Source organism: Actinoplanes xinjiangensis, from assembly GCF_003148685.1.
Taxonomy (GTDB): domain Bacteria; phylum Actinomycetota; class Actinomycetes; order Mycobacteriales; family Micromonosporaceae; genus Actinoplanes; species Actinoplanes xinjiangensis.
On record NZ_QGGR01000006.1, the window covers coordinates 112,619 to 168,185 of the forward strand.

Annotated in this window: 58 protein-coding genes and 1 pseudogene (2 of these 59 cut by a window edge); 29 read left to right on the forward strand and 30 right to left on the reverse strand. The window is 71.0% G+C overall.

Features of this window, described 5'->3' with window-relative positions; genetic code table 11:
* Together BC793_RS15130 and BC793_RS15135 are read right to left on the reverse strand one after the other, a co-directional pair.
* Nucleotides 1–1,728, reverse strand: partial view of a hypothetical protein gene (locus BC793_RS15130; RefSeq protein ID WP_109593159.1) — the 5' portion only. The gene continues 24 nt to the left of window position 1, outside the view; the window shows 1,728 of its 1,752 coding nt (coding positions 1–1,728); the start codon lies at nt 1,726–1,728; the stop codon falls past the left edge of the window.
* A gap of 81 nt (nt 1,729–1,809) precedes the next feature.
* Entirely contained in the window at nt 1,810–2,163 is a 354-nt protein-coding gene (locus BC793_RS15135) for an STAS domain-containing protein (protein WP_158319261.1), read from the reverse strand.
* Between the two features lie 85 nt (nt 2,164–2,248).
* On the opposite strand from BC793_RS15135, the gene BC793_RS15140 reads away from it, so the two are divergent.
* Nucleotides 2,249–2,524, forward strand: a complete 276-nt coding sequence (locus tag BC793_RS15140; protein WP_109593161.1) for a hypothetical protein — start codon at nt 2,249–2,251, stop codon at nt 2,522–2,524.
* Nucleotides 2,521–2,844 (forward strand): hypothetical protein, encoded by a 324-nt coding sequence (locus tag BC793_RS15145; protein WP_109593162.1) that lies wholly within the window; start codon nt 2,521–2,523, stop codon nt 2,842–2,844. Before BC793_RS15140 ends, BC793_RS15145 begins: the two co-directional genes overlap by 4 nt.
* A 554-nt stretch (nt 2,845–3,398) precedes the next feature.
* Here BC793_RS15145 and BC793_RS15150 read toward each other — a convergent pair.
* Complete coding sequence (locus tag BC793_RS15150; RefSeq protein WP_203896216.1) at nt 3,399–4,031, reverse strand: maleylpyruvate isomerase N-terminal domain-containing protein; 633 nt, start codon at nt 4,029–4,031, stop codon at nt 3,399–3,401.
* 207 nt (nt 4,032–4,238) lie between these two features.
* Between BC793_RS15150 and BC793_RS15155 the strand changes: the two genes are divergently transcribed.
* Together BC793_RS15155 and BC793_RS15160 are read left to right on the forward strand one after the other, a co-directional pair.
* Complete coding sequence (locus BC793_RS15155; protein ID WP_109593164.1) at nt 4,239–5,030, forward strand: SAM-dependent methyltransferase; 792 nt, start codon at nt 4,239–4,241, stop codon at nt 5,028–5,030.
* A 33-nt stretch (nt 5,031–5,063) separates the two neighbouring features.
* The gene (locus tag BC793_RS15160; protein ID WP_239170044.1) at nt 5,064–5,963 is read left to right on the forward strand and encodes a polysaccharide deacetylase family protein; all 900 of its coding nucleotides are present in this window, start codon (nt 5,064–5,066) and stop codon (nt 5,961–5,963) included.
* Between the two features lie 9 nt (nt 5,964–5,972).
* Here BC793_RS15160 and bfr read toward each other — a convergent pair whose 3' ends face one another.
* Nucleotides 5,973–6,455, reverse strand: coding sequence for a bacterioferritin (gene bfr / locus BC793_RS15165; protein WP_109593165.1), 483 nt, complete (start codon nt 6,453–6,455; stop codon nt 5,973–5,975).
* A 55-nt stretch (nt 6,456–6,510) separates the two neighbouring features.
* Nucleotides 6,511–6,699, reverse strand: a complete 189-nt coding sequence (locus BC793_RS15170; RefSeq protein WP_109593166.1) for a (2Fe-2S)-binding protein — start codon at nt 6,697–6,699, stop codon at nt 6,511–6,513.
* 250 nt (nt 6,700–6,949) lie between these two features.
* On the opposite strand from BC793_RS15170, the gene BC793_RS49585 reads away from it, so the two are divergent.
* Nucleotides 6,950–7,108, forward strand: a complete 159-nt coding sequence (locus BC793_RS49585; protein ID WP_158319262.1) for a hypothetical protein — start codon at nt 6,950–6,952, stop codon at nt 7,106–7,108.
* A gap of 11 nt (nt 7,109–7,119) precedes the next feature.
* Here the strand turns inward: BC793_RS49585 and BC793_RS15175 are convergent, their stop codons facing one another.
* On the reverse strand, nt 7,120–7,308 hold the full coding sequence (locus tag BC793_RS15175; RefSeq protein WP_146246288.1) for a hypothetical protein: 189 nt from the start codon (nt 7,306–7,308) through the stop codon (nt 7,120–7,122).
* 259 nt (nt 7,309–7,567) lie between these two features.
* Here BC793_RS15175 and BC793_RS15180 point away from each other — a divergent pair, with 259 nt between their 5' ends.
* Together BC793_RS15180 and BC793_RS15185 are read left to right on the forward strand one after the other, a co-directional pair.
* Nucleotides 7,568–7,885, forward strand: a complete 318-nt coding sequence (locus tag BC793_RS15180; RefSeq protein WP_109593168.1) for a DUF3311 domain-containing protein — start codon at nt 7,568–7,570, stop codon at nt 7,883–7,885.
* Nucleotides 7,882–9,594 (forward strand): sodium:solute symporter family protein, encoded by a 1,713-nt coding sequence (locus tag BC793_RS15185; RefSeq protein WP_373871221.1) that lies wholly within the window; start codon nt 7,882–7,884, stop codon nt 9,592–9,594. Before BC793_RS15180 ends, BC793_RS15185 begins: the two co-directional genes overlap by 4 nt.
* On the opposite strand, the gene BC793_RS15190 is transcribed toward BC793_RS15185, so the two are convergent.
* The 8 genes from BC793_RS15190 to BC793_RS15225 form a co-directional block, all read right to left on the reverse strand.
* On the reverse strand, nt 9,542–10,096 hold the full coding sequence (locus BC793_RS15190; RefSeq protein ID WP_109593170.1) for a hypothetical protein: 555 nt from the start codon (nt 10,094–10,096) through the stop codon (nt 9,542–9,544). The genes BC793_RS15185 and BC793_RS15190 overlap by 53 nt on opposite strands.
* Before the next feature lie 64 nt (nt 10,097–10,160).
* Nucleotides 10,161–10,754 carry a DUF3558 domain-containing protein gene (locus tag BC793_RS15195; RefSeq protein WP_109593171.1) on the reverse strand — a complete coding sequence of 198 codons (594 nt, stop codon included), beginning with the start codon at nt 10,752–10,754 and terminating at the stop codon, nt 10,161–10,163.
* Nucleotides 10,755–10,833: 79 nt separating this feature from the next.
* Nucleotides 10,834–13,575 carry an ATP-binding protein gene (locus tag BC793_RS15200; RefSeq protein WP_146246289.1) on the reverse strand — a complete coding sequence of 914 codons (2,742 nt, stop codon included), beginning with the start codon at nt 13,573–13,575 and terminating at the stop codon, nt 10,834–10,836.
* A 123-nt stretch (nt 13,576–13,698) separates the two neighbouring features.
* Complete coding sequence (locus tag BC793_RS15205; RefSeq protein ID WP_109593173.1) at nt 13,699–13,992, reverse strand: hypothetical protein; 294 nt, start codon at nt 13,990–13,992, stop codon at nt 13,699–13,701.
* 11 nt (nt 13,993–14,003) lie between these two features.
* Nucleotides 14,004–15,686, reverse strand: coding sequence for a PPC domain-containing protein (locus BC793_RS15210; protein WP_146246290.1), 1,683 nt, complete (start codon nt 15,684–15,686; stop codon nt 14,004–14,006).
* Between the two features lie 480 nt (nt 15,687–16,166).
* The gene (locus BC793_RS15215; RefSeq protein ID WP_109593480.1) at nt 16,167–17,189 is read right to left on the reverse strand and encodes an enoyl-CoA hydratase/isomerase family protein; all 1,023 of its coding nucleotides are present in this window, start codon (nt 17,187–17,189) and stop codon (nt 16,167–16,169) included.
* A gap of 206 nt (nt 17,190–17,395) precedes the next feature.
* Nucleotides 17,396–17,905, reverse strand: a complete 510-nt coding sequence (locus tag BC793_RS15220; protein ID WP_109593175.1) for a SigE family RNA polymerase sigma factor — start codon at nt 17,903–17,905, stop codon at nt 17,396–17,398.
* On the reverse strand, nt 17,902–18,996 hold the full coding sequence (locus tag BC793_RS15225) for a hypothetical protein (RefSeq protein ID WP_109593176.1): 1,095 nt from the start codon (nt 18,994–18,996) through the stop codon (nt 17,902–17,904). Before BC793_RS15225 ends, BC793_RS15220 begins: the two co-directional genes overlap by 4 nt.
* Nucleotides 18,997–19,162: 166 nt before the next feature.
* Between BC793_RS15225 and BC793_RS15230 the strand changes: the two genes are divergently transcribed.
* From BC793_RS15230 to BC793_RS15255, 6 genes are all read left to right on the forward strand, one after another.
* A complete protein-coding gene (locus BC793_RS15230; RefSeq protein WP_158319263.1) occupies nt 19,163–20,713 on the forward strand; it encodes a GGDEF domain-containing protein in 1,551 nt (516 codons plus the stop codon).
* 123 nt (nt 20,714–20,836) lie between these two features.
* On the forward strand, nt 20,837–22,042 hold the full coding sequence (hppD, locus tag BC793_RS15235) for a 4-hydroxyphenylpyruvate dioxygenase (RefSeq protein WP_109593178.1): 1,206 nt from the start codon (nt 20,837–20,839) through the stop codon (nt 22,040–22,042).
* Between the two features lie 16 nt (nt 22,043–22,058).
* A complete protein-coding gene (locus BC793_RS15240) occupies nt 22,059–23,255 on the forward strand; it encodes a homogentisate 1,2-dioxygenase (protein WP_109593179.1) in 1,197 nt (398 codons plus the stop codon).
* Nucleotides 23,252–24,007, forward strand: a complete 756-nt coding sequence (locus BC793_RS15245) for a hypothetical protein (protein ID WP_109593180.1) — start codon at nt 23,252–23,254, stop codon at nt 24,005–24,007. Before BC793_RS15240 ends, BC793_RS15245 begins: the two co-directional genes overlap by 4 nt.
* Complete coding sequence (fahA, locus tag BC793_RS15250; RefSeq protein WP_109593181.1) at nt 24,004–25,200, forward strand: fumarylacetoacetase; 1,197 nt, start codon at nt 24,004–24,006, stop codon at nt 25,198–25,200. Before BC793_RS15245 ends, fahA begins: the two co-directional genes overlap by 4 nt.
* Before the next feature lie 136 nt (nt 25,201–25,336).
* Nucleotides 25,337–25,924: a DUF3455 domain-containing protein gene (locus BC793_RS15255; protein ID WP_109593182.1), complete on the forward strand. Its 588-nt coding sequence runs from the start codon at nt 25,337–25,339 to the stop codon at nt 25,922–25,924.
* Nucleotides 25,925–25,970: 46 nt separating this feature from the next.
* Here BC793_RS15255 and BC793_RS15260 read toward each other — a convergent pair whose 3' ends face one another.
* Nucleotides 25,971–26,501, reverse strand: a complete 531-nt coding sequence (locus tag BC793_RS15260; protein WP_109593183.1) for a snapalysin family zinc-dependent metalloprotease — start codon at nt 26,499–26,501, stop codon at nt 25,971–25,973.
* Nucleotides 26,502–26,619: 118 nt separating this feature from the next.
* Here BC793_RS15260 and BC793_RS15265 point away from each other — a divergent pair, with 118 nt between their 5' ends.
* Nucleotides 26,620–27,333, forward strand: coding sequence for a hypothetical protein (locus tag BC793_RS15265; protein ID WP_109593184.1), 714 nt, complete (start codon nt 26,620–26,622; stop codon nt 27,331–27,333).
* A 117-nt stretch (nt 27,334–27,450) separates the two neighbouring features.
* Here the strand turns inward: BC793_RS15265 and BC793_RS15270 are convergent, their stop codons facing one another.
* The gene (locus BC793_RS15270; protein ID WP_203896215.1) at nt 27,451–27,675 is read right to left on the reverse strand and encodes a cold shock domain-containing protein; all 225 of its coding nucleotides are present in this window, start codon (nt 27,673–27,675) and stop codon (nt 27,451–27,453) included.
* An 11-nt stretch (nt 27,676–27,686) separates the two neighbouring features.
* Complete coding sequence (locus BC793_RS15275) at nt 27,687–28,169, reverse strand: DUF4265 domain-containing protein (RefSeq protein WP_109593185.1); 483 nt, start codon at nt 28,167–28,169, stop codon at nt 27,687–27,689.
* A 135-nt stretch (nt 28,170–28,304) separates the two neighbouring features.
* Between BC793_RS15275 and BC793_RS15280 the strand changes: the two genes are divergently transcribed.
* Nucleotides 28,305–30,212, forward strand: a complete 1,908-nt coding sequence (locus tag BC793_RS15280) for a sensor histidine kinase (protein WP_146246291.1) — start codon at nt 28,305–28,307, stop codon at nt 30,210–30,212.
* A complete protein-coding gene (locus tag BC793_RS15285; RefSeq protein ID WP_109593187.1) occupies nt 30,176–30,823 on the forward strand; it encodes a response regulator in 648 nt (215 codons plus the stop codon). The genes BC793_RS15280 and BC793_RS15285 overlap by 37 nt, the downstream gene beginning before the upstream one ends.
* 35 nt (nt 30,824–30,858) lie before the next feature.
* Here the strand turns inward: BC793_RS15285 and BC793_RS15290 are convergent.
* A pseudogene (locus BC793_RS15290) lies at nt 30,859–31,494 on the reverse strand (SDR family oxidoreductase); the annotation flags it as partial.
* 186 nt (nt 31,495–31,680) lie between these two features.
* A complete protein-coding gene (locus tag BC793_RS15295) occupies nt 31,681–32,046 on the reverse strand; it encodes a nuclear transport factor 2 family protein (protein WP_109593188.1) in 366 nt (121 codons plus the stop codon).
* Between the two features lie 78 nt (nt 32,047–32,124).
* Between BC793_RS15295 and BC793_RS15300 the strand changes: the two genes are divergently transcribed.
* Nucleotides 32,125–32,919, forward strand: a complete 795-nt coding sequence (locus BC793_RS15300) for a MerR family transcriptional regulator (RefSeq protein WP_109593189.1) — start codon at nt 32,125–32,127, stop codon at nt 32,917–32,919.
* A 386-nt stretch (nt 32,920–33,305) separates the two neighbouring features.
* Here BC793_RS15300 and BC793_RS15305 read toward each other — a convergent pair whose 3' ends face one another.
* A complete protein-coding gene (locus BC793_RS15305; protein WP_109593190.1) occupies nt 33,306–34,382 on the reverse strand; it encodes an NAD(P)/FAD-dependent oxidoreductase in 1,077 nt (358 codons plus the stop codon).
* Between the two features lie 125 nt (nt 34,383–34,507).
* Here BC793_RS15305 and BC793_RS15310 point away from each other — a divergent pair, with 125 nt between their 5' ends.
* The 4 genes from BC793_RS15310 (at nt 34,508) to BC793_RS15325 (ending at nt 39,017) form a co-directional block, all read left to right on the forward strand.
* Nucleotides 34,508–35,329 (forward strand): helix-turn-helix transcriptional regulator, encoded by an 822-nt coding sequence (locus BC793_RS15310; protein WP_109593191.1) that lies wholly within the window; start codon nt 34,508–34,510, stop codon nt 35,327–35,329.
* A gap of 435 nt (nt 35,330–35,764) precedes the next feature.
* Entirely contained in the window at nt 35,765–36,151 is a 387-nt protein-coding gene (locus tag BC793_RS15315) for a hypothetical protein (RefSeq protein WP_146246292.1), read from the forward strand.
* 109 nt (nt 36,152–36,260) lie between these two features.
* Complete coding sequence (locus BC793_RS15320) at nt 36,261–37,499, forward strand: IS256 family transposase (protein WP_109593193.1); 1,239 nt, start codon at nt 36,261–36,263, stop codon at nt 37,497–37,499.
* 486 nt (nt 37,500–37,985) lie between these two features.
* Nucleotides 37,986–39,017, forward strand: coding sequence for a hypothetical protein (locus BC793_RS15325; RefSeq protein ID WP_146246293.1), 1,032 nt, complete (start codon nt 37,986–37,988; stop codon nt 39,015–39,017).
* A gap of 307 nt (nt 39,018–39,324) precedes the next feature.
* Here the strand turns inward: BC793_RS15325 and BC793_RS15330 are convergent, their stop codons facing one another.
* Entirely contained in the window at nt 39,325–40,944 is a 1,620-nt protein-coding gene (locus BC793_RS15330) for a virginiamycin B lyase family protein (protein ID WP_203896214.1), read from the reverse strand.
* Nucleotides 40,932–42,701: a flavin-containing monooxygenase gene (locus BC793_RS15335; RefSeq protein ID WP_239170043.1), complete on the reverse strand. Its 1,770-nt coding sequence runs from the start codon at nt 42,699–42,701 to the stop codon at nt 40,932–40,934. Before BC793_RS15335 ends, BC793_RS15330 begins: the two co-directional genes overlap by 13 nt.
* Nucleotides 42,702–42,793: 92 nt before the next feature.
* Here BC793_RS15335 and BC793_RS15340 point away from each other — a divergent pair, with 92 nt between their 5' ends.
* Together BC793_RS15340 and BC793_RS15345 are read left to right on the forward strand one after the other, a co-directional pair.
* Nucleotides 42,794–43,321 (forward strand): RNA polymerase sigma factor, encoded by a 528-nt coding sequence (locus tag BC793_RS15340; RefSeq protein WP_158319264.1) that lies wholly within the window; start codon nt 42,794–42,796, stop codon nt 43,319–43,321.
* Entirely contained in the window at nt 43,306–44,070 is a 765-nt protein-coding gene (locus BC793_RS15345) for a hypothetical protein (protein ID WP_109593196.1), read from the forward strand. The genes BC793_RS15340 and BC793_RS15345 overlap by 16 nt, the downstream gene beginning before the upstream one ends.
* A gap of 2 nt (nt 44,071–44,072) precedes the next feature.
* Here the strand turns inward: BC793_RS15345 and BC793_RS15350 are convergent, their stop codons facing one another.
* A complete protein-coding gene (locus tag BC793_RS15350; RefSeq protein ID WP_239170042.1) occupies nt 44,073–44,621 on the reverse strand; it encodes a TetR/AcrR family transcriptional regulator in 549 nt (182 codons plus the stop codon).
* Between the two features lie 123 nt (nt 44,622–44,744).
* Here BC793_RS15350 and BC793_RS15355 point away from each other — a divergent pair, with 123 nt between their 5' ends.
* Both BC793_RS15355 and BC793_RS15360 read left to right on the forward strand, forming a co-directional pair.
* Nucleotides 44,745–45,764 (forward strand): aldo/keto reductase, encoded by a 1,020-nt coding sequence (locus BC793_RS15355; RefSeq protein ID WP_109593198.1) that lies wholly within the window; start codon nt 44,745–44,747, stop codon nt 45,762–45,764.
* Nucleotides 45,765–45,783: 19 nt separating this feature from the next.
* Complete coding sequence (locus BC793_RS15360) at nt 45,784–46,629, forward strand: LLM class flavin-dependent oxidoreductase (protein WP_239170041.1); 846 nt, start codon at nt 45,784–45,786, stop codon at nt 46,627–46,629.
* 5 nt (nt 46,630–46,634) lie between these two features.
* Here BC793_RS15360 and BC793_RS15365 read toward each other — a convergent pair whose 3' ends face one another.
* The 6 genes from BC793_RS15365 to BC793_RS15390 form a co-directional block, all read right to left on the reverse strand.
* Nucleotides 46,635–46,898, reverse strand: a complete 264-nt coding sequence (locus BC793_RS15365) for a hypothetical protein (protein WP_109593200.1) — start codon at nt 46,896–46,898, stop codon at nt 46,635–46,637.
* A 110-nt stretch (nt 46,899–47,008) separates the two neighbouring features.
* Nucleotides 47,009–47,455, reverse strand: coding sequence for an OsmC family protein (locus tag BC793_RS15370; RefSeq protein ID WP_109593201.1), 447 nt, complete (start codon nt 47,453–47,455; stop codon nt 47,009–47,011).
* Between the two features lie 15 nt (nt 47,456–47,470).
* A complete protein-coding gene (locus tag BC793_RS15375; RefSeq protein WP_109593484.1) occupies nt 47,471–48,970 on the reverse strand; it encodes a multicopper oxidase family protein in 1,500 nt (499 codons plus the stop codon).
* Nucleotides 48,967–49,362, reverse strand: a complete 396-nt coding sequence (locus BC793_RS15380; RefSeq protein ID WP_109593202.1) for a hypothetical protein — start codon at nt 49,360–49,362, stop codon at nt 48,967–48,969. Before BC793_RS15380 ends, BC793_RS15375 begins: the two co-directional genes overlap by 4 nt.
* Nucleotides 49,363–49,521: 159 nt before the next feature.
* Nucleotides 49,522–49,770, reverse strand: coding sequence for a hypothetical protein (locus BC793_RS15385; RefSeq protein ID WP_146246294.1), 249 nt, complete (start codon nt 49,768–49,770; stop codon nt 49,522–49,524).
* 104 nt (nt 49,771–49,874) lie between these two features.
* On the reverse strand, nt 49,875–50,438 hold the full coding sequence (locus BC793_RS15390) for a dihydrofolate reductase family protein (protein WP_109593204.1): 564 nt from the start codon (nt 50,436–50,438) through the stop codon (nt 49,875–49,877).
* A gap of 47 nt (nt 50,439–50,485) precedes the next feature.
* Here BC793_RS15390 and BC793_RS15395 point away from each other — a divergent pair, with 47 nt between their 5' ends.
* Nucleotides 50,486–51,067, forward strand: coding sequence for a TetR/AcrR family transcriptional regulator (locus tag BC793_RS15395; RefSeq protein WP_109593205.1), 582 nt, complete (start codon nt 50,486–50,488; stop codon nt 51,065–51,067).
* 116 nt (nt 51,068–51,183) lie between these two features.
* Here BC793_RS15395 and BC793_RS15400 read toward each other — a convergent pair whose 3' ends face one another.
* Nucleotides 51,184–52,026, reverse strand: a complete 843-nt coding sequence (locus BC793_RS15400; RefSeq protein WP_203896213.1) for an NAD(P)H-binding protein — start codon at nt 52,024–52,026, stop codon at nt 51,184–51,186.
* A gap of 46 nt (nt 52,027–52,072) precedes the next feature.
* Between BC793_RS15400 and BC793_RS15405 the strand changes: the two genes are divergently transcribed.
* The 3 genes from BC793_RS15405 to BC793_RS15415 all read left to right on the forward strand — a co-directional run.
* Nucleotides 52,073–53,029: an AraC family transcriptional regulator gene (locus BC793_RS15405; protein WP_109593207.1), complete on the forward strand. Its 957-nt coding sequence runs from the start codon at nt 52,073–52,075 to the stop codon at nt 53,027–53,029.
* A gap of 143 nt (nt 53,030–53,172) precedes the next feature.
* On the forward strand, nt 53,173–54,387 hold the full coding sequence (locus BC793_RS15410; protein ID WP_109593208.1) for a pectate lyase: 1,215 nt from the start codon (nt 53,173–53,175) through the stop codon (nt 54,385–54,387).
* Between the two features lie 65 nt (nt 54,388–54,452).
* A protein-coding gene (locus BC793_RS15415; RefSeq protein WP_109593209.1) for an RCC1 domain-containing protein crosses the window boundary here: on the forward strand, nt 54,453–55,567 show its 5' portion. It continues 235 nt past the right edge of the window; 1,115 of the gene's 1,350 nt are visible here — the first part of the coding sequence; its start codon is at nt 54,453–54,455; its stop codon lies off the right edge, out of view.

The following is a 55,567-nucleotide window of genomic DNA, read 5'->3' on the forward strand; positions in this document are numbered from 1 at the left end:
GTTGACCAGCAGCACCAGCAGGGCGGCCGCGGTGAATATGGAGGTGACCACGTAGCGGCCCTCCAGCCACACCACCGCCAGCGCGATGATCAGCACGAAGGCCAGCAGGATCCGCAGCACCACCGCCAGGAACTTGCCCCGGACCAGGCCCTCCACCACGAGCATCCCCAGCAGCAGGATCAGCGCGGTCTGCTGACCGGACACCGGCGGCGGCGCCGCCACGGCCCCGATGGCCAGCAGGATCAGCGGAGTGCTCAGCACCGCCCACCACGACCGGGCACGGCCCAGGAATCCGGCGACCTGCTCGATCGGCAGGCGCCGGTGCAGCAGATGCGCGTGCGGATGCTGGGCGACCGGCTCGGCGGCCGCCCAGCGCAACTCGTCGGCCAGGCGGGTGCGTTCCATCCGCAGCCCGAGCAGCCTCTGCTCCCGGGCGGCCAGCGCCCGGACCTCCGGCGCTGCGGCGGGCAGACCCGCCGCGGCCACCGTCAGTTCCATCCGCAGGGCGTCTATCTCATCGTCCAGCTCGGCGAGACGATCAAGATCACGCTGGGTACGGATCGCCACGAGCCGCCGCTCCTCGGCCTGATCCGGTACGACCTTCGCCAGCCCCGCCCACCCGACCGGATCCGCCCACGCCGGCCGGACCGTCCCGTCGCGCCCGTAGCGGGGCCCGGCCGGCCCGCGTTCGCCGCCGAGCCGGTCGCGGGTGTCCCGCCCCCACAGCCCGCGGAAGTCGCGCACCCAGCCGGTCTCGTCGTTGATCGGCACCGGGTGCCATTGCTCGGACTGGCCGGGTCCGACCGCACGTCCGTCGCCGCGCGCGTAGTCCACGTACGGGATGCCGACGTTGCTCTGGTCCTCCGGCGACCAGGGCGCGAGCAGCCGCGCCGACCAGCGCAGCGCCCCGACCAGGCCGCGCAGCCGGGGCGGCCGCACCGTGATCAGGTAGTCGCCGGGCAGATAGGCCCCGGAGTGCGAGCCCGCCCCGACGAACACCACCGGATGCCGGCCGCCGACGGTCGTCAGGTCCGGGTCGTCCCAGCGGCGCCGCAGATCGTCGCCGACCTCGTCGTGCGCCGAGAACACCACCCACGACGGCGACGGCAGCCCGTCCGGCCCGTCCGGTGCGGCCGCGTCGACGAAGACGGTCACCTGCTCCCAGTCGGCCTCGTGCTCGTTGACCCCGCCGAACGCCGACCGCCAGTTGTTGAAGTTGTAGAAGAACCAGTACTGGCAGACGATCCACGACCCGTCGCGCACCACCCGCCCGTAGTAGGTGGGCTCTCTCGTCTCCAGGTGGTCGCGCTGCAACAGGAAGGAACGCGCCGCCGAACCCCCCGGGACACTGCCCCGGAACAACAGCGAGAACCGGTTGAGCGTGTCGACCATCCGCCCGGTGAGACCGACCGCCCCGAGACGGCTGGACCGCGACAGGTGCGGTGGCCGGTCCCGCAGCGGGATGTGCGCGAGATGCTTGTCGCCGGTGCCGATGCCGGACAGCGCGTAACCCAGGCCCTGCTCGGCACCGCCGGCCGCGGCGAGCCCGTCGAGGCTCAGGTCACCGGGCGCGGCGATCTGCACCGGCCCCTGCCCGGGCTCGTGACGCCACAGGCTGGCCCGGCCGACGTACCGCTCGACCGAGACGGGGAAGAAGTACTCACCCTCGGTGAACCTGGCCACCGGCTCGTACGCGCGCAGCAGCCGCAGGTCGTCCCCGTTCCCCAAGACCCCGTGGCCCTTTCCTCGTGCTCTCGCGTGCTCCCGCGTGCTTCCCGCGTGCTCCCGCGTGCCGAGGTTAGCGCCCGTTCACACCTGTTCCGGATCACCGCCGTTTTCCGGCGGGTCCAGGAGGTGGTCGAGACCGACCACCCGCAGCACCCGGTCGACGATGCCCCGCGCCCCGGCGAGCCGAAACGTGACCCCGGCCCGCTCGGCGGTGAGGAAACCCTCGATCAGGGCGTTGATCGCCTCGGAGTCGATGAACGTCACCCGCCGGAGGTCGACGGTGATCCGCGACCCGGGGTCACCGCCGATCAGGTCGAGCAGAGCCTTGCGCAGGTCCTCGCGGGTGCCGATGTCGAACGCGCCCGCGAGCAGGACACCCGACGTCGCGCTCCCGCCGGCCGGTTCCAGCGCGATGGTGAAGTAGTCGTCCGCCACGGATGGTTGTCTACCAGCAAATAAACACGGTCTTGTCACAACGCGGCCGATGGACGCCGTCTGACAATCGTTTTACGCTGGCCGTGTGGGGTACGAATGGCTGACCGAGGCCTTGGCGCGTCTGCGTGACATCGAGACGCAGGAAGTCACCCAGGTGCTCTCGGCCCAGCGGCGCCTGCCGCTGGCCGCGGAGAGCGCCGGAGTGCATTTCCTGACCATCAACGGGCGCACCGGCACCGGCCGACCGCTCGTCGTCGCCGTGCGGCTGCTCGGCGGGCACCGGCAGCAGATCATCGGTGCCCGCGAGATGACCCCGGAGGAACTGGTGCGGTTCAAGGCATGGGAGGCGGACGCGTCATGAGCCATCAGTACAGCGACGACCAGATCTCGGCGGCCGCGGCGGCGTTCGCCGCCGGAGACGTCACCTACCACGAGGGTACGAGGGTGACGCTGCCCCCGGCCCCGGAGACCGAACCGATGGTGCCGCTCGGCATCCGGGTCCCGCCGGCGCTGGCCCAGCGGGTCCGGGCCGCCGCCGACCAGGCCGGCATCCCTTACTCCCAGCTGATCCGCGAGTGGATCGAACTGGGGCTGACCGACATGGCCGGCGATCTCACGGTGTCGGTCGCGGTCCTGCGCCGCGCCATAGCCCACGCCGCCCAGACCGGCCACGCCGCCTGACCCACCCCGGCTGGCCCCCACCGCTGTCTCAGCGCTGCCGAGGCAGCGGTGAGAGCCAGCCGGCCTGCTCTGGCTGGTTGCCACCGTTGTCTCAGCGCTGCCGAGGCAGCGGTGAGAGCCAGCCGGCCTGCTCTGGCTGGTTGCCACCGTTGTCTCAGCGCTGCCGAGGCAGCGGTGAGAGCCAGCCGGCCTGCTCTGGCTGGTTGCCACCGTTGTCTCAGCGCTGCCGAGGCAGCGGTGAGAGCCAGCCGGCCTGCTCTGGCTGGTTGCCACCGTTGTCTCAGCGCTGCCGAGGCAGCGGTGAGAGCCAGCCGGCCTGCTCTGGCTGGTTGCCACCGCTGTTTCAGCGTTGCTGAGGCAGCGGTGAGGGCCAGCTGGTCCGGTCTGGCTGGTTCCTGCCGTTGTCTCAGAGCCGGTGAGGCAGCGGTGGGAGCCAGCCGGTCCGGTCTGGCTGGCTGCTGCCGCTGTCTCAAGGCCGGTGAGACAGCGGTGGGAGCCAGCCGGTAAGACAGCGGTGGGAGCCGGGCGGTTAGAGGGCGGTGGGAGCCGGGCGGTTAGAGGGCGGTGATGGTGGCGGGGGCGCGTTCGGCGCGGGCCAGTGCCCGGAGCAGGGCGGTGTCGCCGTGGCGGGCCGCGGACCAGCGGCACAGCAGGGCGAGGACGGTGTCGCTCGCCGACCGGGGCAGGGCCGGGGTCGGGATGCCGAGGCTGACGGCCAGGTCGTCGCAGTGCACGGCGATCTCGAGCATGCGGGTGGCCAGGAAGTCGTCGAGGGTGAGCGCCCACGGACCGAACGGCAGCGCGACGGCCCGGTCGGGCGGCTGAGCGGGAAGACGCCCACGCAGATCGGCGAGAGCGGCCGCGGTCTGCTCGTGCAGGGCCGTGTGACCGACGGCCGCGGTCTGCTCGCCGGCCTCCCGGATCCCGGTGTTGAGGTCGCTGCGGATGTCACCGTCGGTCCACGTCGACCGACCGTAGTGGTCGAGCAGTGAGATCGGCGGCGTGGCCGGTGGAGGCGAGTCCAGCACGGCTGCGACGACGGTGACCTGACTCGCCAGGTGACCGGCCAGGCCGCGGATCCGGAACTCGCGCAGGGCGCTGGACTGGTCCCATGCCCGGCCCACCGCCGGTACGCCCAGCAGCGTGGTGGCGACCGCAGCCGTCTCCAGGAAGTCCTGCCTGATCATCGGCACCCCCTTTCCCGTCAGTCTGGCATGCGCCGCCCCGGCGGTCAGCTGCCGAAACCGTGGCGGATGGCGTAGCGGGCGGCCTCGGTGCGGGTGCGGACCTTGCGACGTTACGGAGGCACCCGGGTGGAGCGGCACCGCAAAGGGTGGCGACGTCCCTGGCATGATGAGCGCCGTCGATGTGCACTGTGGACCGGGAGGACGCTCATGGCCGAGCCGACGGCGACGAATCTGGACACCGGTACTCCGCATTCGGCGCGGTTGTGGAACTACTGGCTGGGCGGCAAGGACAACTTCCGGGCCGACCGTGAGGCGGGAGACGCCATCGCCGGGATGCTGCCGTCGATCGTCGCGCTCGCCCGGGAGGACCGGAGATTCCTGCGGCGCTCGGTGGAGCATCTGGTACGCGACGCCGGGATCCGGCAGGTCCTGGACATCGGCACCGGCCTGCCGACCGCCGACAACACCCACCAGGTCGCGCAGGCCGTGGCACCGGAGACGCGGGTCGTCTACGTCGACAACGATCCGCTGGTCCTGGTGCATGCCCGGGCGCTGCTCTCGGGTGCCGTCGAGGGTGCCACCACCTATGTCGAGGCCGACCTCAACGATCCCGAGTCGATTCTGCGGGCGGCGCGGGAGACTCTCGACTTCTCCCGGCCGATCGCGTTGACGCTGCTGGGGATCGTGCATTTCATCCGCGACGACGAGACGGCCCGCGCCGTGGTCCGCCGGCTCGTGGCGGAGCTGACACCGGGCAGCTACCTGGCGATCGCGCACGGATGCCACGACATCAACACCGCCGAGGCGCACCGCATCGTCGAGTTCTGGAACGAACGCGGCACCCCGAAGATCAAGTATCGGAGTTCGGCAGAGATCGCCGGGTTCTTCGACGGGTTGCGCCTGCTGGAGCCGGGCGTCGTCCCCTGCAACCGGTGGCGCCCGGACGGCGAACCGGGCGAGGACGTGAACCAGTACTGCGGGGTCGGCATCAAGGAATAGACGCGGTGGCACGGCTTTGCCATCCTCGCGGGCATGGTTGTCGATCGGCGGGCGCTCGCCCTCATGGTGGTGCTGGTGCTGGCCGGATGCGGCGAGCCCGCGCCGAGGACCGGGCCGGCGCCGGTGACGTCGCCGATCGTCGAGGCCGCCCCGGTGGTGAGCGGCGGGGCCGGGCCGGTGGTGAGTAGCGGGCCGGTGGTGAGCAGTGGGCCGGTGGTGAGCAGTGGGCCGGCCGTCCTACCCGGTGCGGCCGGGACCGGGGTGCACCCGCGGGTGGTGCGGCACGGGCCGCGGGACGGCAAACGGGTGGCGCTGACGTTCGACGCGGACATGACCGATGCGATGGCGGCGCGGCTGCGGCGGGGCGAGGTGAAGTCGTACGCGAATCTGCGCCTGCTCGGGATTCTGGAGAAGCGGCGGATTCCGGCGACGTTCTTCGTCACGGGCCAGTGGGCCGAGGAGTATCCCGAGGTCACGCGGCGGATCGTGGGGAACCCGCGGTTCGAGGTGGCCAACCACAGCTACGAGCATGCGGCGTTCACCGGGGACTGCTACGACCTGCCGCGGGTGGGACCGGCCGACATGACCGAGGATGTGGCGAAGACGTTCCGGGCGCTGGAGCCGTTCGGCGGGCGGCAGACCCGGTACTTCCGGTTCCCGGGTCTGTGTCACGACCGGGCGGCGTTGCAGGCGCTGGCACCGCTCGGGGTCACCGTGGTCGACGGGGACGTGGTGAGCGGCGATCCGTTCGCCCGCGGGCCGGATCCGGTGGTGAACGCGGTGTTGTCGCAGGTGAAGCCGGGCTCGGTGGTGATCATGCACGTGACCGAGGCGAACGCGCGGTACACCGACGACGCGCTGCCGGCCATCCTCGCCGGGCTCCGGCGCCGTGGCCTGGAACCCGTCACACTGTCGGAACTGCTGGCCGGCTAGCGCGTCACCTCACCCGGCTTCCGGGTGCTCCGTGACGTTCTGGAGGTAGAGCGCCTCACCGAGCTTCTCGATCAGGGCGAGCTGGGTCTCCAGGTAGTCGACGTGGTGCTCCTCGTCGGCGAGGATGTCCTCGAAGATCCGGGCGGACGTGACGTCACCGATGGAGCGCATGTGCTCCAGGCCGCGGCGCAGGCGGTCGACCGCTTCGACCTCGATCTTCATGTCGCATTCGAACTGTTCCTTCACCGTCTCGCCGATCCGCAGCACGGACAGCTTCTGGTAGTTGGGCAGTCCTTCGAGGAAGAGGATGCGGTCGGTGAGGACCTCGGCGTGCCGCATCTCGTCGATGGATTCGTGCCTGGTGTGCTTCGCCAGCACGGTGTAACCCCAGTTCTCCTGCATCTTGGCGTGCAGGAAGTACTGGTTGATCGCGGTCAGTTCCGCGGTGAGCTGGTCGTTGAGAAACTCGATGACACGGGCGTCGCCTTGCATGCCAATTACCCCCAGTTATGGCCAAACTGGGGTTGAGCGTAACGGACCGGTGACGCTATGCGACTTTGGATAGGCGCGTGTCGGTGGTCTCCTCTTCGATCAGGTCGCAGATCCGGTCGAGGCAGCTGCCGCAGCCCGTCCCCGCACCGCAGGCGTCGCCCACGGCTTCCTCGGTGCGCACGCCGGTGCGGACGAGGGCGCGGACCTCACGTTCGCGGACGTGGTGGCATATACAGACGTACATCGAACGCGGATCCTTTTGTTTTGCTTAGCCTTACCTTCGTTAGGCTGCCCTAAAAGCCCTGGTCACGCAAGCCCCACCGGCGGAGAGGTCAAGATCACCCGTCGTGCGGGGCGGATCGCTGAATTCCACTGTGCGGGCACTGTGCTTCGACTAGGAATGACGTAAGGGAGTGGCGGGATTCGTTGACGGTTTCCGTCCGGCTTTCCTGCGGTCTTCTCAACGAAATTCCGGCTCTTTCTCGGAGAGTTCCATGTCGCTTGCCGTCCGCTCGGGCATCCAATTGCTCGGCCTCCGTCTGCCGATGCCCCGATGGCTGGCCGAAGAAGCCCCTGAGCTGCGGGAAGACTTCGAGTACGAGTACGACGACCTGGACGAGGACGACCCGGAGGAGCATTTCCCGCGCCCGTGAATCGCGGTGGGTCAGCGATCCCCGAACAATTCCAGGGAAACCGGGGCGCTCGTCGACGGATCGGCTCCGGTGCCGGCTTCCGCGTCCCGGATGCGGGACAGTGTGAGCCCGGCGGCGACGGCCAGGATCACCATGACCAGCAGTGCCGCGAGGAACCAGGTGCGGCCCTTCGCTGATGGTGGTTCGTACTGTTCCGACACCTTTTCCTCCCCCGTGGGCACCCTCCGCGGCACTGTAGGGCCACCATGATCATGAGGTGCTGGGCGGCGGCCAGGCGTGGCACGAAGCCGGTACGGGTTCGGGTCGGCCAAAAGGACGATTCCGGCAATCGGGCAGCGAAGTTTTCCATTGATCAGCCGAACGGATGAGAAGGCATCATCCGAAAGTTGGATGATCGTGATGTGTGTCACCTGCAAACATTGCGGCCGGTGGACGCATGATCACCCTCCGGAGGCTGCCATGGCGGACAGGCGATACGGAACTGGTTCTCCCGACTGGCACTACCCCGTGCAGAGCCCACCCCAGGCCCGGCCGGTGCAGCCCCGGCACGCCGCGCCACCCCGTCAGTTCCGCACGCTGCGGGGCTTCTTCCGCCGGCCGGACGCGCACCGGCGCAACTGGCTGCTGCTGATCCCGATCCTCGTACCGCTGTCGCCGTTCCTCTACAACCGGGTCGAGCCGACGCTGATCGGGCTGCCGTTCTTCTACTGGAGCCAGCTCGCCTTCGCGTTCCTGGCCAGCCTGGTCATCGCGTACGTGCACACCAGGGCGCGATGATGGGTGATCAGAAGGTTCAACTGATCGTCTTCACGCTGATCTTCGGGGTCGTCGCCATCATGGGCTTCGCGGCGTCCCGCTGGCGGCGCCCCAACGACATCCACAGCCTCGAGGAATGGGGGCTGGGCGGCCGGGCGTTCGGCAACTGGGTGACGTTCTTCCTGCTCAGTGGGGACGTCTACACGGCGTACACCTTCGTCGCCGTGCCCACCCTGGTGTACGGCGTCGGTGCCGCCGGATTCTTCCCGGTGCCGTTCCTGGTGATCGTCTACCCGATGCTGTTCGTGGTCCTCGCCCGTTTCTGGTCGGTCTGCCATGTGCACGGGTTCGTCACGCCGGCCGAATTCGTCCGCGCCCGGTTCGGCTCCAAGGGACTGGGCACCGGGATCGCCGTGCTCGGCATCGTCGCGACCATGCCGTACATCGCCCTGCAATTGATCGGCATCGAGGCGGTCTTCGAGGTGATGGGCCTGCCCAAGGGCTGGCCGTTGACCATCGCCTTCCTGGTGCTGGCGCTCTACACGTTCAACTCGGGGCTGCGCGGCCCGGCGCTCGTCTCGATCGTCAAGGACACGCTGGTCCTGTGGTCGGTGCTGTCCGTCATCATGATCGTGTCGATGATGCCGGGCGGCTGGGACCCGGTGTTCCGGCTGGCCGACGCGAAGTACGCCGCCACGGCCCGCCTCGACGACGGTCTGCTGCTCGCCCCGGAGAGCCAGCTCAACTACGTCACCCTGGCCCTCGGCTCGGCGCTCGCGCTCTTCCTCTACCCGCACACCCTCACCGGCGTGCTGGCCTCCCGCAACCGCGGGACGCTGCGACGGAATCTCGCCGTGCTGCCGCTCTACACCCTCACCCTCGGTGTGCTCATGCTGGTCGGGTTCGCGGCGATCTACAGCAGCACCTCGGCTGTGGGCGGGAACGCCAACACCGTCGTACCGCAATGGTTCAACGAGAACGCGCCCGCCTGGACGGCCGGCATGGTCTTCGCCGCCATCGGCGTCGGCGCCATGGTGCCGGCGGCGATCATGTCGATCGCCGCGGCGAATCTCTTCACCCGCGACATCTACCGGGTCTATCTGCGGCCGAACGCCAGCGCCAAGGAGGAGACGTACGTCAGCAAGACCGTCTCGCTGACCGTCAAGTTCGGCGCGCTGCTCGTGATCCTGCTGCTCAACACCCAGTTCGCCATCGACCTCCAGCTCATCGGCGGCGTGGTGATCATGCAGACGCTGCCGGCGGTGGCCCTCGGGCTCTACACGAACTGGTTCCACCGGTCGGCGCTGGCGTGCGGCATCGGGGCCGGGCTGCTCGTCGGGATCGTCATGCTGTGGCAGGTGCCGAAACTCGGCGGCGCCGACGGGCAGACCGTGGTGCGCGAGCACTTCGGCGGGTCGGCGTGGCCGCTGGAGACCATCGGCATCGACAGTGACGCCAGCATCTACGTCGGGATCGTGGCGCTCGCGGTCAACCTGATCGTCACGTTCGCGCTGACCCCGGTGTTCCGCAACTCCGGCGTGCCGGAGGGACGCGACGAGACCCATGACCACGACTACGTCGCCGACGAGGGCGACCCGACGATCCGCCGGATGACCGAGATCATCGACGGCGAGAAGGCGCCCGCACCGGTGTCCGCGCCGACGCTCGGCGCCCGGTTCACGCCCCTCGGGCAGCGGCGGCCGACGACGGGCCCACGTCCTCGATCGTGAGCTCGTAGTCGTAGCCGCAGGCCAGCGGGAAGTCCCAGCTCTGGAACCAGAGCAGCCGGTTGGCCTCCAGGTCGAGCACCTCGATGCCGAGGACGGCCGGGCCGCCGGCGTCGGGACTGCCGGCCTCCGGAGTGCTGATCCACGAGCGGTGACTGTCGGCGCCGTCGAACGTGCTCGACGAGAAGATCAGCGGGCCACGTACGAACGCGGCGTAGTCGGCGTAGTCGGCCTTCTCGCCGGACACCAGCAGGGCCGTCATGCCGTGCACGCCGGTGTAGGTGGCCTTGATGTCGGCGTGGCCCTCCGCGCAGAGGGTGTCCGCGTCGGCACTGCGCCGCTGGGTGGCGGTCCAGGTCACCTCGCCGGGCCCGGCAGCGCGGGGGAGGACCGCCTGCGCCGGTGCCGGGAGGAGCAGCGCGAGCAGCAGGCTCGCCGACACGGTGACTGAGGTGCGCATGGTCGCCTCCCGCGGGTGGTCGGTGGTGGTGTTCCAGACCACCATGCGGCCGCGATCCGGGGGCGGGATCAGCCGAAACCTGGCTGTTCGGCTGATCCCGGCCCGGTGTTCAGATCCGCGGGATCAGGGCCTTCGCGACCGACTTGGCGTCGGCCAGGTTCTGGGCGTCGGAGGCGCCGCGCGAGTAGACGTCGATCTGGACGGTGCCGTGCAGGACGTACAGGTGACCGGAATGGGTGTAGGCGTCGTGGCCCACCCCGTCGACCCACTCGGCCTCGTTGATCGTGATGTCGAAGTCCTCGGCGGTGGTGCGGCTCAGGAAGACGGCGAGCTGGCCGCCGGACTGCTGCCACTGGCAGTAGCGCGTCGCGTCACCGGCGGCGCCGCCGTCCTCGTCGATCTGGGTGATCTCGCGGTCGGTCAGATCGACGACCTCGGCCTCGGACAGCAGCGTGCACGGGTCCGGGAGGTCGCCGGCGTCCTTGACCGACGCCTTACCGGGGGCCTTCTCCTCCGCCGGGGCGGCCTTGCCGGTCGCCTTGACGTCACCCGTCGGGCCGGCTTCGCCCGTCGGCGTGGCTTTGCTCGTCGGCGTGGTGGAACCGATGTCGGAGACGCCGGCGGCGGCGCTGCCGAGCGCGCCGCATCCGCCGGTGAACGCGACGGCTACGACGGCGGTCAGGGCGACGAGGCGGTGCTTCATGGGTTTCTCCTGGTGAAGAAGTGAGGCGGTTGCCGTTGCCGGGAACGATCCGCCCACCCGCCAAAGAAACCCCAAAGACTCACTCCAGCAGGGCGTTCACCACCTCCGAAAGGGTCAGCGCGTCAGCCTCCCGGTAGATGGCGGCGCGTTCGGCCGTACCCAGTTCCGATCGTGCGGCCGCCTCGGCCGACTCCTTGTCGGCTACCTCGTCGGGGGTGAAGCCGGGTGCGCCGAGCGCGGCGCGTTCCCGTTCGGCGAGGGCCAGCAGGCGCAGGCCGCCGGCCGCGTCCCCGGCGATGATGTCCAACTGTGCGAGACCCTCGACGGCGTCGAGTTGACCCTCCGTGATGCCCAGGTCGGTGTAGATGGTGAGCGCGGCGAGCATCGCCTCCCGGGCCGTGGCGTGCCGCCCGCGCCGCCGGTCGGTGGTCGACAGGTTCGACAGCGCGGCCGCCTCCCCGCGCCGGTCGCCGAGCGCGCGGAAACCGCCGAGCGCCCGCGTGAACAGCGGCTCGGCCTCGTCGAGGCGGCCCATGCAGCGCAGCGTCCCGCCGGTGTTGTTGGACGCGGCGGCGATCATCCGCTGGTCGCCGGTCTCCTCGGCGGCCCGGATCGCCGCCTGCCCGAACTCCAGGGACGCCGGATAGTGCGCCTGCGCCTGCGCGGTGATCAGCAGGTTGTTGAGAGCGGCCAGCACCCCCACCCGGTCGTCGGCCGCACGGAACGTGGCCAGACACTGCTCACCGAGCGTGCGCGCCTGCGCGAGGTCACCGGAGTTGCGGGCCAGCGCGGCGGCCGCCCGCAGCGCCCGGCCACGGAGCGACGGTGCCGCCGACGGCGCGGCGTCCAGCGCGCGGCCGAGCCACTCCCGGCCCTCGATCATGCGCCCGGCGATCCACCAATACCACCACATTCCGGATGCGACGGTCAGGCCGCGTTCCGGGTCCCCGTCCCGCAGCGACCAGTCGATCACCGCCACGATCGTGTCGTGATCAGCGGCGATGCCGCTCAGCCAGGCGGTGTGCCGCGGCCCGTCCGACGGCGGCGGCACCGCGAGGCGACTCTCCCACAGATCGACGAGCCTCTGGTACGCGTGAACGCGCTCGTCACCGGTGAGACGTTCCCGCGCGTACGCCCGGATGGTCTCGATGAGCCGGTAGCGCCCGTCGCGCCACTCGACCATCGAACGGTCGACGAGCTGGGTCAGCGGGTCGAGGGGATCCTCGCCGTAGACGGCCTCGGCGGCGGCCGGGTCGAAGCCGCCGGCGAATACCCCGAGCAGGCGTAACAGGTCCTGCTGGGTGGGGTCGAGCAGGTCGTACCCCCAGTCGATCGCCGCCCGCATGGTCTGGTGCCGCGCCACCGGCGACCGGCCGGTCAGCAGGTCGAGCCGCCGGTCCAGCCGCGACATGATCTCGGCGAGCGGCAGCGCCCGCAGCCGGGCCGCGGCCAGCTCGATCGCCAGCGGCAGGCCGTCCAGCCGCCGGACCAGCTCCGCGGCGACCGCCTGCTCGGCCGGTGTGAGCCCGGCACCACCACGCGCGGCCGCGACCCGATCGGCGAGCAGCCGCACCGCATCCGCCTGCGGATCGGTCACCCCGGGTGACGGTGTGGTCAGGCCGCCCAGGGGGAAGACGACCTCGCCCGGCAGCCCGAGCTGCTCGCGGCTGGTCGCCACCATCCGAAGGCCGGGGCAGGCCGCAAGCAGGATGTGCGCCAGTTCGGCCGCTTCCACCCGGAGGTGCTCGCAGTTGTCCAGGATCATCAGCACACGCCCGCCCGCCGGCCGGGTCTCCGCCGCGGCCGTCCCCGTCGTGACGGTCGCCGTCACGGGACCCAACATCCGGCCGCTGATCTGGGCGATCACCGTGTCCAGGATGGAGATGCCGGGTTCCTCGCGGATTCCGGCGGCCGCGGCGACCCGGACCGCGAGCGGCCCGTCACGGTGCTCGGCGAGTTCGACGACGTGCACCGCGTCGTACTCGACCGCGACCTCCCGGGCCACCTCCAGACTGATCCGGGTCTTCCCGGCACCACCCGGCCCGACCACGGTCAGTAACCGCGCCTCCCCGAGGAGGCCGAGGAGCCGGTCGATCTCCGCGCGGCGCCCGATGAACCGGTTACGCTGCGCCGGCAGACCCGGCGCGGGCCGGTCCAGCGTCGGATCCTGGCGCCGCACGGCCGCCGCGAGCGCCTCCAGCTCGCCACCCGGCCGGGCACCGAGATCGTCGAGAGCCTGCACGGTACGCCCGAACGCGCCCAGCGCCTCCCCGGCACGACCCGACCGGTACAGGGCCAGCATGAGCAGCCGGGCCAGGCTCTCATCGGTGGGTTGCGCGGCGGCCCACCCGGCCAGCTCGGTGGCCGCCTCGACGTGCCGCCCCTGGTCGAGGGCCTGTCGAGCCCACCGCAGCCGGGCGGTCAGCCGTCTCTCGTTCAGCCGGGCCGCGTCCGCCGCCACGGACGGTCCCGCGGCCACTGCCGCATAGGCGTCCCCACGCCACAGCCCCAGATCGCCGTCGTCCTCGAATTCGGCGGCGTCGAAGCCGGCCCCGTCCAGATCGAGCCGATAGCCGCCCGGCGCCGTCCGGATCCGATCACCGACCACCTTGCGCAGCGCCGACACGTGCATCTGGAGGGTCGCGCCGGCCGTCGACGGCGCCCCGTCCGGCCACAGTTCGCCGAGCAGCCGTTCCACGGTGACCGGCCGCCCGCGGGCCGCCAGCAGAACGGCGAGAAGCGCACGCGGTTTGGGCGGCAGGGCCGGTTCGCCGGTGTCGGTGAGCACCCGTACCGGCCCCAGAACCTCGAACCGCAGCATCCGCCCGATGTTACGGGCCCCGGACCCCTCCACCGGGTCGCCCGGAAGTGTGGCGCGTCGACGGCCCCGTGGATCGCCGGTGCCGATCCACGGCCGCCGCGCGGAGGGATCAGAGCGGAGGGATCAGAGCAGGGTCACCGGATAGAGCTCGGTCCGGGCGATCGCAGCGTCCCGGTCGGCGGCGAGCGTGGCGCGGCGTGGATCGGCCAGGAATCCGTCGTAACCGGCCTGTCCGGCGAAGGCGATCAGCTGGGTCTCGTCCGGAGCACCCTCCGGGGCGCCCGGCAGAGTACGGGCCCGCTGGAGCACGTGACCGCCATGCTCGGCGAGCAGCGCCAGAACGGTGTCCTCGTAGGCGGCCATCGCGTCGGCCGCGCCCGGCCGGGCCCACAACAGCACGCACAGTCGGATCGTCACACCGCAGAACCCTAATGCTCCTTGATCTGTACGGTCACCGACCCCGCATGATCGTGATCGGGGTCGACCTCCAGCAGGTAGGTCCCGGACGCCGGCGGGGTGAACGTGATGGTCTCCCCGTCGGGGTCAGCGGCGGAGACGTAACTGCGCAGACCGACGTTGCCGGCGCCGTCCGGGGCGAGCAGGTCGAGGGCGGCACCCACCTCAGGGAGCTGGTCGGCGTGGACGACCACGTCGAGCCACTGGCCGGCGGTCACGTCGAAGCGGACGAACGCCCGGCCGCCCGGCTCGGGTGTCCGGGCGAGCACCGCCGGCCCGCCCACCTCGGCGGCGACCGTGGACGATCCGACCACCCGCACGGCGAACCGCCCGGTGGACAGGCCGTCCGGCTCGATCTGGACGGTGTGCGGGCCGGCCGACCGGGTGGTGAACGAGGTGTCCGTGAAGTCGTGGCGTACCCCGGCGCCCAGCGCCCCCGAGGCGATGGTCGTGCCGTGCGGCGAACGTACCGTGACGTCCGTGAGCCGCTCATCGGGTTCGAGGGCCTTGGTGGTGATCAGCGCGGTGAGCCGCTCGCCGGCCGCGGCCGGGACGGTGACGAAGCCGGGCCGGCCCGGCCGGTCGATGTCGAGTTCGACCGCGGGGCCCCCGACCCGGGCGGTCGCGGTGGCGGCTTCAAGGACGGCGACGTCCACCTTCCCCTTCGCCAACGGATCGGCATCCAGCCTGACCAGGTGCCGGCCGGTCCGGTGCACGGGGAAGCCGAGGACCGTCAGGTCAGTCTGTTCCTCGGAGCCGCTGCCGATCGTCCGGCCGTCGGATCCCTCGACGGTGAGCTGCACCGCATAGGTGTTCAGCAGGCCGGCGCCGCGGGCCACCACGAACAGCCGCCGCCCCTCGATCGCCGGGAAGGTCGCGGTGAGCTGCCGGCCGGGCCGGTCGAACGTCAGCGGCAGGTCCGGACCGTTCACGGTGATCGACTCGGGTTCGGCCGGCGACGTCAGGTAGACGGTCACCGTGCCGACGGCGTCGCCGGAGGCGGACATCTCCAGGGCGTATGTCCCGGTCGCCGGGGCCACGATATCCAGCTCCGGTGCGACGGAGCTGAGGCCGGGATCGTAGATCGTGCCCAGTTCCCGGCCGCCCGGCTCGTGGACGGCCAGCCGGACGTCCTGTTCGGGTGATGCGTCGTCGCTGCGCGCGACGACGGTGAACGGTTTCCCGGCGATCGCCGGGAAGGTGACGAAGACACGCTCGCCCGGCTTGCTGATCGACAGGGTGAGCGGCGGTCCGTCCATCGTCGTGGTCTTGCGGGTGGTGCCGACCAGCTGGAGAGTGCCGGTGCCGCCGGCCGGGTCCACCACCTCGGCGATGTAGACGTCGTCGGCCGGCGCGTCGACCCGGGCGAGGGAGACGGGTTCCCACCAGGCCGAGCGGGTGATCTCGGCGCCGTCCGCTGTGCGGATCACCACTTGGGGCGTGCTGTCGGCGGGCAGTGTTCCGCGGCGCAGCACGACGGTCAGGCGGTCACCGTCGGTCGCCTCGAACGTGGCGCGGTTCGCGCTGATCGGCTCCGCGTTCAGGATGAGGCGCTTGTCTTCGTACTCCCGCAGGGGACTCGACGCCGCGCCGGACAGCGTGACGACGACCATCGCACCGGTGAATGCCGCCGCAAGGCGGCGGAGAATCCGCACCTCAGAAACGCTAGGCGGTTTTCCGCCGGTCTGTGGACGTTTCGGCACGCTCGTCACTGCGGCTGAGGGTCAGACCCCGGCGGTACGGTTCGCGGGCCGCCGGGGAGAACGGCGGTCGATCGAGAACGGGGACGGCCCACGCGACAGCGGCGACAGCCAGCCGGGTTCTTCCGGCTGGTTCTGGCCGCTGTCTCCGGGGCCGTGAGACACCGGTGACAGCCAGCCGGGTCTTTCCGGCTGGTTCTGGCCGCTCTTTCGAGGGCCGTGAGACAGCGGTCAGGACCAGCCGGACAAGAGCGGTGCCCAACGGTAAGTGGGCGCTCCCGTTCATCACCGTGTCGGGGGTGCTCAGCAGCGCCTCGATTCATGCGCCAGCTGAGGTCGGTCCTCCCTTCTACGGGGAGGTGCGGTCGGTGGCGGACAGGGCCGGCCGCCGGAGGTGCGGGATCGGTCGCCGTGGGTGCCGTGGCCGGGTGTCCCTCAGCGTGGGGTGAAGCAGGCGTCGACCACCGCGGGGGACACCTCAGCGAGGGTGGAGGGCTGCCAGCGGGGCCGACGGTCCTTGTCGATGATCTGGGCGCGGATCCCCTCGGCGAGATCGGGTAGCCGCAGCAGCGCCGCCGACAGGCGGTACTCCTGGTCGAGAGCCTGCCGGAGGTCCGGCATGCCGGCCGCGGACCGCAGCGACCGCAGGGTCACGACCAGCGACGTCGGCGATTTGGTGGTGATCTCCTTGGCCGCCGCCTGTGCCCCGGGCGCCGGGGAGGACGCGAGGCGGCCGACGATCGCGGTGACGTCGTCGCCCGCGTAGCAGTCGTCGATCCACGCACGGGCGCCGGCGAGGTCGCCCGGTGGGGGAGAGGCGGCGAACGCGGCCACCACCTCGGCGGCATCGCCGGTCTCCAGGGCGGCTGCCAACTCGTCGAGGCGTGCGGACGGGACGAACACGTCGGCGAGACCGGCGGCCACGGCGTCGGCGGCGCCGATCGTGCCGCCGGTCAGTGCGAGATGTGTGCCGAGTTCGCCGGGGGCGCGGGCGAGGAGCCACGATCCGCCCACATCGGGGTGGAAGCCGATGCCCACCTCGGGCATCGCCAGCCGGGAGCGTTCGGTGACGACCCGCAGCGACGCGTGCGCGGAGACGCCGATGCCGCCGCCCATGACCAGGCCGTCCATGAACGCGACGACCGGTTTCGGATACTCGGCGAGTTCGGCGTTGAGCCGGTACTCGTCGGCCCAGAAGTCCAGCGATCCGGTGCCGCCGGAGACGGCGTCGGCGTGCATGGCCCGCAGGTCGCCTCCGGCGCACAGGCCACGCGGCCCGGCGCCGCTGATCAGCACGGCCCGCACCCGGTCCGTTTCCGACCAGCCGGCGAGCGTACGCCGCAGGATGCCGACCATCTCGGCGGTGAGGGCGTTGATCGCCGCCGGCCGGTTGAGGATGAGCCGGCCGAGCCCGCCGGTCACCTCGGCGCGGACGGGCGGATCGCTCGATGCGGACATGCCCTCGATCTTCCACCGACATCGCTCACGTACCGGGACCGGGGTGACCCCGGTCGGTCCCACGATCGTCGCCGGACGTCCCGGGCCGTCGGGCGGTGCAGGCTCGCTGCCGAACGTCCCGGACCGTAGGGCAAGTGCGTCGGGTGGTATCGGTCATGGACGGCGGGCGGGATGAACAGGGCCCGTGGCCGGTGTCCGGGGAGGGCTCAGACCACGGTGTGGGTGAATGCGTCGGTCAGCGGCCCGCCGGAGCGGCGCAGTGTCGCGAGGGCCCGGCTGGCGCGGCTCTTCACCGTTCCGGCGGAGCAGTCGAGCTGGGCGGCGATCTCCTGTTCGGAGAGACCCGCCCAGTAGCGCAGCACCAGCACTACCCGCTGGCCGGCCGGCAATTCGCGCAGGGCGGCCAGGACCACCTCGGTGGTGTCCCGGACGTCGAAGGCGTCGACCTCGGTGGCCCGGTCCGGTGGTGCGGCGGCGGGTAGCTCGCGACGCCACAACCGGCGTCCGGCGCGCCACGCGGCTCGTACCATGACCTGTCTGGTGTAGCCCTCCGGATCGCCGTCCGGATGCAACCGCTGCCAGGCGCGGTGGGTTTTGACCAGCGCCTCCTGGGCGAGGTCCTCGCCGTGGCCGCGGTCGCCGGTGAGCAGGGTGCCGTAGCGGACGAGCGCCGGGTAGCGGGCGCCGACGAACACGGCGAATCCGTCGTCGGTCACCGTGCACCGATCCCGAAGATCGTCATCAGTTCGGTGATCGTGGCGTCGTCGAGGCGGACCCGTCCGCCGTGTGAGGAGACCGCCTCCTGGCAGGCGCCGAGCGAGATCACCACCCGGAAGACGGTCGGGTCCGACGGCTCGTAGGACTGCGTCTGCGCGTCGGGCAGGAACGTGATCTGGGCCGTCTGCTGTGAAGCGTTGGCGCAGGCGTCCGCATTCTCCACCACGTCGGTCTGGGCGCGCAGGACCTGGAGGAGCCGGGTGATCGAGGCGTCGCCGGTCAGTTCCCCGACCACGCCGGGTCCTGAGAAGGTCGCGTGGGGTCCGGAGAAGGTCGCGACGGACCCGGAGAAGTAGGCCCGGGCAGCGGTCTCGGGCAGGGTGAGGACACCTGCGCTGATCGGGGCGGTCCGCGTCGGCCTGATCAACTGCCGGTAGGCCTGGTTGTCGGCGAACAGGCGGTACGTGACGAGGGACCACGGCATCACCATCACGCTGCGATACTGCACCTGGTTCGTCCGCGGGTGCCGGTCGCGGGTGCTCGGGCCGAGCCAGGCCGGTTCGCCGCCGGGCAGGGTGATCGTCGCCGGTGGGGCGTCGGTCATCCGGACGGTACCGTCGTCGTCCCGCTCGCGGGTGCCCGTCCGGTCGACGGTGCGGTCGCCGGACCCGAACACCTCCACGCCGACCAGGCAGTCGCCGGCCTCGGCGTTGACGACGACCACGACGTCCTCTCCGGCGGCCGGGTCGCACTGCGCCTTCCGGGGGCCGTCGAGGGCCTGCCAATCCTCGGGGATCTGCATCTCCAGGGTTCCGGCGACCATCCTGCCGTCCACGATCCGGGGTACCGGCGGGGTGCCGGCGACCCGGCCGGCTGTCCTCAGCGGTGCGGTCCGCTCCGCGTCCGCCCTGTTCAGCACCAGACCACCGGCGGTGATCGCGCCGACGGCCAGCACCGCCGCCGTCATCCCCGCCGTGGCCCGCCGCCGCGCCGTGCGCTCACGTCGCAGGATCGATCCCACCGGGTCCGCGTCCCGTGGTTCGAGCGGGCCGACCGCGTCGTCGAGCAACTGTCCGAGCCGTTCTGTCATGTCCGCTCCGTTCGGGTCCTTCGTCACCCTCCCAAAGACATCGACCGCCGGAATGGTTCCACAGCATCGGGTGGGCGCGGGCGGTTCGCGTACTTCGACGATCAGTGACCGGTATGGTTGCGGCGGCGGAAAGAGATCGCCGCTCGCGGCGGACTGTGAGGACAGGGTGCCTGACCGCGACCCGATGAGCGCCGGCCACGAGGCGGCGATCGAGCACGCCTATCTGCTCATCGAGGCTGCCCAGGGGCACAACGACGCGGCCGCGGTGGAGCGGGCCGAGCATGAGGCGCGGGCCTGTGGCTGGGAGGACGTGCGCCTTCTCCTGCACATGGCCCGGTCGCTGGCCTGCCTCGAGGACGGGGTCGACGACACCGAGCACGTCAACGCGATGCTCGACACGGCTCTGCTGCTGGGTGATCCGGACCTGCTCGCGCTGTCGGTGGCCCTCAAGGCGCTGCGCTGTGCCGCCCGGCGCCGGCTCGCGACGACCGGGGAGTCGGCGGCCGCGCTGCTGGTGGAGGCGGTGGTGCTGCTCGACGAGGCGGACGGCGACGGCCTGTTGGTGCACCGGGCCAACGCGCTGATCGAGGTCGCCTGTGTCGCCCACGAGCTGGGGTTCTGGGAGCTGGCGCAGGAGTATTACGAGCTCACCGGGCAGGCGCTCGCCGTGCCGGAGACCCGCTGGGCCGCGACGATCCGCCGGCAGGCGCGGGTGGTGTCGATCAACTCCTTCGACCTGGCGCTGGACTGGGCGAGTTGCCTGGCCGCGATCGGCCAGTGGGAGGGGGCGGCCGCCCGGGCCCGCACCGCGCTGGCGATCGGCGACCCGACCGATCCGGGGTGGCCACCGGGCTGGGTGGTGGAGGTGCACGGCATGCAGCACCTGCTGGCCGCGATCGCCGGGGATCCCGCCATGCCGGCGGAGGGCCGGGTCGCGGCGCTGGGCGGGGCGTTCACCGCGGCCCGCGAGGGGGACGCCGAAGCCGCGGCGCGACTGGCCGGGCAGGCCGGCGACGACGTCGGCATCCCGCTGCCGAACGGCACGAAGCTGCTGCGCCTGTCGCTCGCCGCGAAGCGGCCGGGAACCAACCCCGAGGCCATCCGGTACGGCGACGAACTGGCCGTACTGCGCTGGAACGACCGGCTGGACCGGATGTCCGGCATGCGCGACGCGATCGCCGTGGAGCGCCGCCGCCGCGACCACGAGCAGTTGCGCCGCGACCTGGTGGTGGACGAGCTGACCGGCCTGGCGAACCGTCGCGGCTACCAGGCCTATCTCTCGGGGCTGGGGGAGCGGACCGGGCCGGAGGAGAGGCCCGACGAGCAGGCGTACGCCGTCATGATGATCGACGTCGACCATTTCAAAGCGGTCAACGACGGGTTCGGCCATGACGTGGGTGACCTCGTGCTGGCCCGGCTGGGGCAGATCCTGGCGCTGCACGTGCGCCCGGTGGACCTGGCGGCCCGGATGGGCGGTGACGAGTTCGTGGTCATCCTGGCCGACGTGCACACCGGGATCCCGACGTCCCGGGCGCAGCAGATCCTGGAGGCGGTCCGCACACATCCGTGGGACGACATGGCCGCGGGGCTGAACGTGTCGGTGAGCATCGGCGTGCATCACGGCAGCCGGCGCGAGCTGCCCGCGCTGTTGACCGACGCGGACCGCAGCCTCTATCACGCCAAGCACGACGGACGCGGCCGGGTCTGGGCAGACTGACCAGCGAACAGGGCCGAAGACCTGCTGTTCTGAGCAATCTGTCCGGCGGAAAGTGAACTTGTTGTGCAGTGACCGGCGTCTCGTAAAGCTGGGGGCATCGCAAGGCCGCCGAAGGGAGCGCCGATGTCCGTCAACGACACGCTGACCAGCGAGGAACGTCTCGCGGAGCTTGATCTCGACACTCTCAAGCAGCTGGTGGGGCTGGTCGAGTACGACTCCGCCGGTGACCCGTTCCCGGTGACCGGGTGGGACGCGATCGTGTGGGCGGTCGGCAACGCCACCCAGACCGCGCACTTCTTCCAGTCCGCCTTCGGGATGGAGCTGATCGCCTACTCCGGACCGGAGACCGGCAACCGCGACCACATGTCGTACGTGCTGAAGAGCGGCGCCATCCGGTTCGTGATCAACGGTGGCGTCGACCCGGACAGCCCGGTGATCGCCCACCACGCCGTGCACGGTGACGGCATCACCGACATCGCTCTGACCGTCCCGGACGTGGACAAGTGCATCGAGCACGCCCGCGCCCAGGGCGCCACCGTCCTCGAGGAGCCGCACGACGTCTCCGACGAGCACGGCACGGTCCGGATCGCCGCCATCGCCGCCTACGGGGACACCCGGCACACGCTCGTCAACCGGGTGCACTACTCCGGCCCGTACCTCCCGGGTTATGTCGCCCGGACCTCGGCGCACCGCAAGCGGCCCGGCGCGCCGAAGCGGATCTTCCAGGCTCTGGACCACATCGTCGGCAACGTCGAGCTGGGCGCCATGGACCAGTGGGTGGACTTCTACAACCGGGTCATGGGCTTCACGAACATGGCCGAGTTCATCGGTGACGACATCGCCACCGACTATTCGGCGCTGATGAGCAAGGTCGTGGCGTCCGGCAACCACCGGGTCAAGTTCCCGCTGAACGAGCCGGCGCTGGGCAAGAAGAAGTCGCAGATCGACGAGTACCTGGAGTTCTACCGCGGGCCGGGCGCCCAGCATCTGGCGCTGGCCACCAACGACATCCTGCGGGCCGTGGACGCGCTGGTCGAGGAGGGCGTGGAGTTCCTGGCGACGCCGGACTCGTACTACTCCGACCCCGAGCTGCGCGCACGGATCGGTGAGGTGCGGGTGCCGATCGAGGAGTTGCAGAAGCGCGGCATCCTGGTGGACCGGGACGAGGACGGCTATCTGCTCCAGATCTTCACCAAGCCGACCGGTGACCGGCCTACCGTGTTCTTCGAGCTGATCGAACGGCACGGGTCGCTCGGGTTCGGCAAGGGCAACTTCAAGGCGCTGTTCGAGGCGATCGAGCGCGAGCAGGCCAAGCGCGGCAACTTCTGATCGCGGGAGGGCGACGATGGCTCATTACCAGAAGGCGGGCCACGTCCCGCCCAAACGGCACACCCAGCACCGCGACCCCGACGGCCGGCTGTATTACGAGGAGCTGATGGGGGAGGAGGGCTTCTCCTCCGACTCGTCGCTGCTCTATCACCGGCACGTGCCGTCGGCGGTCGTCGGCGCCCGCATCTGGCAGCTGCCCGACCAGTCGACCGAGGCGAACCAGCCGCTGCTGCCCCGGCACCTGCGCCTGCACGAACTCTTCGACGGCGAGGAGTGGAAGTCGTGCGACGCGGTCCGGGACCGGCGGCTGGTCCTCGGCAACGCCGACGTGCGGATCGGGTACGCGGTGGCCGGCACCGCCTCCCCGCTGTACCGCAACGCCACCGGTGACGAGTGCGTCTACGTCGAGGCCGGGACTGGCACCGTCGAGACGGTCTTCGGTGATCTGGTCGTCGGGCCGGGCGACTACGTCCTCCTGCCCCGGGCCACCACCCATCGGTGGGTGCCGTCGGGGGACGTGCCGCTGCGGCTCTACACGATCGAGGCGAACAGCCACATCGCCCCGCCGAAGCGTTACCTGTCCCGGTACGGGCAGTTCCTCGAACACGCGCCCTATTGCGAGCGCGATCTGCGTACCCCCGATGCCCCTCAGGTCGTCGAGGGGGAGAACGTCGAGGTCTACATCAAGCATCGGGGCGACGGGCCGGCCGGGCTCGCCGGGACCGTGCACGTGCTGCCGCACCACCCGTTCGACGTGGTCGGCTGGGACGGGTGCCTGTACCCCTATGTCTTCAACATCGCCGACTTCGAGCCGATCACCGGCCGTATCCACCAGCCGCCGCCGGTGCACCAGGTCTTCGAGGGCACCAACTTCGTGATCTGCAACTTCGTGCCGCGCAAGGTCGACTACCACCCGCTGGCCGTGCCGGTGCCGTATTACCACTCCAACGTCGACAGCGACGAGGTCATGTTCTACGTGGGCGGTGACTACGAGGCCCGCAAGGGTTCCGGGATCAACGTCGGCTCGGTGTCGCTGCATCCCGGCGGGCACTCGCACGGGCCGCAGCCGGGGGCCGTCGAGGGCAGCCTCGGGGCGGAACGGTTCGACGAGCTGGCCGTCATGGTCGACACGTTCCGGCCGCTCGGGCTCGGCGAGGCCGGACGGCTCTGCGACGATGGCGTCTACGCCTGGACCTGGGCACGGAACTCGTGAGCGCCCTGTTCGCGGGGCTCTTCGACGACGCGGCGATCTTCCCGCCCGGGAACCTGCCGATGCCCGAGGCCGTTTCCGCCCACCGGGCCCGGCAGGGCTCGCCGCTGGTCGGGCCGTTCGTCTGCTCACTCGCGCGGTTCGGTGAACTGGCCGGGGCGGCGGCGGGCGGGCCGGCCGTCACGGTGTCGCTGGTGCTGCCCGGGCCGGTCGGCGAGCTGCCCGCGGCCGAGGGGCTCGAGGTGGTCGCGGTGGAGGGGCCCGGGCTCACCGCGGGCGGAACGCTCACCACGTACACCGAGATCCCCTGTGGCGAGGTCACCGCGGCGCGCGTCGCGGCCCTGCGCGAGGCCGGCCTGCGTCTCAAGATCAGGACCGGTGGGGTACGCGCGGACGCGTTCCCCAGCGAGGCCGAGCTGGCCGGCGCGATCTGGGCCGCAGTGCGCGGCGGCCTCGCGTTCAAACTGACCGCCGGCCTGCACGACCCGATCCGCCACCGCGACCCGGTGACCGGTTTCGAACACCACGGCTTCCTGAACGTCCTGCTCGCCACGGCGCGTGCCCTCCAGGGTTACGAGATCGAGCGCGCGCTGGCCGACCAGGACGGCAGGCGGGTCGCGGCCGCGGTCGCCGGTATCGACGAGGTGCTGGCCAAGGCGGTCCGGCACCACTTCATCAGTTTCGGCACGTGCAGTGTCAGCGAGCCCGTCGACGGCCTGCGACGCTACGGACTCATCTCGGAGGCAACGCTGTGACCTGGCTCGACATCCCGGCCGGCCACCCGTTCGGCGTCGCCGCCCTGCCCTACGGCGTGTTCAGCACCCCCGCCGACCCGCACCCGCGGACCGGTGTCGCGATCGGTGACCTGGTCATCGACCTGCCGGCCACCGTGCGCCGCCTGGCTCCGTCGCTGGCCGGCGCGGTCGCCGGACCGTCGCTCGACGCGCTGCTCGCCGCCGGGCCGCGCACCTGGGCCGAGCTGCGCGGACTGCTGACCACCTGGGTCACCGACGAGGTGCACCGCGAGTACCTGGTGCTCCACGACGACGCGATCATGCGTATGCCGTTCACGGTCGCCGACTACGTCGACTTCTACGCCTCCGAGGAGCACGCCACCAACCTGGGCCGGATGTTCCGCCCCGACCAGGCGCCGCTCACCCCGAACTGGAAGCACCTGCCGATCGGTTACCACGGTCGCGCCGGGACGGTCGTCGTCTCCGGCACCGAGATCGTCCGGCCGTCCGGCCAGCGCCGCACTCCGGACGGGGAGATCACCTTCGGCCCGTCGCGGCGGCTCGACATCGAGGCGGAGCTCGGCTACGTCGTCGGGACCGGATCCACCCTCGGCGAGCCGGTCGAACTCGGCGCCTTCGACGAGCACGTGTTCGGGGTGTGCCTGGTCAACGACTGGTCCGCCCGCGACATCCAGGCCTGGGAGTACGTTCCGCTGGGCCCGTTCCTCGGCAAGAGCTTCGCCACCTCGATCTCCCCGTGGATCCTGCCGCTGGCCGCGCTGGAGCACGCCCGGGTCGCCCCGCCGGAGCGGACCGTGCCGCTGCTGCCCTATCTCGACGACGAGAAGGCACAGCCGTGGGGCTTCGACATCCGCCTGGAGGTCAGGCTCAACGGGCACGTCGTGTCGCAGCCGTCGTTCGCCGGCATGTACTGGACCGGCGCGCAGATGCTCGCCCACATGACCGCCAACGGCGCCTCGCTGCGCACCGGCGACCTGTTCGCGTCCGGCACGATCAGCGGCGGCTCACCCGGTTGTCTCATCGAACTGTCGTGGAACGGCACCAAGCCGCTGCGCCTGCCGGACGGCTCGGAACGGACCTTCCTCGACGACGGGGACGAGGTCGTGATCAGCGCGATCGCACCGGGGCCGGAGGGTTCGGTGATCGGCCTCGGTGCGGTGGCCGGCCGGGTCCGTTCACCCCTTGCGGAGTAAAAAACCGGAAATTCCATGTTGATCTCGAACTGTCTGCGGCCGGGGTCCGTGTCCTGTCCCGACGGTGGACGGCTCCGCCCATCGTCACGACATGACGGTGGGCTGCTCCGCCCACCCGAGCAGGCAGGGGAAAGTCATGCTCACCAACCGTTCCCGGATCCGTGCCGTCGCGGCGGTCGGCCTCGCCGCCGCGTTCGGCGCCGTCACCACGGCCGGCCCGGCATCCGCAGGCGTGCACAGCGACAGCCCGACGACGAACGCGCGCCCGGTCGCCGTGCCGCTGATCCCGAAGGACATCAAGCCGCCGGCCGGGTCCAAGATGGTCGGCGCGTACATCGTCGTCAGCGGCACCCAGACCTACACCTGTGTGGTGCCGGCGGGTGCGGCGGCCGGCGCGTTCACCGGCTCCTCGGTGCCGGAGGCGCAGCTCCTCGGCACCGGCGGGCGGATCCACCACTTCGGCGGCCCGAGCTGGCAGTCGGTGCGCGACGGCTCGCTGGTCACCGCGTCCCGGGCGGCCTCGTCGACGGTCGAGGGTGCCATCCCGGAGCTGCTGCTCAAGGTCGAGACGCACACCGGCAAGGGCGTGCTGAGCCGGGCGGACTTCATCAACCGGCTGCGGACCTCCGGCGGGGTCGCCCCGGCCGGCAGCTGCACCGCCGGGCAGAAGGCGTCCGTTCCGTACGGCTCGATCTATGTCTTCTGGGACGCTCCGGCGGTCTAGGTTTCCGGTGCGGCCCGGCGGCGTCGCGCCGCCGGGCCGTTGCGCCCTACTGCCAGACATAGACCTTCGACGGTACGGCCACCGCGGCGCTCGCGAACCTGTTGTTCACGGTGCGTGCCTCGGTGGCGTTCGGGTTCGGGTTGGTGCAGTTCACCGGCGCGCTGCTGCCGGACATCAGGTCGGCGCACAGCCCGGTCCGCCGGTCCGGGAGGCCGAGCAGGTGACCGAACTCGTGGGCCGCGATGCGGGGCGGGTGATACCCCTGGTTGACGGCCTGGCGGCCCATGTACCAGGAGCCGTTGCCGAGTGAGCTGGTGTAGGCGCGCGGCCAGCCGTTGTCCGCGTAGACCCGGATGTTCGGGGTGCGGCCGGCGGTCACCGGGAGCAGGCGCACGTTGGTGACGCTGTTGTTCCAGATCTGGGCGCCCTGGTCGACGACGGCCTTGAACTCCTGCGCCTGGCTCGCGTCGTAGTACAGGATGCGGGGCGCCGCGGTGGCGGGGGCGGCGGTGACCGCCTGGACTCCGCCGAGGGCGAGGACGGCGAAGACGGCCGCCGCGATCTTGCGGATCAGCATGGCTTCCTCCGGGGAACGGGGGTAGGGACCCTCCCTTTCTATAGAAAAACTTCGATGAATACGGCATATCGGTTCGGCCCTCTGCCGCGCATGATGCCTGTCTCTGGTAGGAAAGGGCGTGCCCGAACGCGAGGTCGACGTGCTCACCGTGCGCTGGTATGAGCGCGCCGCCGGCTCCCCCGACGTCGTCACCCGCTGGCTGGCGGCCGCCCGGGAACACCTGCCGGAGGCGATGCCCCGCCGGTTCGGCGACGTGGAGCCCTTGCGCGGACGTCTCGACCGCGACGGCGAGGATGGCGTCCGGCGCGCTCACGAGCGGGCCGGCACGCTCTTCTTCCTGGCCGGCACCCCACCGGTGTACTCGTGCTCGCTGTCGGCCGGCAAGCCCGGACACTTCGGCCCGACCGTCGCGCACAGCCTGACCGCGGTGCTGGCGCCGGACGACGAGCGGGTGCGACGGTTCGCGCTGGCCCTGACCCATCCGCAGACGGTGTTCGTGTCCGCGTCGGTGGACGCGCAGACCCTCGATCGCGGTGAGCTGTGGGGCGGCCCGGACCGTCAGCCGTTCCTCGCCCCGCTCGGCGACTGGCTCGGATTACCGCCGCGGCCGCCGGTCTGGTGCTGGATCGGCCCCGCCTACACCCGGCTTGTCCGCCGCCGTGTCGAGGGCGCGGAGATCGCGGGCGGGCTGCTGTGGACCGGTGGCCCGTGGGTGGGCGAACGGCTGTGGGCACGCCTGTCCGAGGTGGATCCGGCCCGCCGTCATGCCGTCCGGATGCCGGGCGGGCTGCGCCGTAACCTGCTGCGCATGCTGCTCAGTGCGCGCCGGTGACCGTGGGCCCTGATGGGCGGGCTCGCCGCCCTCTCCGCGCTGCCGGCGTGCTTCGCGCTCTGCCGGCTGCCGGCGGACTCCTCGCGCTCTGCCCGCTGCCGGCGGACTCGTCGCGCTCTACTCGCCGTCCGCGGGCCGGAAGCGGAACGCCCGGAAGGCGTAGCCGTCCTGGCCGGCGGCCTCGAACTCGAGCTCGACCTTCTGGCCGGCGGTGAACGTCGCATAGCCGCGGACCGTGGCGTTGCTGCGGTGCGCCCAGCATCCGCCCGGCGTCTCGGTCGAGTCGAGGACACCCCAGCCCTCGTCGTCGTGCCACTCGCGGACGAACGCGGTGATCACCATCGGGGTGGCTCCTAGGTCCGGAACGGCTCGACGTGGCTCCACTCCCAGGTGGCGCGACCGGTGTCGATGTAGTCGCGGATCACCGGCTCCAGTGGGTCGAGTTCGACGCCCGGCGGCACGTCGATCACGACATGCCGGTCGCCGCTCCACTCGCAGCCCAGGCCCATCTGCTCGACGGTCGCCTCCACGCCGGCCCGCAGCGCCGCGGCATCCTCTTCGGAGCACGTGGCGAAGTGCAGGCGGAAGGCCTGGTGGCCGGAGGACCGGAGCAGCCGCCGGACCCGGCGCCGGTGGTTGTCCAGTCCGACGACGTCGTTGAGGGCCAGGCCGTAGGCGCGGAACGGGACGCAGGCCATCGCCGCGGTGGTGCCGGACGGTGGGGTGATCCAGACCTGCTCCATCTCGCCGGGCAGCCCGAACGGCTCGAGGTCGATCATGGCGGTGATATTGGACGGCGCCCGGCGCAGGGGCGCCTCGTGAACGATGTATCGCATGTAGGAATCCCAACCCGCAGTAGCTGCTAATAGCGAGCATATAGGACAAATTGGTCAATCAAGGTGCACTTGGCTCCACCGTGCTCGGTACCCTGCCGGCATGTGCCGACGGACCTCGCGGCGAAGAATCGGTTCATGACCCGCCACGCGCTCGCCGCGCCACGGTGTGCCTGCCTCGTGCTGTTCACGGCCGCCGGATTCGCGTACTCCCTCGTGATGTTGATCTCCGTGACCCTCGTCGTGCCGTTCCCCGCGGCGGCGGCCGGCCAACAGCGGCTCGTCGCGCTCGCCCGGCGGCTCGCCCGCGGCTGGACCGGCATCGACGTGCCGGACGTTTCGCGGACGCCGCCGCCCCTGCCGCAACGTCGGGCCGACGGCTGGTATGCGCATGGCGTCACGCTCTACCGGTCCCCCCGGACCGCCCGCTGGATGTCCGCCATCGATCACTACGGCAACGATCCGGCCGCCGCCGTCGAGTGGCGATGGCTCACCCTGGCGCCGTTCACCTGCGCCGTCCCGGTCCTGCTGCCGCCCGCGCTGATCGCGGCGGGCCTCCTGGCGCTGCGCGCCGGACCGTGGGGCTGGCTTGCGGCAGGCGGCGCTGTCACCGCGGCGTTGCTGGTCGCGCCCACTTCCCTGCGCTGGTACGGCCGAAGCACCCGAGTCCTCCTCCAGGAGCGTGCCCGCCCGGCCCGCACCGGGTGGATCAGCCGTGCCTGGACCGCCACCTGGCGCCTCGGCGGCCTGGCCGGGCTGCATCTGGCCGGGCTCGGCGTGGCCCTGCTGACCTTCGTCACCACCGTCGTGTCCTGGGGCGGCCTGCTCCTGGCGGTCACCACCCTCACCCGCCCGGTGACCGAGATGTACCGGCGCCAGGCGCATCGCTGGACCGGTGTGGCCCTGCCCAGCCCGTACCGCCCGCTCCCTCCGCCGCCGGTCCCCGACGAGGACGGCACCTACCGCATCGGCCGCACCCTCTACGCCGAACCCGGCACGGCCGCCGGCCTCCAGCGGCACCGTTGGGTCAGCCACGACCCGGCGACCTGGCGCGACCAGCTGTGGGCGTGGGGCGCCCTGGTGTGGGCCCCGCTGACCCTGCTCCCGGCCCTGCTGATCTGCGCCGGTTTCTTCGGCCTGGTCTGGCAGCCGATCACCTGGGCGCCGTGGGCGGTGCCGATCGGCCTGTTCACCGGTCACTGGATCACCCCGTTCTACCTGTGGCACGCTCTCGTTCACGGCGGTGTCGTCCCGGCCGGGATCCCCGGCTGGACCAGCGTGCCGGCCGGCCTGCTCCTCGCCCTGCTCGGACTGGCCCTGGCCGCGCCGCTGACCCGGGCCCGCATCCGGTGGGACGCCCTGCTGCTGCGCCCGACCACCGCCACCGTCCTGGCCGGCCGCGTGGAGCAGCTGAGCACCCGGCGTGCTGACACCGCTGACGCGGCCGCCGACGAGTTGCGCCGGATCGAACGCGATCTGCACGACGGTGCGCAGGCCCGTCTCGTCGCCGTCGGTCTCGGTCTCGGCGCGGTCGCCCGTCTCCTGGAGACCGACCCGGTGCGGGCCCGGCAACTGCTCACCCAGGCCCAGGAGACGTCCGCGACCGCCCTGGCCGAACTGCGCGACCTGGTCCGTGGCATCCACCCGCCGGTCCTCGCCGAACGCGGCCTCACCGCCGCCGTCCGCGCGATCGCGCTCGACACGCCGCTGCCGGTCGTCGTCGAGACCGACCTGCCCGGCCGCCTCGACCCGGCCGTCGAATCGGCCGTCTACTTCGCCGTCTGCGAAACCCTCGCCAACGCCGCCCGGATCGCCGCCACCGTCACCCTCACCATGCACCACCGGGACGGGCTGCTGCGTATGGTGGTCACCGACGACGGCCCGGGCGGCGCCGATCCGTCGGCCGGGACCGGCCTGCGCGGCATCATGCGGAGGCTCAGTGCCTTCGACGGCACGCTCACCCTGCACAGTCCCACCGGCGGTCCGACCGTAGTGATCATGGAGGTGCCGTGCGCGTTGTCCTCGCCGAAGACCTCCACCTCCTGAGGGACGGGCTCGCCCTGCTCCTGGAGAGCCACGGTTTCACCATCACCGCCGCGGTCGCCGACGGCCCGTCCCTGCGCGACGCCCTCACCCGTCATCGTCCCGACGTCGCCGTGGTCGACGTGCGCCTGCCACCCACCTTCACCGACGAGGGCCTCCAGATCGCCCTCGAAGCCCGCCGCGCCACACCCGGCCTGCCGATCCTGGTGCTGTCCGCCCACGTCGAACAGCTCTATGCCCGCGAACTCCTCACCGACGGCGCCGGAGCCGTTGGTTACCTCCTCAAGGACCGCGTCCTCAACGGCGACCAGTTCGCCGACGCGGTCCGCCGGGTCGCGGCCGGCGGCACCGCCATGGACCCCCAGGTCATCGCCAAGCTCCTGAACGCGGGCGGCGCCAACACTCCGCTGTCCCGCCTCACCCCGCGCGAACGGGAGGTCCTCGAACTGATGGCCCAGGGGCGCTCCAACGCGGCGATCGCCCAGCGCCTGTTCCTGAGTGACAGCGCGATCAGCAAACACATCGCCGCCGTCTTCGCCAAGCTGGGCCTGCCCATCTCGGACGACGACAACCGCCGGGTGATGGCCGTCCTGGCCTTCCTCAACGCCTCCTGATCCGCTGCGCGCTCGCCGTCCGGCGTGCCGTGCGTTCAGACGGTCGGGACCGTTCCGCCGTCGATCACGTACTCGGCGCCCACGATGGCCGAGGCGCGGTCCGATACCAGGAACCCGACCAGGTCGGCGATCTCCCCGGTGGTGGCGAACCGGCCCAGGGGTACGCCTCCGAGCGAGTCGTAGATGTTCTGCCTGGCCTGTTCGCGGCTGATCCCGTTGCCCTCGGCGATCCGGTCCACGAATCTCTCGTAGGCCTCCGTCTCGATCCCGCCGGGGCTGATCGCGTTGACGCGGACGCCGCGCGGGGCGAGCTCGTTGGCGAGCCCCTTGCTGTAGGTGCGCAACGCGGCTTTCGCCGCCGCGTAGGCCAGGGACGCCTCGTACTGAGGGAGTTCACGCTGGATCGAGGTGAAGTGCAGTACGACCGCCGACCCGGACGCGATCATCGCCGGCAGGAGGGCCCGATCGAGCCGTACCGCTCCGAGGAGGTTCAGGTTCAGCTCGATCATCCACTGCTCGTCGGTGATGACCGCGAACCCGCCGGACGGCGTCGAGGCACCTCCGACGACGTGCACCAGGATGTCCAGTGCGCCGCCGGTCTCGGCGATCCGGTCGGCCACCGCCTTCGCGCCCTCGACCGTCGAGGTGTCGGCCTCGATGAAACCGGTCGGGGTGCTCGTACCCCTCGGGCATCGTCCGGGCCGTCACATGGACGTCGGCGCCCATCTCCCGCAGTCGCTCGACGACGGCCTTGCCGGACCCCTTCGATCCGCCCGTGACCAGCGCCCGGCGCCCATCGAGACGATCGCGGTCTGCAGTGGGCATGCTCTCTCCTCTGAAGATCGGCGCGGTGCTGGTCATCGGGATCCGTGGTCGGCGATGACGAGTTCGGTGACGACGTCCTCGCGGATCGTGAACCGGTAGTCGAGCTCGGCGACGCCGCCCGGGAAGGTCCCCTCGAGCCGCAGCGTCACCACCCAGTGGTCGTCGTCGATGCGTGCGGCGCCGATCTGCTCGGTCGTGTATGCGAACTCGGAGCCGGCGTCCCGCAGGAACGCGTGAATCCGCTCCCGGCCGCGGACGGACTCGCCCTGATCGACGGCCACCGCGTCCTCGGCGAAGAAGGACGAGGCCGTGTCGGCGTCGCGGACGACGTGGGCGGCGAGGAAACCGCGGACGGTGGCCGGGAGTGAGTCGGACCGGAGGTCGTTGTGCTGTGTCATGAGCCCACCGTGTCGCCTCGCGGTGCGGGAGGGTCAAGCGCTGGACTCTCCCCCTGGGAGAGCCTTCATACTGCGGGGGTGCTGACGATCGGGGAGTTCTCGCGCCTGACCCACCTGAGCGTGCGGACCCTGCGCCGGTATCACGAGGGCGCCCTGCTGGAACCCGCCGTGGTGGACGAGACCTCCGGCTACCGCTACTACGCCATCGAGCAGATCCCGACCGCCCAGGTCATCAACCGGCTCCGCGAACTCGACGTCCCCCTGAGCGACGTGCAGCGGATCCTGCGGTCCCCGGACCCCGGTGTCCGCGCGACCCTGATCGCCGACCACCTCCAACGCCTGGAGGCCGAGCTCGACCGCACCCGGGCCGCGGTCGCGTCGCTGCGCCGCCTGCTCCGGCCTGATCCCGCGCCGATCGAGGTGGAGCTCCGTGCCGAGCCCGCCCGCACGGTCGCGGCGGTGGCGGCCGTGGTCGACGAGGGCGAGGTCGACGCCTGGTTCGCGGGCGCCATGGCCGAGTTGGAGGTGGCCGTCGGCGACGCGGTGATCGGTCCACCGGGTGGCACCTACGACAACTCCCTGTTCGAACAGGGCCGCGGTCACGTGCTGGTCTACCTGCCGACGGTCGCTCCCCCTCGTACCGGGCGGGTGCACGCCGCGACCCTGCCCGCCGCGGAACTGGCAGTGACCACCCACGTCGGCGAGCACGACGGCATCGAGGTCACCTACGGCGAACTCGGTACCTGGGTCGTGGAGAACGCGATGTCGGTGGCGGGGCCCGTGCGGGAGGTCTACCTGGTCGGACCTCGGGACGTAGGGGATCCGGCCGCGTGGCGCACCGAGATCGGGTGGCCGGTGTTCCGGGTGACCTGAGTGGGGCGGCGGGCCGAAAACTTCACCGGGCGCGACGGTCGCCACCACCAGGCGCCGCTCACTGCGTCAGCGTCTGCCGCCCTGGGTGCTCTGGTGCGGGCGTCGGGCGTCAGAACGGGCTGCACTCCACGCCAGGGCGTCCCCGTCGCTCGTACAGGTGCTCGTGCTTCAACGTCCCGAAGAACCGCTCCACCACGCCGTTGGTCTACGGGGTCCGGACGTGTCGCAGCAGCGGACCAGCCGTCGGCGCGCATCGATCTCGCGGTGCCCCAGGCGGGCCAGCCCGCGGCATACTCCGCCGCCGTCGCCTCGACCGCGGGGTCGGCCATGGGCCCTTCGACGGTAGGGCCGACGGGACGATGGCCACCGAGTCACATATCGAATTCCTAGTCGGCGTTGAGCAGGGACCGGTAGTGGTCCAGCAGGAAGGTGCCCTTGAACTGGGCCGTCGCCTCGGCGCCGAAGAACCCGAATTCGGGGGCCCAGCCGGCGCCCCCGGACGGGCCCAGGGTGAGGATCATGCCGTCGGGGAACGGCTCGTAGGCGGTCAGTGCGGTGCCCTCGATCAGGGCGCGGATGTTGGCGGCGGCCACCTCGGCCTGGCGGCCGGCCGCGCGGCCCGTCTTCAGCTCCGGGGTGTCGTTGACATCCCCGACGGCGAAGACCCGGTCCTGGCCGGCGACCCGCAGGTGCTCGGTGACCGGCAGCCGGCCGTCCGGCTGCCGGACCGTGGACAGATCGGCGCCGAGGTGCCCGGACGGCACCGTGGAGCCGTAACAGGCGAACCATAGGTCGGCGCCGATCGTCTCGCCGTCGCCGGTGGTCGCCGTGAACGGGTGCACCACGCCGACCGGGGTGCCCGGCAGGGCGTCGAGCTTGGTACCGAGCAGCACCCGCACACCGAGGTCGTCGAGTTGCCGGGCCACCTCGGTGCGCATCTCGCCGGTGAACCGGCCGCCCAGCAGCTCCGGCGCCGGGTCGATGACGGTCACCGGCCTGCCCGGCCAGGCCGCGGCGATCTCGCCGGCGAACTCCAGACCGATCGGGCCGGCGCCGAGCAGCAGCACCCCGGTCGACTGCTCCAGCGACGCGTGCAGCTCACGCAACCGGTCGACCGCCGCATCGTGACCGACGGCCTCGATCCGGGCCGGAAACGGCCCCGTCGATCCGGTGGCCAGCACGACGAAGTCGGCGTCGAGCCGGGCCCCGGAGCCGAGTGTGACCCGGTCGGGCCGCACCTCGGTGGCGGTGCCCCGGAGCACCCGGCCACGGGACAACAGGCCGTCATAGGGGAAGAAGATCTTGTCGATCCAGGCGGGGTCGGCCACGGCGCGCAGATGGGCGACGTGGTGGACGAACATCTCCTTCGGCTCCACCATCGTCACCTCCGCGATGTCGTCGAGGGTCCGGGACACCACGATGCCGGCGTAACCGCCGCCCACCACCACTACTTTCGGAGCCATGTCGGGACTCACCTCTCGTCGGTTCGCTTCGACTCTGGCGGGCCCGGCGGCCGATAGGGAGGCCGTGTCCGGGGTGGTAGTGGCAGGGCCACCTTCAGCGGCCGGTGGGTGGCTACATTCGGTGCATGGGCGACAACGAGCTGGGCGGTTTCCTGCGGGCCCGGCGGGCGGAGGTGACGCCTGCCGAGGTCGGGCTGCCACCGGGTGACCGGCGGCGTACACCCGGTCTGCGCCGCGCCGAGGTGGCGATGCTCGCCGGGATCAGCGTGGAATACCTGACGCGTCTCGAGCAGGGCCGCGACCGGCACCCGTCGCCACAGGTCCTCGCCGCGCTGGCCGGCCCGCTGCGGCTGACCGCCGCCGAGCGGGCCCATCTCTACCGCCTGACCAGAGCATCGGCGGTGACGTGTGGCCGCCTGGTCGAGGATCCGGCGCGCAGTGTGCGACCCGGCCTCCGGGCGATGCTGGACCAGCTCGACCCGGCCGCGGCGATGCTGGTCAACCAGGTCGGCGACGTGCTGGCGTGCACACCGGGCATGCGGCGCCTGGCCGGTCCGATCGGCCTGCTGGACGGCGATCCCCCGAATGTGAATCGGTATGTGTTCACCGACCCGCGTGCACGGGAGGTCTTCCCGGACTGGGCGTCCGTGGCCGACGAGCAGGTGGCGGCCCTGAAAGACGGCCCGGCCCGGCCGGATTTCACCGGCGAGTTGACGGCGCTGGCGGGCGCGGAGTTCACCGGGCGGGCCGAGCGGGTGCCCGGTCTGCCCCGATCGCACGGCCTGCTGCGCCTGGAGCACCCGGAGGCGGGCCCGTTGCGCCTGGCCTACGAGATCATGGTGTTACCCGGCGACAACGGTCTGCGCATGGTGGTCTACCTCCCAGCCGACGAGGCGACCTCCCGCTCGCTGCGCCAGATCTCACCCCTACGCCTGGTCGCCGGCTGACCACTGCCGTCCTCGGCCGGTGACGGTGGCTGAACGCCGGGCAGAGGCAGTGCGGTGCGGCGGGAGGCGGGAGTCTCCCTCCAGGCTAGGGGGACAACCACGAACGTCAGCCCGAACCGGGGCTGACGATCCTTCACGCCGTCGCTGAGCGTTCCTTGATCGCGGTCTGCCGAGAGGGGCGCAGCGCGTGTAGGAGGACTCGTTCTGGCGCGCTTGGAGGATGCCGGGGACTGTGGCGGCGGTGGTGGTGAACCGCATTGGTGCCGGTACTCGCACCGTTGCCACCGCGATCCCGCTGTGGTGGCCGGGCGTCGAGGGCGTGCCTGCGGACGTGGTACAGGCAGGCGTCAATGACTGCATGTAACCGGTTGGTGGCCTTCGGTGCGTCTGGGGCGCTTAATGGATAGTGAAGGCGGTGAATGTCTGCTACGTTCCATGAAAGCGTTCAAAGGGGGAGAAGGCTTGTCTTCTGCTATCAAAGCATCTTTATCGGTTGTATTTACCCTTTCACTGCTGGGTGGAATGGCATCGCCCGCGGCCGCCGTGGGCGCCGGTGATGAGGCAGTCGCCGAGAAGACCATGACCATCGCGGGGTTCGACGTCGAGGTCGCCCGGGCGCATGGCTACGAGGTGGTGACGCTCCCCGGCGGAGCAATGGCGTCAGTTCCCGCCGACAAGGCCGATGCCGCTCGCGCGGGTGACTATGTTCCTGCAGCAGGCGTACTGCTTCCCGCGGGCTCGGACGGGAGCCTCGCGGGCAACGGTTACGGCGAGTCGGCCGGTGATTGCGGATACTCAGTGGAGTCCCTGATAGTGGTGTAACGCGGTTGGCGTGATCGTCTCCGTCGGACAGCCCGTCCGGCATAGAGCGCGGCCATCGCGTGATCTTTCGAGCGAACGTCTCACGGAACTCTCGAAAGGGATCATCACGATGACCGCACCTCACATCATCGACCCTGCCGGACTGCTCGGCCAAGCCCTCGGCGACGCGTCACCGGATCTGATGCGTCATCTGCTGTCGACCGTCATCAACTCGCTGCTGTCGGCCGAGGCCGACGCGGTCTGCGGCGCCGAATACGGCATGGCCAGCCCGGATCGGGTCAACTCCCGCAACGGCTACCGCCACCGCGAGCTCGACACCCGCATCGGCACGATCGACGTGGCCGTGCCGAAACTGCGGTCGGGCTCGTACTTTCCCGAATGGCTACTCGAACGCCGTAAACGGGCCGAAGCCGCGCTGGTCAGCGTCGTCGCGACCTGCTATCTACTCGGCGTGTCGACCCGGCGCATGGACAAACTCGTGCAATCTCTGGGGATCACGTCGTTGTCGAAGTCGCAGGTCTCGCGGATGGCCGCCGACCTCGACGAACAGGTCCACGCCTTCCGGACCCGGCCACTGGGCGAGTCCGGGCCGTTCACGTTCGTGGCCGCCGACGCGTTGACCATGAAGGTCCGTGAACAGGGCCGGGTCGTCAACGCCGTCGTGCTCGTCGCGACCGGCGTCAACGCCGACGGCCACCGCGAAGTCCTCGGCGTCAAGGTCGCCACCAGCGAAACCAAACAGGCCTGGAACGCGTTCTTCGCCGACCTGGTCGCCCGCGGCCTGTCCGGCGTCCTGCTGGTCACCTCCGACGCCCACGCCGGGCTGATCGACGCGATCGCGGCGAACCTGCCCGGCACGTCGTGGCAGAGATGTCGCACGCACTTCGCGGCGAACCTCATGGCCGTGACGCCGAAGTCGGCGTGGCCGGCGGTCAAGACGATGCTGCACTCGGTCTATGACCAGCCCGACCCGCAATCGGTGCACGCCCAGTTCGACAAGCTGCTCGACACCACCGCCGGCAGCCTGCCGAAAGTCGCCGCCTACCTCGACGACGCCCGCGCCGACCTGCTCGCCTTCACCAGCTTCCCGCAGCCCATCTGGCGCCAGATCTGGTCGAACAATCCGAACGAGCGCTTGAACAAGGAGATCCGCCGCCGCACCGATGTCGTCGGGATCTTCCCCGACCGCGACGCCGTCATCCGCCTCGTCGGCGCCGTCCTGGCCGAACAACACGACGAATGGACCGAAGGCCGCCGCTACTTCGCCCTCGACATCCTCGACCGCGCCCGCAAAACCACCAACCGCGGCACGAGCCAACCCGAACTGGAAACCGCACACAACCTCTGACCAGCACAACTCGAAAGATCAGCCGTTACACCACTTCCAGGGGCTTGACCGGATACTCGTGGGTTCAGCTCAGCCCGAGAGGTGGCGGCTCCGCCAGCCTTACGACCGGAATGACGCTGGTGCTGGACTCGGGAGGGCCCTGGGACGTTCACTGGTGGGTCGACATTCACGACCGTGGAGGAGACTCGACGCAGTACTTCGACGAGTATGACGGGTACCCCAGCAGCACCGGCCTGAGTTGGACAGCGAGAGCACGATCGCTCAATCTGACCAGAGGCTCAGCGAGCGCGACGGTGACCGTCGGAAGCTACACGATCACTGAGGCGGGTTGGATCTGCTTCTCCTATTCTCCGACAGGTTCGACGACCATCACCTGACCCTCGGTGGGGGGCGCTGTGCAGCCCAAGGGCTGCACAGCGCCCTGTTCCATTCATTGGATAATCGATGCGAAGGGCCGGCACAGCGGTCGGCCTGAGGAGGCCTGGCATGGAGTTCAGCGATCCGAACTGGCGCAAGGAACGGTTGGCGCGTCAAACCGGCCGGATGCATGCCGAGCTACTCGCCAGTGGCCTGCCCGTCTACACCCTGGTCCCCGAGTCGCGGCCGGCCGAGGAGCGCTTCGGGGGACTCGAGGTTTTCGACGGGACGGTTACCGCCATCCACCTGGTTTATCCGGCGTCGACGCCCGAGGGTCCGTGGGCCGACGTCGAGACGGCCCGCTGGACCGGCCTCCAGATCGGCCCGGCTTCCCTTCGTCTGGCTCTGGAGCATCACGTTCGCCGTGGCGGTGACCGATTCTCCGAGCTGACATGGACCGAGAGTTCGGCCTCTCTGTCAGTCGACGGCCACCGTATCGGCGCCCAGTGGCTGCGCGCTGGTCGCCGGTGGTGGGCGCTGCGGGGCGAGCATTCCGGTATCGAGATCACCTTGATAGGCAGGGACTGGCATCCGGAAACGCTCGCTGTCGAGACGGTCGCTGACCCCATGCCCATCCTCCGCCGACTTCCCGACGACCGTCCTGCGTACCAAGCCGTTCCCTCGGCTCCCGGCGCGGGCCCTCTTCCCGCCGACCTGCGCCGCGAACCTCACCGAGCACTGGCCGATGCTGTACTGCACAACACCGCGGCACACGCCGCTTGGCAGGCCGATGGCGGCCCCGCCCCGCAGTTGCCCACCTGGTGGTCGGAGCTCTGGCGGACTGCGGTGCAGCGCCAGATGCAGCTGAGCGGTCAGCCGGAGGTCGAAGCGGCCGCCGCCGTACGCGGTATGACGTCCCAGTTGGCCGGGCTCTTCCACGAATTCGAATGGTTCCGCTCCGACGCCGAACTCCGCCGCCGGGCCATCACCGAGATCCTCTTCTACAGCACCGGCCTGGGAGCCGACGTTTCCAGCCGCACCGCACAGGACGATTGGCACCGCTTCACCACGGCTGACGTCGATCCTGACAGCCGGGCGATCGCCAACGAACGGTGGATCACCGCCTGGCAGAGTTGGGCGTCCTCCAAGCGCCAGGTGTAGCGGTTCAAGCCCGCCCGAGAGCCGATCCAACTGCTGTCAGACGCGGAACTGCCGATTCAAATCCAAGGACCGGCCATCGACACACGTTGCCGCATTCGGCAGCTGACCAGGCGGCATGTTCAGGACGGCGAGGCGAGCCGTACCCCATGCAAACTCCTGACACGACCATCGATCGCCGGCCGACCCGATACCGACGCCGCCCCGCTGCTCACGCCCCCGCGGAAGGACCACGATCGAGGAACGGCTACTGCTTTCCGTACGCCTGGGAGCAACGGCCGCCGCGCGGCCGATGTCCGCGGCTGAGGGGTCAGCCGAGGGGTAGGCGGATGACGCTGCCGTCGGCGGAGGCGCCCAGGTGGAGGGTGCCGTCGGGGGCGGTGGTCAGGGCGGCGAACTGGCGCGGGACGCCCGGTAGGCCTTCGATCGACAGGGCCGGCTGGAGAGGGCGGGGCCGAGCGACCGGCAGGTCCTCGGCCAGGACCCGGATCTGCGGCGCCGCCTCGACGAGGCGACGACGGCCGGCCTCGACGACCAGGACGCGGCCATCGGTGGTGACGGTGAGGCCCTGGGGGGCGTGCAAGCCGTCCGCGATGATGGTCGGTTTGGCGTATCCCCGGCCGGAACCGAAACCGGACTCAGGGCCGGAACCGGAATCGGGGCCGAAACCGGAATCAGAGTCGAGACGGGAACCAGAGCCGCCGCCGGGACGGGGAGCGGAGCCGGAACCGGAGCCGGGACCGGGACCGGGGCCGTCCAGGCGGTAGACGGTGCCGTGGTCCTCGTCGGAGACGTAGCAGTGGCCGTCGGCGTCGACCGCCACGTCGACGGGGCGGCCCAGGCCCTCGGCGAGGATGCTGATCACGTCGTCGGGGGAGATGGCCAGTACGCGGCCTGCGCCGGCCTCCGCTACGAGAAGGGTGCCGTCCGGTCGTACCGCGATGCCCTGGGGTTGGTCGAGGTTTTCGGCGCGGGTGCGGGTCTCGGACCGTGAGGTGGTGGTGACCTGGCCGTATTGGGAGGTGACGTGCAGGTCGTCGCCGGAGGTGGCGATCGCGTGGGCGAACGGCAGGAAGGCGCCGTCGATCCGGTAGTGGTCGGCGATGTGGAGGGTGCCGTTGTGGTCGACGGCGATGCCGTACGGGCCGGCGAGCCCGCGCGGGACGATCTCGTGGAGGCTGCCGTCGGGGCGGACCTCGGTGATGCCGGCGCTGCTGAAGCTGGAGACGTACATCCGGTTGTCGGCGTCGAAGGCGGCGTTGTCCAGGCCGGGGATGCCGGTGACGATCTCGGTGCGCTGATCGCCGTCGATGCGGGTGATGGTGCCGGCCTCGTCGATCGACAGGACGTAGAGCACGCCGTCGCGGTCGAAGCGGACCGCGACCGTCTGCGCCACCTCGGCGACCAGCGTCGGTGTGCCGCCGTCGGGGCTGATCCGGTAGACCTCGCCGGGGAACATGTGCGGATAGTAGAGGTCGCCGTGGGGGCCGGCCTGCATGGCGTTGCCCAGCATCAGGTCCTCGGTCAGCATCTTCAGGGAGCACGCCGGTCCGGGCGGGGAGGCGACGAGTTCGAGGACGCGGCCGCCGGGGACCATCTCGTTGACGAAGATCCGGTTGCCGACGGCGGCGATGCCGTTGGGGTTGTGGATGCCGTCGGCGGCGATGGTGAGTTCGCCGGACGGGCTGCGCCGCCACACCCGGCCGGGGGCGACGTCGGTGATCCACAGATTGCCGTCGGCGTCGAAGACCAGGTCGTCGGGTGATTGCAGCGGCCCGTCGGGTGCGACGATCACCTCGACGTCGCCGGTGGTGACGTCGACGGCGCTGATCCGGCCGGGCAGGTATTCGGCCACCCAGAGGCGGCCGTCGGGGCCGAAGGTGATCCCGTTCGAGCCGCGCAACGGGGTGGCGGCGATCAGTCTTTCCACAGCACCTGCTCCAGACTTCCGTCGGTGCGCCATGTGCGCAGCAGTTCGTGGAAGGCGATCGGGCCGGGGCCGAACGAGAAGCTCATCGGCAGCGGGTCGCCTTCGTTGTTGTAGTAGCCGGGTGTGCACTCGCTCTGGAACGCGAAACTGTCGCCGGCGGTCGCGTCGATGGTGGCCACCCACGCGTCCTCGGCCTCGAGGCTGGGCTCGATCCGGCGGGCGCCGCGGTTCTCCGCCTCGCCGACCATGGCACCGATGTGGATGGCCTGCTCGTGGAGGATGTGCACGAAGTTCACGGCGTTCGCGTTGTGCACCGGGCCCAGCTGGAACAGGTTCGGAAAACCGTGACAGGAAAAGCCGTGCAGGGTACGGAACCCGTTCGCCCAGTGCTCGAAGATGTGTTTCCCGCCGCGCCCGTACACCTGGAGGTTTCCGGAGAGGATGCCGGAGATGCCCACCTCGAAGCCGGTGGCGAAGATGACGCAGTCCACCTCGTATGCGGTGTCGCCGACGACGACGCCGGTGGCGGTCATCCGGGTGATCCCGCCGTGGTCGGCGGTGTCGACGAGGGTCACGTTGGGCCGGTTGAAGGTCTGGAGGTAGTGGTCGCTGAACGTGGGCCGCTTGCACATGTACCGGTACCAGGGCTTGAGCAGTTCGGCGACGGCCGGGTCGGTGACCACCTCGTCGACGCGGGCGCGGATGCCGTTCATCGTGGCGAAGTCGGCGAGTTCCAGCTCCTCCGCGGTCAGCTCGGCCCGGGTGCCGGCCAGGAAGGTGCGCTGGAGTTTCGCGGTGGCGGTCCACCGGTCGTCGATCAGGTCCTCGTCGGCGTGGCCGCCGGTGACGACGGTGAGGAAGTTGTCCATCCGTTCCCGCTGCCAGCCGGGCCGCACGCTGTCCAGGACCGACGGGTCGGTGGGCCGGTTGTCGCGGACGTCGACCGTCGACGGGGTGCGCTGGAAGACGTACAGGTGCCCGGCGTCGCGGCCGACGTGCGGCACCACCTGGACGGCGGTGGCCCCGGTACCGACGACGGCGACCCTCCTGCCGGCCAGCCCGGTGAGGCCGCCGGTCTGGTCGCCGCCGGTGTACGCGTAGTCCCAGCGGCTGGTGTGGAAGGTGTGCCCCCGATAGTCCGCGATGCCCGGGATCCCCGGCAGTTTCGGCTGGGTGAGCAGACCGGAGGAGAGCACCACGTAGCGGGAGGTGAACACGTCGCCCCGGTCGGTGGTCACCGTCCACTCGGCGGCGTCGTCGTCCCAGCGCAGTTCGGTCACCCTGGTGTGGAACAGGGCGTGCTGGTACAGGTCGAACCGTTTCGCGAGGGCCACGGCGTGCCGGCGGATCTCGTCGCCGGGCGCGTACCGCCACTTCGGGACGTACCCGACCTCCTCCAGCAGCGGCAGGTACACGGTCGCCTCGATGTCGCAGTGGATGCCGGGGTAGCGGTTCCAGTACCAGGTGCCGCCGAAGTCGCCGGCCTCGTCGATCACGCGCAGGTCCTGGAGACCGGCCTGCCGTAGGCGCGCCCCCGTGAGCAGGCCACCGAACCCGCCGCCGACGACCGTCGCGTCGACCCGGTCGGTCACCGGCCGGCGGTCCACCCGCTCGGTGTACGGGTCCTTGGCGTAATAGCCGAACTCGCCGGTCGCCGGCTGGTACCGGCCGCCACCGTCCGGGCGTATCCGCCGGTCGCGTTCGGCTCGGTACTTCGCGCGCAGGGAGGCGATCTCGTCCGGTGTGAAGGTCGGCACGAAGACAGCAAGACACAGTGACGCAGATGAATCAAGCAACTTTTTTCACCACCGGGTGTGGCAGACTTCCGCCTCCCGGACAGGTAGGGGGCATGGACCAACAAGAGCGGTTCCGGGCGCTGCACCGGGACACCTACGCTGACCTGCTGCGATTCGTCGAGAGACGGATTCCGGCGGACGAGGCGGAGGACGTCGTGTCGACCGTCTTCCTCACCGCCTGGCGGCGACTCGCCGACGTCCCGGCGGACGCCCGGCCATGGCTGTTCGCGGTGGCCCGGCGCACCATGGCCAATCAGACCCGCGGTTGGTTGCGGCGTCAGGCCCTGGATGTACGGCTGAACACCGTCGACGACCATGTGCCGGACGACTCGGCCGGCACCGCCCAGCGTGTCGACCTGGAACGGGCCTGGCGGACACTGCGCGCCGCCGACCGCGAGGTGCTGGCCCTGGTCGCCTTCGACGGGCTCACCTCCGAGCAGGCGGCCACCGTGCTGAACTGCCGCCGGTCCACCTTCGCGATGCGGCTCGCCCGGGCCCGCAAACGCCTTCAGGACGCTCTCGACCCCATCGCACCGGCCCTCGCCGTGATCAAGGAGCAGCAGTCGTGGACGAACGCATGAACGACCTGGACCGTCTCGCCGTCCTCGACCCGGCCCGGGACCGGGAGCCCACCCCGATGGAGTGGACCCGCGCCGAGGCGTTCGTGGAGCGGGTGATCGACGGGTCCGCCCTGAGCGTGGCCCGCCCGTCGAGGCGTCGCCTGGTGGTCGCCGGGATGGCCGCCACGGCGCTGGGTGCGGTCGCCGCGGTCGCGGTGCCGGCGCTGGTGCCGGGCGCGACCGAGCGGGCCGTCGCCTCGTGGACCGCCCAGCCCACCGCCCGTACCGGTGATCAGGTCCTGCCGCAGGCGAAGGCCTGTGCCGCGAACGGCGTGGCCGGGGAGACCGTCGCGACCGCCGCCGACGTGCTGCTGGCCGAGCAGCGTGGCGAGGCCACCCTGCTGATCCAGCGCAAGGGCGGCACGATCGTCGAGTGCCTGATGGTCGGTGAGGGTGACCGGGCCGCTTCGATGGGCCTGATCGACGAGGCGGCGATCGTCGTCCCGCCCGCGGGCACGGTCAACCTGGAGACGATGAGCTCCTTCGGTGACGACGACAGCCTGTGGTCGAACATCGTCGGCCTGGCGGCCCCGGACGTCACCGCCGTCGAGGTACGCCTCGACAACGGCACGACCGTCCAGGCCAGCGTGAAGGCCGGCTGGTGGGCGGCCTGGTGGCCGGGCGCGGAGGGCGGCGAGGTCGACACCCTGTCGGTCATCGTGCACGCCGGGTCGCGGACCACCACGCACCGCCCCTCCGACCTGCCGTGATGTCAGGTTCGCAGGCCGGCGATGAGGAAGCCGATCATCCGGCGGGCGTCGTAACGGGGGTCGTCGCCGTCGCCGATGCACAGGTTGCCGACCCCGCGCATCAGCTCGAGGGCACCGACGTCGGCGCGGATCTCCCCGGCCTCGGCGGCCGCTGACAGCAGGTCGGCGCAGACCGGGAGCAGCCGGTCCAGGAAGTGGGAGTGCAGTTTCTGGAACGCGGCGTCGTCGGAGTGGAAGGCTCCGGCGAGGCCGTGTTTCGTCACCAGGAAGTCGGCGAACAGGTCGATCCAGCCGGCCAGGGCCGCGTGCGGGGTGTCGCTGCTCGCCAGCAGTGCCGGTCCGGCGGCGGCGCACGCCTCGATCTGATGGTGGTAGACGGCGACGATCAGGTCGGCCCGGGTCGGGAAGTGCCGGTAGATGGTGCCCACGCCGACTCCGGCCCGTGCCGCGATGTCCCGCACCGGCACGTTGACGCCGGCCTCGATGAAGGCCGCGGCGGCCGCCTCCAGCAGGGTCGCCTGGTTGCGGCGCGCGTCGGCCCGCTTCTCCACCACTGAACTGTTACCCCCGTCACGCCTCTTGGTAAACGGAACGTTGTTCCGTATGTTGGGTCGCAGGTCCGGAACCTTGTTCCGCTTAGGGCCCAGCATGCCAGACACCCAGGAGGAACGACCATGCAGTACCGCAGTTTGGGCCGTACCGGCGTCCACGTCGGCACCCTGGCACTCGGCGCGATGAACTTCGGCGCGATGGCCCGCACCGGCCAGGACGAGGCCACCGCGATCATCGACGCCGCACTGGAAGCGGGTGTCAACCTGATCGACACCGCCGACATGTACAGCCAGGGCGAGTCCGAGCGGATCGTCGGCCGCGCCATCGCCGGCCGGCGCGACGACATCGTCCTGGCCACCAAGGCCGGACTGCCGATGGGCACGGAGCGCAACCGCCGGGGCGGCTCCCGCCGCTGGCTGATCACCGCGCTCGACGACAGCCTGCGCCGCCTCGGCGTCGACCACGTCGACCTCTACCAGGTCCACCGGTGGGACCCGGCCACCGGCGACGAGGAGACCCTGTCCGCGCTGACCGACCTCCAGCGCGCCGGGAAGATCCGGTGGTTCGGCTCCTCGACCTTCCCCGCCCACCGCATCGTGCAGGCCCAGTGGGCCGCCCGCGAACACCACCTGAGCCGGTACGTCACCGAACAGCCCAGCTACTCGGTGCTCCAGCGCGGCATCGAGACCCACGTCCTGCCGGTCACCCAGGAGTACGGCATGGGCGTGCTCGCCTGGAGCCCACTGGCCTCCGGCTGGCTGTCCGGCGCGATCCGGGCCGGACAGGAGATCACCACCTACCGTTCCGGCCTGCTGCGGCAGCGTTTCGACCTGACCGTACCGGCCAACCGCGCCCGCCTCGCCGCGGTCGAACAGCTCGTCGAGGTCGCCGACCGGGCCGGTCTCACCCTGATCCAGCTCGCCCTCGGGTTCGTCACCGCGCACCCCGGCGTGACCAGCGCGATCATCGGCCCGCGCACCCTGGAGCACCTGCACTCGCAGCTCGCCGCCGCCGACACGGTGCTGACCGCCGACGTCCTCGACGCGATCGACGCGATCGTGCCGCCCGGTCTGGACCACGCACCCGAGGAGAAGATCGACACCCCACCGGCCCTGCTCGACGCCTCCCTGCGGCGCCGCTGAGATGGCCCGCTTCGGCATCATGACAGCGCCGATGCACGTCGGTTACCAGGACGTCCAGCGGGTGTGGCAGGACGCCGACACCATCGCCGAGATCGAGCACGCCTGGCTGTTCGACCATCTCATGCCGATCGGCGGTGATCCGGACGGCCCGGCGTTCGAGGGCTGGACCCTGCTGGCGGCGCTCGCCGCACAGACCCGGCGGTTGCGCCTGGGCGTACTCGTGACCAGTAACCGGTTCCGGCCACCGGCGATGCTGGCCAAGATCGCCGCCACCGTGGACGTCGTCTCCGGCGGGCGCCTCGATTTCGGCATCGGCGCCGGATCACGGCCCAGCCACCCGGCGGCCCGGCGCGAGTACGAGGCACACGGCCTGCCGTACCACGACTTCGCCCCCTCGGTGGCCGCACTGGCCGAGGCCTGCACGGTGATCCGGCGACTGTGGACCGCGCAGGAGCCGTTCGACTTCCCCGGCGAGCACGTCCGGCTCACCGGGGCGTTCGGCAGTCCGAAACCGGTCCAGCGGCCGTATCCACCGATCATGATCGGCGGGCGGTCGTCCGCGCTGCTGCGGGTGGTCGCCGAACACGCCGACCTGTGGAACATCCCCGGCGGTGACATCGCCGACGTCGTGAGCCGCAGTGCACTGCTGGACCGGTACTGCGCGGAGATCGGCCGGGACCCGGCCGCCATCACCCGCTCCATCCATCTGCCGGTCTCCTACGACCGGCCGGCCGGCACCCGCGACGCGATCCGCGAGGCACTCGACGCCGGGTTCGGGCACATCGTGCTCGGGCTGTCCGCGCCCTACCCCGACGGCGTCGCGCACCGGGTCGCCGACGAACTGATCGGGCCCACCGCCGGCTGAGCCGGTCAGGCGACCAGGGCCCACTGCCGGCGGCGCGGCGGGTAGAGCCGGGTGACGGTCTCCAGAGCCCAGCGCATCCGGGGCAGCGCCAGCTCGGGATGGTCACCGAACTCGGCGGCCATGTCGGCGGCACAGGCACGGGTCCCGCCGCGGGTGCGCACGGCGGTCCGGATGGCCTCGTCGACGACGGCGAAGGCCGGGCTGCTGCCGGTGGCCAGGCCGGTCGTGAACAGGGCCTCGGCGCGGGCGGCGGTGAGGTTGGTGGTCATCGTGGCTCTCCCTTCGGCGTGACGTGCTCTACAGATATGGAGACCGGCCGGCGCCCGGTGATTCATCGCCGGCCTGTCAGATATCTGAACCCCGCGCCGCGGGGAACGGTTCAGGACGGCTCGTGGCGGACCGGGAAGTTCACCGAACGGGCGATGTAGCAGAGTCCGTGGGCGCGTTCGTGCAGGCCGGGCAGCAGATGGGCCTGGCCGGGGTCGGCCAGGGTCACCCGGGGGCGCAGCACGACCTCCTGGAAAGCGCCACCACCGTCGGCGGTCTCCACCATCACGCCGGTGGGGGAGTCGGTGTACCCGGTGACCACCACGCCGTCGGCGGCGCTCAGGTGCAGGAACCACAGCATGTGGCACTGGGCCAGCGACGCGACCAGCAGCTCCTCCGGGTTCCAGCGGGCCGGATCGCCGCGGAACGCCGGATCCGAGCTGCCCGCGATCGGTGCCTTGCCGTCGGCGGTCACCTCGTGGGCCCGCTCGTACGACCGGTACGAGCGGGTCTCCCCGGTCCAGCTCACCGTCACCTCGTAGTGGTGCGAACGCCCCACGGTCCCTCCCCGGACTCAGACGATGTCGAAGTTGGCCATCATGGCCATGTCCTCGTGCTCGAGATTGTGGCAGTGCAGCATGTAACGCCCGCGGTGGCCGGTGAAGTCGACCAGGACCTGGACGGTCTCGTACGGCCGGACGTCGACGGTGTCCTTCCAGCCGGCATCGCCCGGATCGGGGCCGGCACCCCCTCGGGACAGCACCTGGAAATGCGCCATGTGGACGTGCACGGGATGGTGGAAGTCGCTGGTGAACCGCCACAGCTCGACCGTGCCCTCGCGGACCGAGCAGAGGGTCGCGGCGGGATCGTACGGCTGGTCGTTGATCGTCCACCGGCCCCCGCCGAACCGGAAGTCGAACTGCCGCTCGGTGACCGCCCGCGTCTTCTCCAGGACGGGCAGGGCGCTGAGCCGCTCGGGGATGCGGCTGTCGTCGGCGGCCGGGCCGGTGATCACGAACCGCATGACGTCGGCGGCCGGGCCCTCGCCGAGGGCGTTGCCCATGGTGACCTCGGTGCCGGCCGGCAGACCGGTGAAGTCGGCGATGACGTCGCAGCGTTCGCCCGGAGCGAGCAGCACGTCCTCGCGGGGCAGGGCGGTGGCGAGCAGACCCGCGTCGCTGCCGATCTGGGTGATCGTCCCGGCCGACAGCGACAGCCGGTAGCGGCGGGCGTTGGAGCCGTTGACCAGGCGCAGCCGGTGACGGACGGCGGCCACCTCGGCGCGTGGCCACGGAGCGCCGTTGACCAGGATCACGTCACCGAAGATGCCGGCGTGGAACATCCCGTCGGCGCCCGGACGGGTCATGTCGCGCTGCGGGTACGTCAGGGAGCCGTCGGCGCCGAACGAGCGGTCGCAGATCAGCAGCGGCAGGTCCCGGTCGTCGCGGGGCAGGGGCAGCGCGTCCTCGACCTCGTCGGTGACCAGGAACAGGCCGGCCAGTCCGCGCCACACCTGCGGGCCGGTGAAGTCCATCCGGTGGTCGTGATACCAGAGGGTGGCGGCCCGCTGGGTCATCGGATAGTGGTAGTCGCGCGTGCCGTCGTGGTGTCTGCCGGCGGCACTGTGGTGGCCCGGCGGCGCGGGGGAGTAGCCGGCCGGCAGGATCAGGTCGGTCGGGAAGCCGTCCGACTCGGCGGGCGTGACACCACCGTGCAGGTGCGTCGACGTCGGCACCGGCAGCTCGTTGCGGACGGTGACCACCATCCGCCGTCCCCTCCGGCCGCGGAACGTGGGCCCGGGGAAGATCCCGTCGTACCCCCAGATCCTGGTCTTCGTGCCCGGGATCAGCTCGACCGTCGCGGCACGCTGGGTGACGACGTAATGGTCGGTGCCGGCGGTGACCTTCACCGGGCGCGCGACCGGCGGGATCGGCAGCGGCACCCGGAACCGCTGCGGCAACGGGAGCTCACTGGCGAGCAGTTCACCGGTGCCCGGGCCGTCGGCCGGCCGGGAACAACCGGCCAGCGCGGCCGCGCCGGCCACCGCCAGAACACCGCGGCGCGACACCCTCATGCCGTCACCCGCCGCGGCCGGTAGCTGAGCGACCACCAGGTGAAACCGCCGGTCAGGGCCAGGATCGCGGAACCGAGCGTGATGTGCACGCCGACGATCCGCGCGGAACCCAGGCCGATCTGGATGGCGACCATCCACCACAGCAGGACGCTGAGCAGGATCGGCCACCACGGGCCACGTCCGGGACGGAACAGCAGGACCGTCGAGAGGCCCAGGCCCATCACGGTGAGGACGAGCACCGAGCCGTTGACGCTGTGCGCGGTCAGATAGCCGATGCGGCCGCTGATGAAACCACCGGCGAGGGCTGCCTGGAGCAGGACCTGCAGCAGAGTGATGATCGCGAAGAGGCGAACCAGGGCGATGGGCCACCGGCAGGGCTTGGTCGTGGACACATCAAAAGGCTATTTACCAGGGAAAACACCCGGATCCGGGGTGGCCCCTGAAGGCCCCCTGACTTTCCCGGCCGGCCCGGTCGCCCTACGGGGTACCGGGTCTCCGGGATGACCCTGACCCGCCCACCGGAGGCGGACGGGTCAGGGTCGACGTGTGACTCAGCGGAACCGGGCGACCAGCTGCTGCCAGCGGCTGCTCGGGCGGCGCGACTGGGCGTACCGACGGCCGCCGATCACGCCGGCCGCGGCTACGGCCACGACGGCGAGGGCGGTCGCGGAGGACGCGACCGGGCGCTTTCGGACCGGCTCCACCGCCTGCTTGATCTTCTCCTGGGCGGCGCTCGCGTTCACGGCCGCAGTGTCACCGATGTTCGGCCGGGCGCCCACGGTGCTGTCATAGGTCGTCATCGTTGTGCCTCCCTGGCGTTGCCTGTGCTTCCACCCGTCGATATGCCCGTCGGTGCCGTTCCTAACCCGTGACCCGGGTCGCACAAGCCCGGATGGAGCGCGGATCAGGCCGCGCGATAGCGCATCACCTGGACGCCGTCCGTCAGGGCGGTGGTGCCGGCCGGGGTGAACCGGTGCGGCTGGAAACCGGCCGCGGCCAGCGGAATGCCGCCGCCGGCGAGCACCGGGTTCAGCTTGATCACCAGCTCGTCGACGGCCGGGAGCAACTGCCCGGCGAGGTTGCCGCCACCGGCCAGCCAGATGTCCGCGCCGGGCTGCTGTTTCAGCTTCTCGGCGAAGGGGAGCGGGTCGTCGGCGACGATGCGCACATCGGAGGACGCCGCGAGCGTACGGGAGAAGACGATCTGGTCCAGATGGGCGTACGGACTGGTGATCCCGGCCTGGAGGGCCGGCTCGTAGGTGTTGCGGCCCATCAGCACCGTGTCGAAGACCCGGTTGGGCGCATCGACGCCGAGAGCCGCGCGCAGGTGCGTGGGCAGCGTCTCCGGAAACTGCTCGGCCATGAACGCGAGGGAGGCGTCCGGGGCGCCGAAGAACTCCCACGAACCATCGGGTGCGGCGATGTAGCCGTCGATGCTGGCCGCGACGAAGTAGACGAGCTTTCGCATGGGTGTCCCCTAACCACTATGCCTGTAGTGGTTTAAAGTACAGCATCATGCCGCGCAATACCGACCGTCGCCGACTGCTCGCCGATGCGGGCCTCCGGGTCCTCGCCGGCAGCGGCGCCCGCGGGCTCACCCACCGCGCCGTCGACACCGAGGCCGGCGTCCCGGCCGGTACCGCCTCCAACTACTTCCGCTCCCGGGACGCGCTGCTCGGCGCCCTCGGCGAGCGGATCATGGAACGGTTCGCCCCGGACCCGGCGGTCGTCGCGCGACTGTCCGCGCGGGAGCCGGGCCGGGAGCTGTTCGCCGACTACCTGCGCTACATCGTCGAGCGCACCACCCGGGAACCCGAGTTGACCCGCGCGCTGATCGAGCTGCGGCTCGAGGCGGCCCGCCGTCCCCGGCTCGGCGAGATCCTCGGCGGCACCCTGCGGCAGGGGTATGCCGACGACGTCGCCTTCCACGCCACGACCGGCCTGCCCGGCGGGGCCTTCGAGATCGCGCTGCTGCACTACGCACTCGACGGGCTGCTGCTCGACATGCTCGGCGCCTCGATCGGGGCCGACGCCGACCCCGACCGGGTGGTCACCGCCTTCGTCGACCGGCTGATCATCTGGACCTCCGGCGCGTGACGACCGCCGGCCGGCGCATACGCCCGGCGGTCGCCGTGGAGGCCGCGGGTGGGCAGGTCGTCGCGTCGTAGGCTCGGGACCGGTGGTTCGGCGCGGCGCCGGGTGGCCCGTACCCCTCAGGGATTGAGCTCTTTGAGGGTTTCGGTGAGCGTGGTGGTGCAGAGGTGCCGGCGGTCGCCGCGGGGTTCGAGCAGGCCGCGTTCGCCGGCGTCGTAGAGGTCGGCCAGCTCGGTGGCCAGCAGCGGCGGGACACCCGCCTGGACCAGCGTGTCCGCCCACGCGGCCCGCGGCACGAGGACCACCTCCCGGTTCAGCTCCCCGGCGACCTGCCGCTCGGTGTAGACGGGCGCCTCCAGGTCGACGACCTCACTGCGTGCCGGCGGATGGGTGAGGGCGTACGCGACGGCCGCGCCGATGTCCCGGGTCGCGACCATCGGGACCGGCACGTCGGCGGACGAACCGAACACCGGATAAACCGGCGCGCCCAGCACGTCCTCGACCTTCTCCTGGAAGTGCGGGGACCGGATCGCGGTCACCACCGCGCCGGTGCCGCGCAGCGCGTTCTCCAGATGGTGCAGCCAGCGGATCGGACCGGTGCCGGCGGGCAGATCGGCGCCGAACGACGACAGCATCACCACGTGCGGCACCCCACTGTCGGCGACCGCCCCGGCGATCGTGTCGGCCATCGCCCGGTGCGCGGCGTCGTCGCCGTCGGGAAGGGTCGGCAGCAGCACGAACGCGCCGCGGCAACCGGTGAACGCCGCCGCCAGCGACGTCCGGTCGGTGAGGTCCGCGACGGCCCGCGTGACCGCGCGGACCGGCTCGCCCGCCGCCCGCAACGCGCGGACGGCGGCCCCGCCGACATGACCGGTGACTCCGGTGATCGCATACATGGTGTCCTCCTCGACGGCACTCTCTGTGGTGACTCCAGTCAAGTGGCAGCGGGCGAGACGCTCCATGTTCCAGAACCTCGAAAGCATGTCCGAGCGTCTACGATCGACGGTCATGGACCCGCTGGGTGACCTTCTCGACGGGGTACGCGCCCGGAGCGCCGCCTTCTGCCAGGCCGTCCTCGACCCGCCGTGGGGGCTGCGGATCGACGACCGGGCCCCACTCGCCCTCGCCTCGCCGCTGCACGGTCACGCCTGGGTGGTTCCCGACGACGGTCCGCCCGTGCTCGTCGAGACCGGGGGAGTGGCGATCGTGCAGGGGCCGTCGCCCTACACCGTCGCCGACACCCCCGGGACCCGCCCGTCGGTGCGTGTTCTCCCCGGTAACCGGCTGCTCGACCTGGACGGCACCGACATCACCGCCGAGACCCTGCAACGCACCAACTCCAGCCGCCTGTGGCGCCGGTCCGGCACCGCGGGCGGCTCGACGCTGCTGGCCAGCGGCACCTATCAGGTGTCCAACTTCGTCAGCGGCCGGCTCCTGGCCGTCCTCCCGCGGATCGTCCACGTGCCCCGCGAACAGATCCACTCACCGATCCTCGACCTGCTCACCGCCGAGGTCGCCCGGGACGAACCCGGCCAGCAGGTCGTCCTTGACCGGCTTCTCGACCTGACGCTGATCGCGACCCTCCGTGCCTGGTTCGCCCGGCCCGCCGCCGATCCGCCCGGGTGGTACCGCGCGCACGGCGATCCGCTGGTCGGCCCGGCCCTACGGCTGCTCCACGACGACCCGGCCCGGCCGTGGACGGTCGCCGGGCTGGCCACCGCGACCGGGGCGTCCCGCGCCGCGTTCGCCCGCCGGTTCACCGACCTGGTCGGGCAGCCGCCGATGACCTACCTGACCCACTGGCGCCTCGATCTGGCGGCCGAGTCGCTGCGCACCAGCGACGCCACCGTCGGCGCCATCGCCCGGCAGGTCGGCTACGCCAACGCGTTCGCCCTGACGGTCGCGTTCAAACGGGTGCACGGGGCGAGCCCGACCGAGTTCCGGCACGGGTTCGCGCACCGGTAGCCGCGGGGGTTCCGAGGGAGCTGGACGGCGGCGGGGAAGTCACGGCTTGTGATCACATCAATTGCTGTCTATCCTCGGCCAGGAAAGCGCTTTCCCCCCGCTTGAAGGCGCGCCCCAATCCCCAGATGAAGGTGAGAACCGGAATGAGACGACCAGTCGCCCTACGGTGGTTGGCTCTGGGAGCCACGGTGACCGCGAGCGCCGCGATCACGCTGTCGCTGCCGTTGTCGAACGCCATGGCCGCCGACAACCTGAGCCTCACGGCCGGGGCCGACGGCTCCAGCAAGGCCAGCGGCACCAGCTACGGCAACGTCCGGGACGGCAACACCGGCACCTACTGGGCGCCGAACGCCACGACCGGATACGTCTCGGTCAAGTGGAGCAGCGCCACGACGGTCTCCTCGGCCGTCATCAGGCAGGCGTCCGGCGGCGGCTCGATCAGCGCGTGGCGGGTGCTCAACGGCGACTCGGGTTCGCAGCTGGCCAGTGGCAGCGGCAGCCCGAGCACCGTCAACTTCTCGTCGACCTCGCTGAAGAAGCTCACCTTCGAGATCACCGGCGCGTCCGGCGCGCCGCGGATCGCCGAGCTCGAGACGTACTCCAGCGGTGGTTCCACGCCGACCAGCAGCCCGACCTCCGGCCCGACCAGCCCGAGCCCGGGCCCGACCGGCGGTACCGGTACCCCGACCGGTGCGTGGCCGTCCTCGACCGGCAACGTGTCGATCTCCGGCACGGTCAACGTGTCGGGCACCCTCGACGGCGGCATGAAGACCTACTGCTGCATCGGTGACGGCTCGCAGGACGAGTCCCAGGACCCGATGTTCAAGATCGCGAACGGCGGCACCCTCCAGAACGTCATCATCGGCTCCCCGGCCGGCGACGGCGTGCACTGCGAGGGCACCTGCACCATCCGCAACGTGTGGTGGAACGACATCGGCGAGGACGCCGCGACCTTCAAGGGCACCGGCGGCGGTACGAGCTACGTCATCGGCGGCGGCGCCCGCAACGGCAGTGACAAGACGTTCCAGCACAACGGCAACGGCACGGTCAGCATCTCCGGCTTCTACCTGAGCGGCTCCGGCAAGCTGTACCGCGGCTGTGGCAACTGCACCACGTCGCACCAGCGGCACGTGAAGATCGACAACGTGCTGCTGAACAACATCGACATGGTCGCCGGCATCAACAGCAACTGGGGCGACACGGCCACCATCACCCGGGTCACGCTGACCAGCAGCTCGGGTGCCACGGTCTGCGGCAAGTACCAGGGTGTCGCCAAGGGCAGCGAGCCGAAGTACCTCGGCGAGGGCTGGAACGACAGCAACTGCAAGGTGACCCAGAGCGACATCACGTACCGGTAGGCATCTCTGACGAAGGGCGTCCACCGCGAGGCGGGCGCCCTTCCGGCTACGACCAGGGCACGCCGGTGGCGAAGACCGCCGCCGCGATCGCCCTCGGAGGCGGGCTCGTGCTGGCGGTCCTCTGCGTCTTCCTGTCGCTCGCCGCCGACCTGATCCAGCGCCTCGGCGCAGATGATCCTCTCGGATTCGGCCACCGCCAGGTGCCGCCGCGGCCCATGCTTGACCTCGGAAACAGGAGGTCGACCGTGGTGGCGACGAGTGCGAGGGCGAGTCTGAGTGCCCTCTCGGCGGTTCTGGTGCTGCTTCTTCTCAGTGCTCCGGCGCCGGGTACGGCGGCACCGGCGCGGGTGACCGGCACGCCGGAACCGGTGCGGATCGGCACCGGCACGAACTGGGCGCAGGTCGCCGCGGGCGCGTACACCTGTGCCGTGCGTACCGACAGGTCGATGTCCTGCTGGGGAGACGACGTCGTCGACACCGTCACCGACGAGGAGGACATCGTGACGTTCCCGGCCGGCGCGCGATGGAAGTCGATCGCGATCGGTGGCGGCTCCGCGTGCGGCGTGCTGGCCGACGCCTCGCTCTGGTGCACCGGCTATGTCGGCCGGATGTACCACGAACCCGCGCAGAAGGTCGGCGCCGATGCCGCCTGGTCGAGTGTCGGCCTCGACTATGACAGCTCGTGCGGTCTGCGGACCGACGCGACAGTGTGGTGCTGGGGTCTCCCACCCGGGGAGACCCAGGCCACCCCGGCCTACTCCTACACGCCGCGTCCGGCGCCCGTCGAGCCCGGCCACACGTGGGCCGGCGTCACCGGCGACTGCGGATGGGACACCGCCGGCGAGGTGTGGTGCTGGGGCAACGACTTCCGGGGCGAGCGCGGCGACGGTGCGGGCGGGACCGAGGGACCGCCGAAGGCCCCGGTCGCGGTCCCCGCGGTCCGCGCGCTGGACGCCGGCGCGGGCACGGTCTGTGCCGTCACCACCGGCCGGGACCTGTGGTGCTGGGGTGGCGTCGGGAACGGCGAACCCGGCGACGCGACCGCGCCCAACAGCAGCGTTCCCGTCCTGGTCAGCGGCACCGGCGACTGGACGGACGTCTCGGTCGGCGGCGGTCACACCTGTGGCCTCCGCACCGACGCGAGCCTGTGGTGCTGGGGCGCCGGCTCGAGGGGACAGCT

Coding starts and splice junctions, on each gene's coding strand:
- BC793_RS15145 (WP_109593162.1), top strand. CDS start 2,521: ATGAGCCATCAGTACAGCGACGACCAGATCTCGGCGGCCGCGGCGGCG.
- BC793_RS15150 (WP_203896216.1), bottom strand. CDS start 4,031: ATGATCAGGCAGGACTTCCTGGAGACGGCTGCGGTCGCCACCACGCTG.
- BC793_RS15155 (WP_109593164.1), top strand. CDS start 4,239: ATGGCCGAGCCGACGGCGACGAATCTGGACACCGGTACTCCGCATTCG.
- BC793_RS15160 (WP_239170044.1), top strand. CDS start 5,064: ATGGTTGTCGATCGGCGGGCGCTCGCCCTCATGGTGGTGCTGGTGCTG.
- bfr (WP_109593165.1), bottom strand. CDS start 6,455: ATGCAAGGCGACGCCCGTGTCATCGAGTTTCTCAACGACCAGCTCACC.
- BC793_RS15170 (WP_109593166.1), bottom strand. CDS start 6,699: ATGTACGTCTGTATATGCCACCACGTCCGCGAACGTGAGGTCCGCGCC.
- BC793_RS49585 (WP_158319262.1), top strand. CDS start 6,950: ATGTCGCTTGCCGTCCGCTCGGGCATCCAATTGCTCGGCCTCCGTCTG.
- BC793_RS15180 (WP_109593168.1), top strand. CDS start 7,568: ATGGCGGACAGGCGATACGGAACTGGTTCTCCCGACTGGCACTACCCC.
- BC793_RS15185 (WP_373871221.1), top strand. CDS start 7,882: ATGATGGGTGATCAGAAGGTTCAACTGATCGTCTTCACGCTGATCTTC.
- BC793_RS15190 (WP_109593170.1), bottom strand. CDS start 10,096: ATGGTGGTCTGGAACACCACCACCGACCACCCGCGGGAGGCGACCATG.
- BC793_RS15195 (WP_109593171.1), bottom strand. CDS start 10,754: ATGAAGCACCGCCTCGTCGCCCTGACCGCCGTCGTAGCCGTCGCGTTC.
- BC793_RS15200 (WP_146246289.1), bottom strand. CDS start 13,575: ATGCTGCGGTTCGAGGTTCTGGGGCCGGTACGGGTGCTCACCGACACC.
- BC793_RS15215 (WP_109593480.1), bottom strand. CDS start 17,189: ATGTCCGCATCGAGCGATCCGCCCGTCCGCGCCGAGGTGACCGGCGGG.
- BC793_RS15225 (WP_109593176.1), bottom strand. CDS start 18,996: ATGACAGAACGGCTCGGACAGTTGCTCGACGACGCGGTCGGCCCGCTC.
- hppD (WP_109593178.1), top strand. CDS start 20,837: ATGTCCGTCAACGACACGCTGACCAGCGAGGAACGTCTCGCGGAGCTT.
- BC793_RS15240 (WP_109593179.1), top strand. CDS start 22,059: ATGGCTCATTACCAGAAGGCGGGCCACGTCCCGCCCAAACGGCACACC.
- BC793_RS15255 (WP_109593182.1), top strand. CDS start 25,337: ATGCTCACCAACCGTTCCCGGATCCGTGCCGTCGCGGCGGTCGGCCTC.
- BC793_RS15260 (WP_109593183.1), bottom strand. CDS start 26,501: ATGCTGATCCGCAAGATCGCGGCGGCCGTCTTCGCCGTCCTCGCCCTC.
- BC793_RS15270 (WP_203896215.1), bottom strand. CDS start 27,675: ATGGTGATCACCGCGTTCGTCCGCGAGTGGCACGACGACGAGGGCTGG.
- BC793_RS15275 (WP_109593185.1), bottom strand. CDS start 28,169: ATGCGATACATCGTTCACGAGGCGCCCCTGCGCCGGGCGCCGTCCAAT.
- BC793_RS15280 (WP_146246291.1), top strand. CDS start 28,305: ATGACCCGCCACGCGCTCGCCGCGCCACGGTGTGCCTGCCTCGTGCTG.
- BC793_RS15295 (WP_109593188.1), bottom strand. CDS start 32,046: ATGACACAGCACAACGACCTCCGGTCCGACTCACTCCCGGCCACCGTC.
- BC793_RS15305 (WP_109593190.1), bottom strand. CDS start 34,382: ATGGCTCCGAAAGTAGTGGTGGTGGGCGGCGGTTACGCCGGCATCGTG.
- BC793_RS15310 (WP_109593191.1), top strand. CDS start 34,508: ATGGGCGACAACGAGCTGGGCGGTTTCCTGCGGGCCCGGCGGGCGGAG.
- BC793_RS15315 (WP_146246292.1), top strand. CDS start 35,765: ATGAAAGCGTTCAAAGGGGGAGAAGGCTTGTCTTCTGCTATCAAAGCA.
- BC793_RS15320 (WP_109593193.1), top strand. CDS start 36,261: ATGACCGCACCTCACATCATCGACCCTGCCGGACTGCTCGGCCAAGCC.
- BC793_RS15325 (WP_146246293.1), top strand. CDS start 37,986: ATGGAGTTCAGCGATCCGAACTGGCGCAAGGAACGGTTGGCGCGTCAA.
- BC793_RS15340 (WP_158319264.1), top strand. CDS start 42,794: ATGGACCAACAAGAGCGGTTCCGGGCGCTGCACCGGGACACCTACGCT.
- BC793_RS15355 (WP_109593198.1), top strand. CDS start 44,745: ATGCAGTACCGCAGTTTGGGCCGTACCGGCGTCCACGTCGGCACCCTG.
- BC793_RS15360 (WP_239170041.1), top strand. CDS start 45,784: ATGACAGCGCCGATGCACGTCGGTTACCAGGACGTCCAGCGGGTGTGG.
- BC793_RS15365 (WP_109593200.1), bottom strand. CDS start 46,898: ATGACCACCAACCTCACCGCCGCCCGCGCCGAGGCCCTGTTCACGACC.
- BC793_RS15375 (WP_109593484.1), bottom strand. CDS start 48,970: ATGAGGGTGTCGCGCCGCGGTGTTCTGGCGGTGGCCGGCGCGGCCGCG.
- BC793_RS15385 (WP_146246294.1), bottom strand. CDS start 49,770: ATGACGACCTATGACAGCACCGTGGGCGCCCGGCCGAACATCGGTGAC.
- BC793_RS15390 (WP_109593204.1), bottom strand. CDS start 50,438: ATGCGAAAGCTCGTCTACTTCGTCGCGGCCAGCATCGACGGCTACATC.
- BC793_RS15395 (WP_109593205.1), top strand. CDS start 50,486: ATGCCGCGCAATACCGACCGTCGCCGACTGCTCGCCGATGCGGGCCTC.
- BC793_RS15400 (WP_203896213.1), bottom strand. CDS start 52,026: ATGGAGCGTCTCGCCCGCTGCCACTTGACTGGAGTCACCACAGAGAGT.
- BC793_RS15405 (WP_109593207.1), top strand. CDS start 52,073: ATGGACCCGCTGGGTGACCTTCTCGACGGGGTACGCGCCCGGAGCGCC.
- BC793_RS15410 (WP_109593208.1), top strand. CDS start 53,173: ATGAGACGACCAGTCGCCCTACGGTGGTTGGCTCTGGGAGCCACGGTG.